General features: G+C 63.7%; 53 protein-coding genes and 2 tRNA genes (1 of these 55 running past the window's edge). 40 read left to right on the forward strand and 15 right to left on the reverse strand.

Going from position 1 to position 54,581, the window contains the following annotated elements:
* Window positions 1-245: 245 nt before the first annotated feature.
* Window positions 246-1,529, reverse strand: coding sequence for an NAD(P)/FAD-dependent oxidoreductase (locus PSEWESI4_RS21020; RefSeq protein ID WP_187673182.1), 1,284 nt, complete (start codon window positions 1,527-1,529; stop codon window positions 246-248).
* Between the two features lie 182 nt (window positions 1,530-1,711).
* Here PSEWESI4_RS21020 and PSEWESI4_RS21025 point away from each other — a divergent pair.
* The 10 genes from PSEWESI4_RS21025 to PSEWESI4_RS21070 all read left to right on the forward strand — a co-directional run bounded on the left by PSEWESI4_RS21025 (window position 1,712) and on the right by PSEWESI4_RS21070 (window position 9,464).
* A tRNA-Val gene (locus PSEWESI4_RS21025) sits at window positions 1,712-1,788 on the forward strand.
* 229 nt (window positions 1,789-2,017) lie between these two features.
* Window positions 2,018-3,940 carry a threonine--tRNA ligase gene (gene thrS, locus PSEWESI4_RS21030; protein WP_187673183.1) on the forward strand — a complete coding sequence of 641 codons (1,923 nt, stop codon included), beginning with the start codon at window positions 2,018-2,020 and terminating at the stop codon, window positions 3,938-3,940.
* Window positions 3,940-4,491 carry a translation initiation factor IF-3 gene (infC, locus tag PSEWESI4_RS21035; RefSeq protein WP_187673462.1) on the forward strand — a complete coding sequence of 184 codons (552 nt, stop codon included), beginning with the start codon at window positions 3,940-3,942 and terminating at the stop codon, window positions 4,489-4,491. Before thrS ends, infC begins: the two co-directional genes overlap by 1 nt.
* A 60-nt stretch (window positions 4,492-4,551) precedes the next feature.
* Complete coding sequence (gene rpmI, locus PSEWESI4_RS21040) at window positions 4,552-4,746, forward strand: 50S ribosomal protein L35 (RefSeq protein ID WP_187673184.1); 195 nt, start codon at window positions 4,552-4,554, stop codon at window positions 4,744-4,746.
* Window positions 4,747-4,769: 23 nt separating this feature from the next.
* Complete coding sequence (gene rplT / locus PSEWESI4_RS21045; RefSeq protein WP_187673185.1) at window positions 4,770-5,126, forward strand: 50S ribosomal protein L20; 357 nt, start codon at window positions 4,770-4,772, stop codon at window positions 5,124-5,126.
* A gap of 95 nt (window positions 5,127-5,221) precedes the next feature.
* Window positions 5,222-6,238 carry a phenylalanine--tRNA ligase subunit alpha gene (pheS, locus tag PSEWESI4_RS21050; RefSeq protein ID WP_187673186.1) on the forward strand — a complete coding sequence of 339 codons (1,017 nt, stop codon included), beginning with the start codon at window positions 5,222-5,224 and terminating at the stop codon, window positions 6,236-6,238.
* Window positions 6,239-6,276: 38 nt separating this feature from the next.
* Window positions 6,277-8,655, forward strand: coding sequence for a phenylalanine--tRNA ligase subunit beta (gene pheT, locus PSEWESI4_RS21055; protein ID WP_187673187.1), 2,379 nt, complete (start codon window positions 6,277-6,279; stop codon window positions 8,653-8,655).
* Between the two features lie 3 nt (window positions 8,656-8,658).
* Window positions 8,659-8,961, forward strand: a complete 303-nt coding sequence (gene ihfA, locus PSEWESI4_RS21060; protein WP_003243414.1) for an integration host factor subunit alpha — start codon at window positions 8,659-8,661, stop codon at window positions 8,959-8,961.
* Window positions 8,942-9,298, forward strand: coding sequence for a MerR family transcriptional regulator (locus PSEWESI4_RS21065; protein ID WP_187673188.1), 357 nt, complete (start codon window positions 8,942-8,944; stop codon window positions 9,296-9,298). The genes ihfA and PSEWESI4_RS21065 overlap by 20 nt, the downstream gene beginning before the upstream one ends.
* An 89-nt stretch (window positions 9,299-9,387) precedes the next feature.
* Window positions 9,388-9,464 (forward strand) — tRNA-Pro (locus PSEWESI4_RS21070).
* A gap of 71 nt (window positions 9,465-9,535) precedes the next feature.
* Here PSEWESI4_RS21070 and PSEWESI4_RS21075 read toward each other — a convergent pair.
* Both PSEWESI4_RS21075 and PSEWESI4_RS25230 read right to left on the reverse strand, forming a co-directional pair.
* Window positions 9,536-10,720 carry a tyrosine-type recombinase/integrase gene (locus PSEWESI4_RS21075; protein WP_235978990.1) on the reverse strand — a complete coding sequence of 395 codons (1,185 nt, stop codon included), beginning with the start codon at window positions 10,718-10,720 and terminating at the stop codon, window positions 9,536-9,538.
* Entirely contained in the window at window positions 10,606-11,016 is a 411-nt protein-coding gene (locus PSEWESI4_RS25230) for a hypothetical protein (protein ID WP_235978978.1), read from the reverse strand. The genes PSEWESI4_RS21075 and PSEWESI4_RS25230 overlap by 115 nt, the downstream gene beginning before the upstream one ends.
* 153 nt (window positions 11,017-11,169) lie before the next feature.
* Between PSEWESI4_RS25230 and PSEWESI4_RS21080 the strand changes: the two genes are divergently transcribed.
* The 5 genes from PSEWESI4_RS21080 (at window position 11,170) to PSEWESI4_RS21100 (ending at window position 16,541) form a co-directional block, all read left to right on the forward strand.
* The gene (locus tag PSEWESI4_RS21080; RefSeq protein WP_235978979.1) at window positions 11,170-12,465 is read left to right on the forward strand and encodes a hypothetical protein; all 1,296 of its coding nucleotides are present in this window, start codon (window positions 11,170-11,172) and stop codon (window positions 12,463-12,465) included.
* Between the two features lie 135 nt (window positions 12,466-12,600).
* On the forward strand, window positions 12,601-13,422 hold the full coding sequence (locus tag PSEWESI4_RS21085; protein WP_187673190.1) for a type IV toxin-antitoxin system AbiEi family antitoxin domain-containing protein: 822 nt from the start codon (window positions 12,601-12,603) through the stop codon (window positions 13,420-13,422).
* Window positions 13,406-14,335 (forward strand): nucleotidyl transferase AbiEii/AbiGii toxin family protein, encoded by a 930-nt coding sequence (locus PSEWESI4_RS21090; RefSeq protein ID WP_187673191.1) that lies wholly within the window; start codon window positions 13,406-13,408, stop codon window positions 14,333-14,335. The genes PSEWESI4_RS21085 and PSEWESI4_RS21090 overlap by 17 nt, the downstream gene beginning before the upstream one ends.
* Window positions 14,336-14,696: 361 nt before the next feature.
* The gene (locus PSEWESI4_RS21095) at window positions 14,697-15,362 is read left to right on the forward strand and encodes a hypothetical protein (protein WP_187673192.1); all 666 of its coding nucleotides are present in this window, start codon (window positions 14,697-14,699) and stop codon (window positions 15,360-15,362) included.
* Window positions 15,363-15,464: 102 nt separating this feature from the next.
* Window positions 15,465-16,541: a hypothetical protein gene (locus PSEWESI4_RS21100; RefSeq protein WP_187673193.1), complete on the forward strand. Its 1,077-nt coding sequence runs from the start codon at window positions 15,465-15,467 to the stop codon at window positions 16,539-16,541.
* A 409-nt stretch (window positions 16,542-16,950) separates the two neighbouring features.
* Here the strand turns inward: PSEWESI4_RS21100 and PSEWESI4_RS21105 are convergent, their stop codons facing one another.
* Window positions 16,951-17,772 carry a hypothetical protein gene (locus tag PSEWESI4_RS21105; RefSeq protein ID WP_187673194.1) on the reverse strand — a complete coding sequence of 274 codons (822 nt, stop codon included), beginning with the start codon at window positions 17,770-17,772 and terminating at the stop codon, window positions 16,951-16,953.
* A gap of 367 nt (window positions 17,773-18,139) precedes the next feature.
* On the opposite strand from PSEWESI4_RS21105, the gene PSEWESI4_RS21110 reads away from it, so the two are divergent.
* The 4 genes from PSEWESI4_RS21110 (at window position 18,140) to PSEWESI4_RS21125 (ending at window position 22,843) form a co-directional block, all read left to right on the forward strand.
* Window positions 18,140-18,454, forward strand: coding sequence for a hypothetical protein (locus tag PSEWESI4_RS21110; protein ID WP_187673195.1), 315 nt, complete (start codon window positions 18,140-18,142; stop codon window positions 18,452-18,454).
* Between the two features lie 475 nt (window positions 18,455-18,929).
* Complete coding sequence (gene radC / locus PSEWESI4_RS21115; protein WP_187673196.1) at window positions 18,930-19,436, forward strand: RadC family protein; 507 nt, start codon at window positions 18,930-18,932, stop codon at window positions 19,434-19,436.
* A gap of 532 nt (window positions 19,437-19,968) precedes the next feature.
* Window positions 19,969-20,796 (forward strand): DUF932 domain-containing protein, encoded by an 828-nt coding sequence (locus tag PSEWESI4_RS21120; protein WP_187673197.1) that lies wholly within the window; start codon window positions 19,969-19,971, stop codon window positions 20,794-20,796.
* A 40-nt stretch (window positions 20,797-20,836) separates the two neighbouring features.
* Complete coding sequence (locus tag PSEWESI4_RS21125) at window positions 20,837-22,843, forward strand: ParB/RepB/Spo0J family partition protein (protein ID WP_187673198.1); 2,007 nt, start codon at window positions 20,837-20,839, stop codon at window positions 22,841-22,843.
* A gap of 835 nt (window positions 22,844-23,678) precedes the next feature.
* On the opposite strand, the gene PSEWESI4_RS21130 is transcribed toward PSEWESI4_RS21125, so the two are convergent.
* A complete protein-coding gene (locus tag PSEWESI4_RS21130; protein WP_187673199.1) occupies window positions 23,679-24,029 on the reverse strand; it encodes a hypothetical protein in 351 nt (116 codons plus the stop codon).
* A 748-nt stretch (window positions 24,030-24,777) separates the two neighbouring features.
* On the opposite strand from PSEWESI4_RS21130, the gene PSEWESI4_RS21135 reads away from it, so the two are divergent.
* Window positions 24,778-25,089, forward strand: a complete 312-nt coding sequence (locus PSEWESI4_RS21135; protein ID WP_187673200.1) for a DUF736 domain-containing protein — start codon at window positions 24,778-24,780, stop codon at window positions 25,087-25,089.
* Between the two features lie 47 nt (window positions 25,090-25,136).
* Here the strand turns inward: PSEWESI4_RS21135 and PSEWESI4_RS21140 are convergent, their stop codons facing one another.
* Window positions 25,137-25,427, reverse strand: coding sequence for a helix-turn-helix domain-containing protein (locus PSEWESI4_RS21140; RefSeq protein WP_187673201.1), 291 nt, complete (start codon window positions 25,425-25,427; stop codon window positions 25,137-25,139).
* A 295-nt stretch (window positions 25,428-25,722) separates the two neighbouring features.
* On the opposite strand from PSEWESI4_RS21140, the gene PSEWESI4_RS21145 reads away from it, so the two are divergent.
* The 9 genes from PSEWESI4_RS21145 (at window position 25,723) to PSEWESI4_RS21185 (ending at window position 33,017) form a co-directional block, all read left to right on the forward strand.
* Window positions 25,723-26,073 (forward strand): DUF2958 domain-containing protein, encoded by a 351-nt coding sequence (locus tag PSEWESI4_RS21145; protein WP_210768870.1) that lies wholly within the window; start codon window positions 25,723-25,725, stop codon window positions 26,071-26,073.
* 337 nt (window positions 26,074-26,410) lie between these two features.
* Window positions 26,411-27,208, forward strand: a complete 798-nt coding sequence (locus PSEWESI4_RS21150) for a DUF2285 domain-containing protein (protein ID WP_187673203.1) — start codon at window positions 26,411-26,413, stop codon at window positions 27,206-27,208.
* An 84-nt stretch (window positions 27,209-27,292) separates the two neighbouring features.
* The gene (locus tag PSEWESI4_RS21155; RefSeq protein WP_187673204.1) at window positions 27,293-27,589 is read left to right on the forward strand and encodes a helix-turn-helix transcriptional regulator; all 297 of its coding nucleotides are present in this window, start codon (window positions 27,293-27,295) and stop codon (window positions 27,587-27,589) included.
* 26 nt (window positions 27,590-27,615) lie between these two features.
* Complete coding sequence (locus PSEWESI4_RS21160) at window positions 27,616-28,449, forward strand: replication initiator protein A (RefSeq protein WP_187673205.1); 834 nt, start codon at window positions 27,616-27,618, stop codon at window positions 28,447-28,449.
* Window positions 28,450-28,690: 241 nt separating this feature from the next.
* The gene (parA, locus tag PSEWESI4_RS21165; RefSeq protein WP_187673206.1) at window positions 28,691-29,329 is read left to right on the forward strand and encodes a ParA family partition ATPase; all 639 of its coding nucleotides are present in this window, start codon (window positions 28,691-28,693) and stop codon (window positions 29,327-29,329) included.
* Entirely contained in the window at window positions 29,326-29,577 is a 252-nt protein-coding gene (locus tag PSEWESI4_RS21170) for a chromosome partitioning protein ParB (RefSeq protein ID WP_187673207.1), read from the forward strand. Before parA ends, PSEWESI4_RS21170 begins: the two co-directional genes overlap by 4 nt.
* A gap of 14 nt (window positions 29,578-29,591) precedes the next feature.
* A complete protein-coding gene (locus PSEWESI4_RS21175) occupies window positions 29,592-30,098 on the forward strand; it encodes a DUF2840 domain-containing protein (protein WP_235978991.1) in 507 nt (168 codons plus the stop codon).
* Entirely contained in the window at window positions 30,095-30,667 is a 573-nt protein-coding gene (locus PSEWESI4_RS21180; protein ID WP_187673209.1) for a S26 family signal peptidase, read from the forward strand. The genes PSEWESI4_RS21175 and PSEWESI4_RS21180 overlap by 4 nt, the downstream gene beginning before the upstream one ends.
* 400 nt (window positions 30,668-31,067) lie before the next feature.
* Window positions 31,068-33,017 carry a relaxase/mobilization nuclease and DUF3363 domain-containing protein gene (locus PSEWESI4_RS21185; protein ID WP_187673210.1) on the forward strand — a complete coding sequence of 650 codons (1,950 nt, stop codon included), beginning with the start codon at window positions 31,068-31,070 and terminating at the stop codon, window positions 33,015-33,017.
* Between the two features lie 108 nt (window positions 33,018-33,125).
* Here the strand turns inward: PSEWESI4_RS21185 and PSEWESI4_RS21190 are convergent, their stop codons facing one another.
* From PSEWESI4_RS21190 to PSEWESI4_RS21220, 7 genes are all read right to left on the reverse strand, one after another.
* Window positions 33,126-34,487 (reverse strand): DUF1329 domain-containing protein, encoded by a 1,362-nt coding sequence (locus PSEWESI4_RS21190; RefSeq protein ID WP_187673211.1) that lies wholly within the window; start codon window positions 34,485-34,487, stop codon window positions 33,126-33,128.
* 13 nt (window positions 34,488-34,500) lie between these two features.
* Window positions 34,501-36,363, reverse strand: coding sequence for a DUF1302 domain-containing protein (locus tag PSEWESI4_RS21195; RefSeq protein WP_187673212.1), 1,863 nt, complete (start codon window positions 36,361-36,363; stop codon window positions 34,501-34,503).
* A 127-nt stretch (window positions 36,364-36,490) separates the two neighbouring features.
* Window positions 36,491-37,507, reverse strand: coding sequence for an MBL fold metallo-hydrolase (locus PSEWESI4_RS21200; protein ID WP_187673213.1), 1,017 nt, complete (start codon window positions 37,505-37,507; stop codon window positions 36,491-36,493).
* Between the two features lie 43 nt (window positions 37,508-37,550).
* Complete coding sequence (locus tag PSEWESI4_RS21205) at window positions 37,551-39,452, reverse strand: acyl-CoA synthetase (protein WP_187673214.1); 1,902 nt, start codon at window positions 39,450-39,452, stop codon at window positions 37,551-37,553.
* Window positions 39,452-40,405, reverse strand: coding sequence for a fumarylacetoacetate hydrolase family protein (locus PSEWESI4_RS21210; protein WP_187673215.1), 954 nt, complete (start codon window positions 40,403-40,405; stop codon window positions 39,452-39,454). The genes PSEWESI4_RS21205 and PSEWESI4_RS21210 overlap by 1 nt, the downstream gene beginning before the upstream one ends.
* Before the next feature lie 139 nt (window positions 40,406-40,544).
* The gene (locus PSEWESI4_RS21215; protein ID WP_187673216.1) at window positions 40,545-41,636 is read right to left on the reverse strand and encodes a VOC family protein; all 1,092 of its coding nucleotides are present in this window, start codon (window positions 41,634-41,636) and stop codon (window positions 40,545-40,547) included.
* An 83-nt stretch (window positions 41,637-41,719) separates the two neighbouring features.
* The gene (locus PSEWESI4_RS21220; protein ID WP_187673217.1) at window positions 41,720-42,334 is read right to left on the reverse strand and encodes a TetR/AcrR family transcriptional regulator; all 615 of its coding nucleotides are present in this window, start codon (window positions 42,332-42,334) and stop codon (window positions 41,720-41,722) included.
* A 249-nt stretch (window positions 42,335-42,583) separates the two neighbouring features.
* Between PSEWESI4_RS21220 and PSEWESI4_RS21225 the strand changes: the two genes are divergently transcribed.
* From PSEWESI4_RS21225 to PSEWESI4_RS21235, 3 genes are read left to right on the forward strand one after another with little or no spacing between them, the layout of a single operon-like run.
* On the forward strand, window positions 42,584-43,657 hold the full coding sequence (locus tag PSEWESI4_RS21225) for an amidohydrolase family protein (protein ID WP_187673218.1): 1,074 nt from the start codon (window positions 42,584-42,586) through the stop codon (window positions 43,655-43,657).
* An 8-nt stretch (window positions 43,658-43,665) separates the two neighbouring features.
* Complete coding sequence (locus tag PSEWESI4_RS21230) at window positions 43,666-44,853, forward strand: amidohydrolase family protein (RefSeq protein WP_235978980.1); 1,188 nt, start codon at window positions 43,666-43,668, stop codon at window positions 44,851-44,853.
* A 4-nt stretch (window positions 44,854-44,857) separates the two neighbouring features.
* A complete protein-coding gene (locus tag PSEWESI4_RS21235; RefSeq protein ID WP_187673219.1) occupies window positions 44,858-46,090 on the forward strand; it encodes an NADH:flavin oxidoreductase/NADH oxidase family protein in 1,233 nt (410 codons plus the stop codon).
* A 6-nt stretch (window positions 46,091-46,096) separates the two neighbouring features.
* On the opposite strand, the gene PSEWESI4_RS21240 is transcribed toward PSEWESI4_RS21235, so the two are convergent.
* Window positions 46,097-46,729 carry a TetR/AcrR family transcriptional regulator gene (locus PSEWESI4_RS21240; protein ID WP_235978981.1) on the reverse strand — a complete coding sequence of 211 codons (633 nt, stop codon included), beginning with the start codon at window positions 46,727-46,729 and terminating at the stop codon, window positions 46,097-46,099.
* Between the two features lie 63 nt (window positions 46,730-46,792).
* Complete coding sequence (gene mhpA, locus PSEWESI4_RS21245; protein WP_187673221.1) at window positions 46,793-48,382, reverse strand: bifunctional 3-(3-hydroxy-phenyl)propionate/3-hydroxycinnamic acid hydroxylase MhpA; 1,590 nt, start codon at window positions 48,380-48,382, stop codon at window positions 46,793-46,795.
* 120 nt (window positions 48,383-48,502) lie between these two features.
* On the opposite strand from mhpA, the gene PSEWESI4_RS21250 reads away from it, so the two are divergent.
* From PSEWESI4_RS21250 to trbE, 8 genes are all read left to right on the forward strand, one after another.
* Window positions 48,503-49,399 carry a LysR family transcriptional regulator gene (locus PSEWESI4_RS21250; protein WP_187673222.1) on the forward strand — a complete coding sequence of 299 codons (897 nt, stop codon included), beginning with the start codon at window positions 48,503-48,505 and terminating at the stop codon, window positions 49,397-49,399.
* A gap of 44 nt (window positions 49,400-49,443) precedes the next feature.
* Window positions 49,444-49,707: an EexN family lipoprotein gene (locus PSEWESI4_RS21255; RefSeq protein WP_187673223.1), complete on the forward strand. Its 264-nt coding sequence runs from the start codon at window positions 49,444-49,446 to the stop codon at window positions 49,705-49,707.
* 217 nt (window positions 49,708-49,924) lie between these two features.
* Window positions 49,925-51,922: a conjugal transfer protein TraG gene (locus PSEWESI4_RS21260; protein WP_187673224.1), complete on the forward strand. Its 1,998-nt coding sequence runs from the start codon at window positions 49,925-49,927 to the stop codon at window positions 51,920-51,922.
* Window positions 51,919-52,380, forward strand: a complete 462-nt coding sequence (locus PSEWESI4_RS21265) for a ribbon-helix-helix protein, CopG family (RefSeq protein ID WP_187673225.1) — start codon at window positions 51,919-51,921, stop codon at window positions 52,378-52,380. The genes PSEWESI4_RS21260 and PSEWESI4_RS21265 overlap by 4 nt, the downstream gene beginning before the upstream one ends.
* The gene (trbB, locus tag PSEWESI4_RS21270) at window positions 52,377-53,405 is read left to right on the forward strand and encodes a P-type conjugative transfer ATPase TrbB (protein ID WP_187673226.1); all 1,029 of its coding nucleotides are present in this window, start codon (window positions 52,377-52,379) and stop codon (window positions 53,403-53,405) included. The genes PSEWESI4_RS21265 and trbB overlap by 4 nt, the downstream gene beginning before the upstream one ends.
* A complete protein-coding gene (locus tag PSEWESI4_RS21275; protein ID WP_121410897.1) occupies window positions 53,402-53,785 on the forward strand; it encodes a TrbC/VirB2 family protein in 384 nt (127 codons plus the stop codon). The genes trbB and PSEWESI4_RS21275 overlap by 4 nt, the downstream gene beginning before the upstream one ends.
* Window positions 53,782-54,051, forward strand: a complete 270-nt coding sequence (locus tag PSEWESI4_RS21280; protein ID WP_121410896.1) for a VirB3 family type IV secretion system protein — start codon at window positions 53,782-53,784, stop codon at window positions 54,049-54,051. The genes PSEWESI4_RS21275 and PSEWESI4_RS21280 overlap by 4 nt, the downstream gene beginning before the upstream one ends.
* Before the next feature lie 15 nt (window positions 54,052-54,066).
* Window positions 54,067-54,581 carry the beginning of a conjugal transfer protein TrbE gene (trbE, locus tag PSEWESI4_RS21285; RefSeq protein ID WP_187673227.1) on the forward strand. Its footprint extends 1,936 nt past the window's final position, so 515 of the gene's 2,451 nt are visible here — the first part of the coding sequence; its start codon is at window positions 54,067-54,069; its stop codon lies off the right edge, out of view.

Consider the following 54,581-nt stretch of genomic DNA (forward strand, 5'->3'; position numbering starts at 1 on the left):
GGGGGGTATGGCGGGCGGGGGGGAACGGCGGGGGTCCCCCCCTAAATCCCCGCGAACGCGGGGACCCAATAGACACGTAGGGTGGATGTTTTACATCCACCGATGATGGTGGAAAACGCTTCGCGGTTTTCCACCCTACGAGATGGGGACAGAGCTGGCGGAGCGCGCGGGGTTTCCCTTGTCATCCCCGCGAATGCGGGGGCCCAGAAAAACAGCAAAACGGGTGGCTAAATTTGCGCAGGCCGTCAGACGCCAAGCCTGTCGCGCAGGCTGTAGTACCAGGCGCCCATGGCGGTGAAAGGCACGCGGAACAGGCGCCCGCCGGGGAAGGGGTAGTGCGGCAGGTCCGCGAAGGCGTCGAAGCGTTCCGCCTGGCCACGCAGCGCTTCGGCGAGAGCCTTGCCGGCGACGTGGGTGAAGGTCACGCCATGCCCGCTGCAACCTTGCGAGTAATAGATGTTGTCGCCCAGGCGACCAACCTGCGGTAGCCGCGACAGGGTCAGCAGGAAGTTGCCGGTCCAGGCGAACTCGATCTTCGCGTCCTTCAACTGAGGGAAAGTCTTCAGCATCTTCGGCCGGATGATCGCCTCGATGTTGGCTGGGTCGCGCGCGCCGTATACCACGCCACCGCCGTAGATCAGGCGCTTGTCGCCGGACAGCCGGTAATAGTCGAGCAGGTAGTTGCAGTCCTCGACGCAGTAGTCCTGCGGGAGCAGGCTGCGCGCCAGTTCCTCGCCAAGTGGCTCGGTGGTGACCACCTGGGTGCCGCAGGGCATCGACTTGGCTGCCAGCTCCGGGAGCAGGTTGCCGAGATAGGCATTGCCGGCGACCACCACGAACCTGGCCTTCACCTGGCCACGCGCCGTGTGCACGACCGGCGTGGCGCCGCGATCGATGCGGATGACCGGGGACTGTTCGTGGATGATGCCGCCCAGGGATTCGATGGCCGCGGCCTCGCCGAGGGCCAGGTTGAGCGGGTGGATATGCCCGCCGCTCATGTCCAGCATGCCGCCGATGTAGTTGTCGGTGGCCGCCACTTCGCGAATGCGCTTGGCGTCCATCAGCTCCAGTTCGCTGTGGCCGTAGCGCTCCCACAGCTTCTTCTGGGCTTCCAGGTGTTTCATCTGCTTCTTGGTGAAGGCGGCGAATACTCCGCCGTTCTTCAGGTCGCACTGGATGTCGTACTTGCTGATGCGTTCGCGAATGATGCGGCCACCTTCGAAGGCCATGTCGCCGAGCAGTTTCGCGTTCTTCGGGCTGGCGCTATGTTCGATGGTGTCGATGTCGCGGCTGTAGCTGTTGACGATCTGCCCGCCATTGCGGCCGGAGGCGCCGAAGCCGACTTTCGCCGCCTCGAGGAGGGTCACCTTGAAACCGTTCTCGAGCAGGAACAGCGCGGTGGAAAGGCCGGTATAGCCGGCGCCGACGATGCAGACGTCGGTGTGCGCTTCGCCCACCAGTTCCGGTCGGGCGGGGGCGGGATTGGCGGAGGCAGCGTAGTAGGAATGTGGGTATGGAGTGTGCGTCATTTTGCACCTTTGTTCTTTATTTTTTACGGGTGAGCCGATGCTACCTGAGATGAAATGACCAGGCTAGCCCGCGTGCAAAATATTCAACGCCAGGATGAACAGCAAAAAATCTTTTTTTTCAGTTAGTTGGAAGAAAAGTTGTTGACAGCCTCAGGCATATCCGTAGAATGCGCGTCCAACGAAGGCACATAGCTCAGTTGGTTAGAGCACCACCTTGACATGGTGGGGGTCGTTGGTTCGAGTCCAATTGTGCCTACCAAATTAAAGAAGGGTCGCATTAGCGGCCCTTTTTTATTGATGCTTGCTTGTCAGGCCCGCGGCTTTCTGGAAGCATCACGCTCTTTGCTTACCTCCAGTGACTCTGGTCCGTGACCGGTTGGCCCGCAAGGGTCCTGCCATCGTCAGGCAGGCATACCGCCGGATCGCTTCCTGGCTCATCCCAACCCATGTGACCTTTGGTAGGGGTCACCACTAGGAGAGGAGGCGCCATGCCCATCATTACTCTTCCCGACGGCAGCCAGCGTTCGTTCGATCGCCCGGTCTCCGTGCTCGAGGTCGCGCAATCCATCGGTGCCGGCCTGGCCAAGGCCACTCTGGCCGGCAAGGTCAACGGCAGGCAGGTCGACGCCTGCGACCTGATTGAAAGCGACGCGACCCTGCAGATCATTACGCCGAAGGATGAAGAGGGGCTGGAGATCATCCGCCACTCCTGCGCCCACCTGGTCGGCCATGCCGTCAAGCAGCTCTATCCGAGCGCCAAGATGGTGATCGGTCCGGTGATCGACGAGGGCTTCTACTACGACATCGCCATCGATCGCCCCTTCACGCCGGAAGACATGGCGGCGATCGAGCAGCGCATGCGCGAACTGATCGACAAGGATTACGACGTCATCAAGAGGATGACGCCGCGGGATGAAGTCATCGAAGTGTTCAAGTCGCGTGGCGAAGAATACAAGTTGCGCCTGATCGACGACATGCCGGGCGAGAAGGCCATGGGCCTGTACTACCACGAGGAATACGTGGACATGTGCCGTGGTCCGCACGTGCCGAACACGCGCTTCCTCAAGGCCTTCAAGCTGACCCGTATCTCCGGTGCCTACTGGCGCGGCGACTCGAAGAACGAGCAACTGCAGCGCATCTATGGCACCGCCTGGGCGGACAAGAAGCAACTGGCCGCCTACATCCAGCGTATCGAAGAGGCCGAGAAGCGCGATCACCGCAAGATCGGCAAGCGACTCGACCTGTTCCACACCCAGGAAGAAGCGCCGGGCATGGTGTTCTGGCACCCGAACGGCTGGACCCTCTACCAGGTGCTCGAGCAGTACATGCGCCAGGTGCAGCGCGAGAACGGCTACCTGGAGGTGAAGACCCCGCAGGTGGTGGACCGCAGCCTGTGGGAGAAATCCGGGCACTGGGCCAACTACGCCGAGAACATGTTTACCACTGAGTCGGAAAGCCGCGACTACGCGATCAAGCCGATGAACTGCCCGTGCCACGTGCAGATCTTCAACCAGGGGCTGAAGAGCTATCGCGAGCTGCCCCTGCGCCTGGCCGAATTCGGCGCCTGCCACCGCAACGAGCCGTCCGGCGCGCTGCATGGCATCATGCGCGTACGTGGCTTCACCCAGGACGATGCGCACATCTTCTGTACCGAAGATCAGATGCAGGCCGAGTCCGCCGCGTTCATCAAGCTGACCCAGGATGTCTACAGCGACTTCGGCTTCACCGATATCCAGCTCAAGCTGTCGACTCGGCCCGACAAGCGCGTCGGTTCCGACGACCTGTGGGATCGCGCCGAGTCGGCGTTGGCGGCCGCGCTGGAAAGCGCCGGTCTGCCCTATGATCTGCAACCGGGCGAGGGCGCTTTCTACGGGCCGAAGATCGAATTCTCCCTGAAGGACTGCCTGGGGCGGGTCTGGCAGTGCGGTACACTGCAGTTGGACTTCAACCTGCCGGTCCGTCTCGGTGCGGAATATGTCGGCGAGGACAACAGTCGCAAGCACCCGGTGATGCTGCACCGTGCGATCCTCGGTTCCTTCGAGCGTTTCATCGGCATGCTGATCGAGCACTACGAGGGGGCTTTCCCGGCCTGGCTGGCGCCGACCCAGGCGGTGGTGATGAATATCACCGACAAACAGGCCGAATTCGCCCTCGAGGTCGAGAAAACCCTTAACGGAAGCGGGTTCCGTGCCAAGTCCGACTTGAGAAACGAAAAGATCGGCTTTAAAATCCGCGAGCATACTTTGCTCAAGGTTCCCTATCTCTTGGTTATTGGAGATCGGGAGGTTGAGACACGATCCGTTGCTGTGCGTACCCGCGAAGGCGTCGATCTGGGCTCCATGCCCTTGGACCAGTTCGCTGAACAGCTCAAGCAAGCGGTTTCCCGGCGTGGTCGCCAAGATTCGGAGTAATCATTATTAAGCGTGAAATGAGACAAGATAAGCGAGCTGCACCCAAGGCCCCGATTAACGAGAATATCTCGGCTCGAGAGGTGCGACTGATTGGTGCAGACGGCCAGCAGGTTGGCATCGTCTCGATCGATGAAGCGCTACGCGCTGCTGAAGAGGCCAAGCTCGACTTGGTAGAAATCTCCGCCGATGCGGTCCCGCCGGTTTGCCGGATCATGGACTACGGCAAGCACCTCTTCGAGAAGAAGAAGCAGGCTGCCGCGGCGAAGAAGAATCAGAAGCAGGTGCAGATCAAAGAAATCAAGTTTCGTCCAGGGACGGAAGAAGGGGATTACCAGGTAAAACTACGCAACCTGGTACGTTTCCTTAATGAAGGGGACAAGGCCAAGGTATCCTTGCGATTCCGCGGTCGTGAGATGGCTCACCAGGAGCTGGGCATGGAGCTGTTGAAGCGGGTCGAAGCCGACCTCGCCGAATACGGCACTGTCGAACAGCATCCCAAGCTGGAAGGACGCCAGCTGATGATGGTCATCGCTCCCAAGAAGCGTAAATAGCCTCCCGGGCACTGGCAGGCCTGATGGTTATCAGTTGTTAATGAATGCGGAGTACTAAACATGCCAAAGATGAAAACCAAGAGTGGCGCTGCGAAGCGCTTCAAGAAGACTGCTGGTGGCCTCAAGCACAAGCACGCCTTCAAGAGCCACATCCTCACCAAGATGACCACCAAGCGTAAACGTCAGCTGCGCGGCACTTCGCTGCTGAGCCCGTCTGATGTTCGTCGTGTAGAACGCTCGCTGCGTCTGCGTTGATTTCTGGTTAAGAGGATTAAGTCATGGCTCGTGTTAAGCGTGGCGTCATCGCCCGTGCTCGTCACAAGAAAATTCTGAAGCTCGCCAAAGGCTACTACGGTGCGCGTTCGCGCGTGTTCCGTGTTGCCAAGCAAGCGGTGATCAAGGCTGGCCAGTATGCCTACCGTGACCGTCGTCAGCGCAAGCGTCAGTTCCGTGCTCTGTGGATCGCCCGTATCAACGCTGGTGCTCGTCAGAACGGCCTGTCCTACAGCCGTCTGATCGCCGGCCTGAAAAAGGCATCCGTCGAGATCGATCGCAAGGTTCTGGCCGATCTGGCAGTGAACGAAAAAGCGGCGTTTGCTGCGATTGTCGAGAAAGCGAAAGCCGTCCTGGCTTAAGTCCCCGACAATCACCGGGCTTGCCCGGTGCTGAACGTCACCAATAGGGGAAGAGCCTTCGTGCTCTTCCCCTATTTCGTATCTGGAGTCCGTACATGGAAAACCTGGATGCGCTGGTCTCGCAAGCGCTTGAGGCCGTGCAACATACCGAAGACGTCAATGCCCTGGAGCAGATCCGGGTCCACTATCTCGGCAAGAAGGGCGAGTTGACCCAGGTGATGAAGACCCTGGGCGATCTGCCGGCCGAAGAGCGGCCGAAGGTTGGCGCGCTGATCAACGTGGCCAAGGAGCGTGTGCAGGATGCCCTGAATACCCGCAAGGCGGTTCTGGAACAGGCAGCGCTGAGCGCCAAGCTGGTGGCCGAGCGCATCGACGTCACCCTGCCGGGGCGCGGCCAGGTTTCCGGCGGCCTGCATCCGGTGACCCGCACCCTGGAGCGGGTCGAGCAGTTCTTCACGCATATCGGCTACAGCGTCGCCGAAGGACCGGAAGTCGAGGACGACTACCACAACTTCGAGGCCCTCAACATCCCCGGCCACCACCCGGCGCGGGCGATGCACGACACTTTCTACTTCAACGCGAACATGTTGCTGCGCACCCATACCTCGCCGGTCCAGGTGCGCACCATGGAATCGCAGCAGCCGCCGATCCGTATCGTTTGCCCGGGTCGCGTGTATCGCTGCGACTCCGATATCACCCACTCGCCGATGTTCCATCAGGTCGAGGGTCTGCTGGTCGACGAGGGCATCAGTTTCGCCGACCTCAAGGGCACCATCGAGGAGTTCCTGCGGGTGTTCTTCGAGAAGCCGCTGGGCGTGCGTTTCCGTCCGTCCTTCTTCCCGTTCACCGAGCCGTCGGCCGAGGTCGACATGCAGTGCGTGATGTGCAGTGGCAAGGGTTGCCGGGTCTGCAAGCAGACCGGTTGGCTCGAAGTGATGGGCTGCGGCATGGTGCACCCGAACGTGCTGCGCATGTCCGGCATCGATCCGGAGAAGTATTCGGGCTTCGCTTTCGGCATGGGTGTCGAGCGCCTGGCGATGTTGCGCTATGGCGTCAACGACTTGCGCCTGTTCTTCGATAACGACCTGCGATTCCTGGCGCAATTCCGCTAGAGCCGCACGACCGTAACCGAATCGATTAGGAGAGCAGGATGAAATTCAGTGAACAATGGCTGCGGAGCTGGGTGAATCCGCAGGTTTCCCGCGACGAGCTGGTTGCTCGTCTGTCCATGGTCGGCCTGGAGGTCGACAGCGTTACCCCGGCGGCTGGCGTGTTTTCCGGCGTGGTGGTGGGCGAGGTGTTGAGCACCGAGCAGCACCCCGATGCGGACAAGCTGCGTGTTTGCCAGGTTTCCAACGGCCGCGAGAGTTTCCAGGTGGTCTGTGGTGCGCCCAACGTGCGCCCCGGTCTGAAGATCCCCTTCGCGATGATCGGTGCCGAACTGCCGGGCGACTTCAAGATCAAGAAGGCCAAGCTGCGTGGCGTCGAGTCCAACGGTATGCTGTGCTCGGCCTCCGAGCTACAGATCAGCGACGATAATAGCGGCCTGATGGAACTGGCCGGCGATGCACCGGTGGGTGAGGACATCCGCATTTACCTGGGGCTGGACGATGCCAGCATCGAACTGGGCCTGACCCCCAACCGTGGCGACTGCCTGTCCCTGGCCGGTCTTGCCCGCGAAGTCGGTGCCATCTATGCCGTGCCGGTCTCGCCGGTTGTCACCGCGCCTGTCGCTGCGAGTCATGACGAAGTGCGTCCGGTCGAAGTGCTGGCGCCCAAGGCGTGCCCGCGCTACCTCGGCCGGGTGATCCGTAATGTCGACCTGTCCAGGCCGACGCCGTTGTGGATGGTCGAGCGCCTGCGTCGTTCGGATATTCGCAGCATCGATGCCGCGGTGGACATCACCAACTACGTGATGCTCGAACTGGGCCAGCCCATGCACGCCTTCGATCTCGCCGAGATCAGCGGCGGCATCCGTGTTCGCATGGCGGAGGAGGGTGAGAAGCTGGTCCTGCTGGACGGCCAGGAAGTCAGCCTGCGCTCCGATACCCTGGTCATCGCCGACCACCAGCGCGCCCTGGCCATCGCTGGTGTGATGGGCGGCGAGCACAGCGGTGTGAGCGACAAGACTCGCGACCTGTTCCTGGAAAGCGCCTTCTTCGACACCATCGCGATCGCCGGCAAGGCCCGTTCCTATGGCCTGCACACCGACTCTTCACACCGTTTCGAGCGTGGCGTGGACTCGCAGTTGGCGCGTACTGCCATGGAGCGCGCCACTGCGCTGCTGCTGGAAATCGTTGGCGGCGAAGCCGGCCCGATTGTCGAAGCGGTCAGCGAGTCCGACCTGCCTAAGGTGGCGCCGATCACCCTGCGCGCCGAGCGCATCAGCCAGATGCTGGGCATGGACATGGAGGCGGCGGAAGTCGAGCGCCTGCTGTCCGCACTGGGCCTGGGCGTCAACGCTCAGGGAGCTGGACTCTGGCAGGTCAGCGTGCCTAGCCACCGCTTCGACATCAGCCTGGAAGTCGACCTGATCGAAGAGCTGGGCCGCCTGTACGGCTACAACCGTCTGCCGGTGCGCTATCCCCAGGCTCGCCTGGCGCCGAAGACCAGGGCAGAAGCCCGTGCCGAGTTGCCTGCGCTGCGCCGTCTGCTGGTGGCCAGAGGCTATCAGGAAGCGATCACCTACAGCTTCATCGATCCGAAACTGTTTGCACTGTTCACGCCGGGCGTCGAGCCGTTGCAACTGGCCAACCCGATCTCCGCCGACATGGCGGCAATGCGCTCCTCGTTGTGGCCGGGCCTGGTCAAGGCGCTGCAGCACAATCTGAATCGCCAGCAATCGCGTGTGCGTCTGTTCGAGAGCGGCCTGCGCTTCGTCGGCCAACTGCCGGGGCTGAAGCAGGAAGCCATGCTGGCCGGTGTGATCAGCGGTGGTCGCTTGCCGGAAGGCTGGGCGCACGGCCGCGAAAACGTCGACTTCTACGACCTGAAAGCCGACGTCGAAGCCCTGCTGGGCTATGCCGGTGCACCGGAATCCTTCAGCTTCGTGCCGGGCGAGCATCCAGCCCTGCATCCGGGCCAGACCGCGCGGGTCGAGCGGGAAGGGCGGTTGGTAGGCTTCATCGGCGCCATTCATCCCGAACTGGCAAAGACGCTCGATCTGGAACAGCCCGTGTTTCTCTTCGAACTGGTGCTTGCGGAAATCGCCGAAGGGCGCATGCCAGCGTTCAGTGAATTGTCACGCTTCCCGGAAGTACGTCGGGACCTAGCCATTCTGGTCGATCGCGATGTGGCGGCCGAAGCGGTACTGGAAACGATCCGCAGCAGCGCCGGCGAGTGGCTGACAGAGCTCAGGCTGTTTGATGTGTATCACGGTAAAGGCATTGATCCGCATAGAAAAAGCCTTGCCGTCGGCTTGACCTGGCAACATCCATCGCGCACTCTTAATGACGATGAGGTGAGCAGTACAACTCAAAACATCCTTGCCTCGCTGGAAGAAAGGTTCAATGCCACGTTAAGGAAATAGCGTATGGGGGCTCTGACGAAAGCGGAAATGGCTGAACGTCTGTACGAAGAGCTGGGCCTGAACAAACGGGAGGCCAAGGAGTTGGTCGAACTGTTTTTCGAGGAAATCCGTCAGGCGCTTGAGCTCAACGAACAGGTCAAGTTGTCTGGTTTCGGCAATTTCGATTTGCGCGACAAACGTCAGCGCCCCGGTCGCAACCCCAAAACGGGGGAGGAGATCCCGATCACGGCACGCCGTGTGGTGACCTTTCGTCCAGGGCAGAAACTGAAGGCGAGAGTCGAAGCTTATGCTGGAACCAAGTCATAACGACGAACTGCCGCCGATCCCTGGCAAACGCTATTTCACCATTGGTGAAGTCAGCGACCTGTGCGCGGTCAAGCCCCACGTCCTGCGTTACTGGGAGCAGGAATTCACCCAGCTCAATCCGGTCAAGCGTCGCGGCAACCGACGCTACTACCAGCGCCAGGACGTGCTGATGATCCGCCAGATCAGGTCCCTGCTCTATGACCAGGGCTTCACCATCGGCGGCGCCCGCCAGCGCCTGTCCAGCGATGAGGCCAAGGACGACACCACCCAGTACAAGCAGCTCATCCGCCAGATGATCGTCGAGCTGGAAGATGTCCTGCATGTCTTGCGCAAATAGTGTGCCTCAGAAAAAACTTCCATATTTCATAAGCTTAATATATAGTGCGATCCGCTTTCAGGGCTTCCCCCGAAAGCGGATAGAGTTGTCGGGGCGTAGCGCAGCCTGGTAGCGCACTTGCATGGGGTGCAAGGGGTCGAGTGTTCGAATCACTCCGTCCCGACCATATACCTCAACGACTTAGGCCAGTTCGGTAACGACTGGCCTTTTTCGTTTCAGGGACTTTTGCGGGACTTTTCATCCTGCCTTCCTCCTCAGTATCGTCAGTGCCGGCCCTCGCGAGTCCGTCGCCGATATCTTGTTGGCCTCATCGATCAGTTTTCCCAGCTCCGCCGCCGAGTAGTGACTGGTGATGCTGCCGCTCTTGTGGCCCAGCAGGGCCCGCCGGTCTTCTTCGGTAACACCGGCCGCCCGGAGCCTTCTTCCGAAGGTGTGCTTCAGGTCGTGCACGCGGATCGAGGCGAATCCCTTCGGCGCCGGTCTCAGGAAGCGTTCCTGGTACTTCTTCGCCGCCCTGACCCGCGCCTTCTTCCAGGCGGAATCGTTCATCCGATGAACCGGTGTCGCCTTGCCGTTCCTGTCGGGCATCCCATACGGGAATACCCAGACCGGATCCAGGCCACGCTGCCCCTCGATGACCGACTTGGCCACCGTATTCAGCACGACCAGTCGTTCCTCTCCGTTCTTCACGCCCGATCCCTTGTCCCTGCCTCCAAAGTCCGAAGGAATCAGGAACACGCTGGTGTCCAGCTCCGGTACCGGGATCTCCCAGTCCCACCTCAGCTTGACCACTTCCTGCTCCCGAGAGCCGCAGTTGACCTTGTAGAGCGCCATTCGGCGCAGGTGGTCCGGCAGTTCCGAGAACAGCAGCGACTGTTCTTCCCACGAAAGCGGGTAGGGCGTCCGCCTCGATCGCTTCTCGTCCAGCTTGCTGATCATCGGCACCGTGTCCAACCAGGGTCGTTTCTCTTCATCGCGCCATTTCCGGGCGCACAGGTTGAGAACGCGGATGACCTTCTCCAGGGCGATGTTCACCGTCCTTGGGGCTACACCGGGTTTCACCTTGCCCGTCGAAGTCCTGCCGGGCTTCTGCTTGTCCCTGATGTAGGGAGCAAGCGATTCGTCATCGACATGCGTGAGTGGCAGGTCGCCGATGTAGGGATCCAACTGCTCGAGGTAGATGGCGGCCAGGCCGATCGACGGCATGTCCTTGTACTCCACCAGGTAGCGGGTCGCGGCTTCACGCCAGCTCCTGATCCGGCGAATACCGTAGACCTTCTCCTCTCGCAGCTTCTCCAGCCGGTGTATCAGGTACTGCTCTGCTTCCTCCCGGTTGCCTGTTCCAGTGCTTTCTTGAAGTCGCTGACCTCTGACGACCTTGTCGACATGCCAGATTCCATTTCTCTGGTAGAGGCCTGTGATGGTTTTTCGCGCCATGGTTTTTCTCCTTGGCGCTCGCTGCGGGATCGATCTTGTCCCCCGGCACCGTTCTTTTCAATAACCGTTCGTTCGATATAGTCGTCCGCCCAGGCGTCCAGTTCTTCGCGATCAAAGCCGATGCCTTGCCGGCCTATGCGGAATTCGCGGACATGGGGGCGCACGGTCCTGTTGAATTCGTCCCGGCACATCCCGAGATACGCGGGGGCTGCCCCGGCACGGATAACGCGCGGCGGGCAGGAGAGGCGCTTGGACTGGGGTTGCTGGCTGGCGTCTGGCATGGCATCTGCGCTCCTGGCATGACGCTGTCATGCTCGACGGAGGCCTGGCGCAGGGGCAACCCGCTGTGGCGGGTTGCTGCGTGTCCGGGCGTAGGTTCATCGGGAAGGCAGGTGCCGATGCCATATGGGAATTGAGCGACAGGAGGATGGTTGGTGAAGTCAGTTCCGCCGGAGGCTACGGATCGCGGTGATCCTCCCGGCCAGGTGTCCCGGGAGGCGCTCTACGACGAGGTATGGCGTAACCCGATGCTCAGGGTGGCCGAGCGCTACAGGGTTTCGTCGAGCTTCATGGCGAGGGTCTGCGACAGCATGAACGTCCCGCGCCCGCCGCGGGGTCACTGGGCCAAGCTCGAGCATGGCAAGCCAAGCCCTCAGGCGCCCTTGCCCGATGCGCGTCCGGGAGATCGTCTGATATGGCGGCGGGGCGATGCCCCAGGACCCGTGAGATACCCGCTTCCCAAGCCGCCGGAACGCCAGGTTGGCCATCCGCGACCACGCATTTCGCGCTCGGCGCGCCATCCCCTGGTCAGCGGTGTACGCGATCTCTTTACCAAGGGAAAGGTGATCGACAGTGGCTACCTGAAGCCCTCGCAGCGACGCCTGGTGGACGTGGTGGTATCGGAGTCAATGCTCGACGACGCGCTGGATACGGCCAATGCTCTTTTCCTCCGGTTGGAGGCCGCCGGATACCGGGTCATGCTGGCGCCGAGCGATCGTACCTATTCGCGTGCCTCTGTCGATGAAAGGGAGACGCCCGGGAAGACGGCCAACAAGCGCTATCCGAGCCTCTGGCATCCGTCCAGGGCGACGGTCGTCTTCGTGGGCTCCGTCTCCATCGGCCTGACCCTTTTCGAGATGACCGAGCAGCTGGAGGCGCGGTACGTCGACGGGGAATACATCCCTCTTGCCAGGTTGCCGGCTGCCGAGCGACGCCGTCCGCTCCCCAGCTGGAGTTGGACCACGCAGATGCCGTTCGCCAGTGGTCGACTCTGCCTGCAGGCGTTCAGCCCCTATCCGGTGGCCGATTGGGTGTACCGCTGGCCGGAGGCCAAGGCGCGAGCGCTCCGTGGGCAGGTGGGTGAGATAGTCGAGTACCTGACAAATGCGGCCACCACGATCGCCAGCCTGGTCGAGGAGGGGGAGCGTCAGGCCGAGATCCGGAGGCTGGAATGGCAGGAAGAGCGACGCCGACTGGAGGAGCGTTGGGAGCGGGAGCGGCAAGAGAAGGCCAGGGCCGCCGCCAGGCAAGACCTGCTCGAGGCCATCCGTGCCTGGTATGACATCCGGCGGATACAGGCGTTCTTCCGCGAGGCGGAGGACGAAGCCTTGTCGCGCACGAGAGAGGAGAAAGGCGCGCTGCTGGGGCGACTGGCCATGGCAAGGGAGCTTGTCGGAGAGGTGGACGCGCTCGACATGTTGATGAAATGGCGGGGACCGGAAGAGCGGTGAACCAGGCGAGTCCCGGGCGCCATGTGGGAACGTTTCTCGTGGCTCTGGTTTTAGTCACTCAAGGTGACTGATTTTTGTATTCCATAAACTGAATAGTGTTTGCATGCGGTTTATCTTATCTATAGTTTAGTCACTATGAGTGATCAGAACCCTGGAAAGATAAACCGGCTTCTGGCGAGCCTTGGCGATTCGACGCTGGTTACCAGCCGTTGGCTGCGTGAGCATGGCTATGCCAGCAACCTGGTCGCCCGCTATGTAGCCAGCGGCTGGCTGGAGTCGCCAGCCCGTGGCGTCTACCTCCGTAAAGGGGGGCGCCTGTCATGGCAGGGCGTGTTGCGGGCCTTGCAGGTTGGCGAAGGGCTGCCATTGCATGTGGGGGGCCGTTTTGCGCTGGCGTGGCGTGGTCATGAACACTATCTGCGCCTGGGGACTTCGGCGACCGTGACGCTCTATGGCCCGGAGCGCCCCCCCGGATGGGTGGGCAGTCTGCCGCTCAAGGAGCGCGTCGTCGGGTGCGGCAAGGGGCCTTTCGATTTCCCAGTGCTGTGTTTCTCCACAGAGGCGACGGACGACGCACTGCGCGAGAGGGGGCTTGAGCGCCTTTCCCACGACAGCGAGGCGGATGGATTGGTGTTCGCCACACCGGAGCGGGCGATGCTGGAGCTGTGTGATGCTCCAGCGGATGCCGCCCTGGTCTACGAGGCGGACGCCCTCATGCAGGGTATGGCCAACCTGCGTCCCAGGCGGGTAGAAACGCTGCTGCGGCATTGCTTCAGCATCAAGGCCAAGCGCCTGTTCCTGGCGCTGGCGGAGCGCCATGGCCACGCTTGGCTGCCCCATGTTTCCCTGGAGGGTGTCGACCTCGGGCGGGGCAAACGCTCCCTGGTGCCCGGCGGCCGCCTGCATCCGACTTACCACATCACCTTGCCGGCGGATCTGGATGAACAACTGGGATAGACGCTACACGGACCGGGTAAAGTTGCTGGTGGAAATCCTGCCACTACTGGCCCGGGAGCCTGGTTTCGCGCTCAAGGGCGGAACGGCCATTAACCTCTTCGAGCATGACCTGCCACGATTGTCTGTCGACATCGACCTGACCTGGCTGCCGGTGCAGGACTATGCCCACGACGTACAGCAGATCGAGGCGGCCCTTGGACGGCTTGCCGAGTCCCTGAGGGGAGCGCCACTCCGCCTGCAGGTACAGACCTCGGCGGCGGAGGGCGCCCGGGCGGTAACCCGGTTGATTGCCAGTCGTGGACGGGCCCGCGTGCAGATCGAGACAACCCCGGTCATGCGTGGCACCGTGCATCCGGTTCGGCGGATGCAGGTGAGTTCCCGGGTGGAGGAGGTATTCGGTTTCGCCTCTGCACAGGTGCTGGATTTCGCAGATCTCTATGCCGGCAAGATGGCGGCGGCGCTCTCCCGGCAGCATCCGCGGGACCTGTTCGACCTGGGGGCGATGCTGGCGGACGAGAGGGCCGACGAGCGCCTGTGGCGGACCTTCTTGGTCTACCTGACCTGCAGTCCCAAGCCAGCCTGGGAGATGTTGGAACCGGGTGAGCCTCAAGGCTTCGAGGAAACCTTCAGCGCCCATTTCGATGGGATGACTGCGGAGCCGACGAGCGTTGGCGAGTTGTTGGAGAACCGTGCGCGATTGCTGTCTCGTATTGCTGGCTGGCTTGATGCGCCTTCCCGGGCCTTTCTTGAATCGGTTGAGCGTGAGTCTCCCGACTTCCGACTGATTGGTTTACCCCATGCAGCAAAACTGCCGGGTGTCAGGCGCAAGCTGCAGAACCTGGCCTCTCGCTCCAAGCGCAAGCGGGAGGAGGATCTTCGCCAGTTGCTCGAGACCTTGGCGCGGATACGATAGGTTGGTTCCGCGTTTGCCTTTATGGCGAGGGTGGTCTCCTACAGTTATACCTGATCGGCAGCAACCGGTCTTCAGTAACTGATGGGAGCCGGCAGAAACCGGCTAAGAATGGACGATTGGGGAGGGGGCAACTTCATGGAATGCACGTCCGCAGCAGATCGTGGATGGCATCGGTAGCAGTACCTTCTGTACTGGTCCGCGCGGGAGGGTAGTATTGCATGGCACCGACTGGTACGAAGAGCTATCGCCGGTCATTGGGAGAAGGCTGGCATCTTGGTCAAATGTTGAGACTACTCGCAGACGGCAGAGTCATAATTGTTCCGTATTTTTGGCATTACGTTTGAGTAACCAGGAGGAGCCTATGTTGATTCAAAAGCCCAAGCGCCCGTACCTAACAGAAGAATTCATCGGAACTGGTGATGGGTGTGGGATATTTATCCCAGCAAACAAGGCGCTCTATGCCTTTGTGAAGGACAATCCCAGTCACTCTGATCGGGCACAGGTGGCCTCAAAGGCACTGATCATTGGGCGATCTCTAGCCGTCTCTGTTGAGCGAAGAGGCGTGGAGAGCCACGAGTACAAAAATTCTACAGCGGATTTTTATGAGCGACTGGCCAGTTCAATTTGCGAGTCCGATGTAGAGATTGAAGCAGGGCTACTGCCTGTAGGGGAGCGACTTACTCCATACTCGAGTGGTGCTGTCGTCAAGGTACATTCTTGGCTTTGCGACTCTATTAGCATCGTCACGGGGGGGGATTCGAGCAGTTTCGCATCAAAATATCTGCATTTCCATTACCCAACGCTATTTCCAATAATGGATTCGAGAGCTAGAACAGCCTTAAGCTGGGTTGCAGATGAAGAGTCGTTGGTGTTCGCGCCGACAGTTGTCGGGACATCTAAGGACTACAGGCTATACGTCAGCTTTTATCTTGAGGTGAGAGGTATATTCGAAGAGGAACTGGGTAGAGAACTTAGCCTTCGACAGGTGGACAATATTTTGCTCAATAGGTACGAACACGGAGTGTGATAGCTTTTATCTATAAGGCCCGTATCTCACTTGCATTCGCGGGGTATGAGTGTTGATGTGTGGTTTGTCCTGACTTGAGTAAAGTAGAAGGTGAGTTCTAGTATGAAGACCACAGTTCCATTTTGGTCTGTTGATGAGTTTTTGTACTGGTTTATGCCGGGGCGTGAGAGTTTTGTTTGCTCTTCGGAAGGAGTGTCACGTGTTTCTGGTTTTCTAGATGCCTATATTTTATACGATCAGGTGGTTTTGCCCGAGCGCTATAAGGGCGAGGGAGTGATTAGGGCGCTGGATCCAAGTGAGGATGTATTCGAGTTTGTTACCTCGGATTCCTTGGTTAACTCGGATAGCCTCGCGCAGGGTTTGACTGTCGATTTTTCATTAGATTATTCCAATTTTTCGGATTTGCAGAAGGATGAATTCAAGTGGTTTTCCCAGCATTTGGGTTACGCGAGTAAGGCAGACTATGAATCTATAAGGGAGGGAGCTATCTCATTTACCCTTTTAAGGCTTTGGCAGATATCTCTTGTTAGTGAAATTGCAGAGTTGACAGATAGCACAGTCATCCTCCCATTGTCTCTTCAAGGGATTGATACTTCTGTAACGAAGGTGGTTCCTTTCCATGTGAAAAAGCTTGATGAACTGAATTCGCACTTTCAGGGTACTATTAGGTCGATCTCTATGGTTGAGGGAAATATTTTCTCTGATTATATCAAGAATGTACCGCCATTTTTGGCCTTGCTTATTGACCAGGCACCTTCTAGAGAGTATGCAATTGAGACTTTGGTTCAGTTTCGAAGAGACTACGGTGCACTTAGGCAACAGAGTGTTAGTTTTTGTCGCGAATTTCAGAGTGCATCTACGCTTAGGAATAAAAAATTGGTTGTCGATGAGTGGAATACTTTGTGGGATACTCTTCTAAAAGGCGACTTTCAGAAGCCTGTTCTCTTGAGAAGAAAAGTCTCGTCGGCAGATATGGTTAAAGCTATAGTTGATCCAAGTATTTCTTTAGGGGTGTCAGCCTTCATTAAGGCTTTCCTTGAATATAGAATTGAGACCAAAGCGTATAGTAAATTTAGAGTTTATAGTGATCTCTATAATGAGTTAGACGTCATTTCAGGTACGCGGGATAAGCTTAGGGATAAGTTTTTGGTGGACTTTGCGAATGTGCTTGATGGCTAGGTCTTGCTGTGGGTGTTTTGCCCGGATTTATTTATTTGAACGTAGAAAACCACGTCCTTAGGACGTGGTCATGAGTAACCGGTTCGGCCTGTTACGACTAGCGATGTCATAGGCTGGCGATGAAGGTGGGCAGTGGGAGGCTTGAAACGTGCTGGTGCCTGAAAGGTGAGTGAGGAGCCTTTGTGAATGGGCACGGCGTTGCAGGATTCGGTAGCCCGGATGAAATCCGGGGATTGGCTAGGGGCTCGGTCTGCGTCTGGGGAACGGTTAGCCAGCCTTCTCCGAGGGCCGGCAATTTCCCCCCTTCTAGGGGGGCCAAGGGCAAGTCCACGTTCTAAGAACGTGGATCTTTACTTGAGTAGCCTTGTATTTTCTAGGCGCTTTCCAGTCAGCTGTCGTGTTTGGGAATTTAGGGCCAAGAATTCATCCTTTCTTTAAGTTGTAGTCGGTCTTCGTTTCTTCTAAGGGTTGGAAATAGGTCTTCGGTAATCTCGATCTCGAATTCAACTGATACGTCTTCGGCGAGGTCTTTGATCATTTTTTTAGGCTTGCTTGACTCCATGCACTCAAGAAATCCTTTCAGACCCTTGTCCCTAGTTACAAGCTTAACTCTTAAGCCGCTATTGGCGAGTGAGGTCGCCCTAAGCATCAAAACTCTCTTAACTATCTCAAAATCATAGATTGAATTATATGCTGCACAGCTTTTTTCTTCGTCTGAAGATATTAGGTTGTTAGGTTTTAGTATTTTCCTGCTGTGAGGGTTTCCATAAATGGCAGAAATTACGCCAATTCCGGGGACTCCCCTTATTGGGATTTTTCTTGATCTTGCAAGGCCTAATATTTCTTGCTCCAGAATCAATGCCCTGCTTTTTGATGGAGTGTTGTGTAAGTCAAATTTTTGTTGCGCCATCTCGATTATAGGGGAGAACAAGGCGACTCTGTTCCGGATGTCTTGATATAGAGAGCTATATGCTTCTAATGTATTTTTCAGCATGAACTCACTGTCGACGCTAGCCTTTCTATAGAACAAGCTTATCAGTTTGGCTTCTTGCTCGGTCGTCTCGTGAAAGTCTAAAAGACTTTGCACATTACCCTGTCCCCCTTCTAAAACAGAGGATAAGGTGCTTATTATGTTATATGGCTTATCCTGATCCCTGGCCAAGGCAAGGTTGGGTGAAGTACCTGTGTCAAAAAACATACGTATATCGGAAACGACATTTCTATCGAGCAAGCAAATAGTCTTCACGTCGCTAAACCCTTTAATTGAAGTTTAAGGGGTGATTGTTGGGTGAGTTTTTATGGGTTTTCAGCCAATATCCAGGTTTTGATATCCCTTTCGCTCAGCAAAGCCATCGCAGTGCAGGCCAGTCCCGGCCTGAACCGTAAACAGCTTGGGATTAAGTTCACTGTCTAAAGAGGCTCGTTGTCAACATCTGCTTCTGGCCCAGACTGTGTGAACACCGCTGCTGCGTTCTGCCGCTGGTCCGAAGCAAAGAAGGGCCGTGTTCGCGGTAGTACCCCCCACAGAGCAAAGCGCCTGATGGAGTATTGTGTGCCGGATAAACGATGGCGTACATGGACTCAGGTGGAGGTTGCCAATGAAGATCACTGCTATGGAACAGACTGAATCGGTCAGCGATGTTCTGTGCGACGTTTGTGGCGACAGCACGCGCGTTGAAGGGGATGGATTGCAATTCGGCACTCTTAGCGCCAGTTGGGGTCATGGCTCGGCCCACGATGGTGAGCGCTATGAGGTCCATCTGTGCGAGCCCTGCTTTTTCAGGGCCATTTCCGGCCTCAGACGAGAGCGCATGGTGAACTTCATGTTCAGCGATGAGGACCAGGAGCTCAGCGATTTCGGACGCGTTGCCCGGGATGATTTTTTCAATGACGGGGGGCGTTCGACCTCCTGAGTTCCTGCTGGCGCAGCATCTCAGGCCTTTCCGGCATTTCCCTTGGAATGGTGGGATCAACGTCAGTGGGGGTAGCTTAAGCACTCATCTTTCACCGATCAGCTTTTGCCCATTCGCTCTGCTTGGCTTAAAGCTGCGAGCTCGCATGTTGCAACTACTAGAGCGCCCCGGCGTACCGCCGTCGGGCTCGCGGGCTGCGCCCCGCGCTTCGTGCCGAATCGCGGCCATCCGGCTTTGATCCCTGGCGCCTCCGGCCCTTGAGGGCCTGCGCGCTCCGCTTGCCTATCCGTGTTTGGGGTGGGGGGAGTGGGGCGGTCTTGCTGTTCCCTTCACCGTATCACGGCGTTCTCGCCGTCAAGGGCTGCGCGCGCCTTGCACGCTGGCGGCCGTGGCCGTCTTCGACCCTGTGACGGCTTGCGCTGCGCCGTGCTGGGCCGGTTCCGGGCAATTCCGCCCGAGCAACCGGAGCACGGTCATGTCGCAACTCTCTCTCGCTATCGATTCCTCGCTGCTGGTGCGTGACGACCAGGGGCGCTACATGCTGGCCACCGCCGACCAGATCCTGGAAGCGGCCCGCCAGGTCATCGACCGGAAGATCCCGCGTGGTGCGCTGTTCACGTCGCCGGAGCGGGTCAAGGACTACCTGCGCACCAAGCTGGCCGGCTTCGAGCACGAAGTCTTCGCGGCGCTGTTCCTCGATACGCAGCATCGCCTGATCGAATACGTTGAGATGTTTCGCGGCACCATCGACAGTGCCTCGGTGTATCCGCGCGAGGTGGTCAAGGAGGCGCTGCGGCTCAACGCGGCGGCGGTGATCTTTTCGCACAACCACCCGAGCGGGAATCCCGAGCCGAGCCAGGCCGACAAGCTGCTGACCCAGCGGCTCAAGGAGGCGCTGGCGCTGGTGGACGTGCGCGTACTGGATCACATCGTCGTCGGCGGCCAGGGCACGGTGTCCTTCGCCGAACGGGGCCTGCTGTGAGCGCGGGGGCCTCGGCCCCCTTTTTGCCGCGCCCTGTGTCGAACTCTCCGGCCCTGCGGGCCTGCGCGCTGCGCTTGCGCTCCAGGGGAACGGCTTGCAGCCGATCCCCGCCGCGCGTTGCTTGGCGCCCCTGACAGCCGCCGAACAGGTTGCACCTGATCGGCCTTCGCGCCTGCGGCGCTGCGCGCTTCGCTTGCGTGGGGGCGGCGCCATCCGCGGCCGTTGCCAACCACCGTCGTCTTCCCTCGCTCATCACCTTGTCCGCGACTGTAGCCCGCGGCCGTGTGCCGTCAAGGCGCGCCGGGCCGTGTCCTCGCTGCGCTGCGGGCCGCACCCACCCGGCGCTCGTGTCCTTGACCGCCCCCGTCCACGGACTCCCTTTCGTCGCGGGCGATGAACTCAGGAAAGACGGTGGCAACGAGGCCGGCCCAGGTCTCCGCGCCGACCCCACCGGAAAGCCGAAAGGCGGGCTCCGAATCTAGGAATCCGGTGTGCGGTTTCAACAGCAAACCTTTTTGTCAGGAGAACGACCATGCAACTTGCTTCCCGCTTCGCTTCCCGTTCGCCGGTGCTGCGCTCGGACCAACCCCTGTCGGATGAGCAAATCCGCGCCGTGGTGCCGTCGATCTTCGCGGAGGCTCCGCACGAAAGCCGCTCGCAGCGCTACAGCTACATACCCACCGCCATCGTGCTGCAGGAACTGCGCGGCGAGGGGTTCCAGCCCTTCATGGTGTGCCAGACCCGCGTGCGGGCCGACGACCGGCGCGACTACACCAAGCACATGGTTCGGCTGCGCCACGCCAGCCAGATCAATGGTCGCGAGGCCAACGAAATCATTCTGCTGAACTCGCACGACGGCACCAGCAGCTACCAGATGCTGGCGGGCATGTTCCGCTTCGTCTGTGAGAACGGCCTAGTCTGTGGCGACACCGTGGCGGACGTGCGCGTGCCGCACAAGGGCGACGTGGCGGCGCAGGTGATCGAAGGCGCCTACGAGGTGCTGCACGGCTTCGACCGGGCGCAGGAGTCCCGTGATGCCATGCGGGCCATCACGCTGGACAGCGGCGAGGCGGAAGTCTTCGCCCGCGCCGCGCTGGCCCTCAAGTACGACGACCCCGACAAGCCCGCGCCCATCACGGAAAGCCAGATCCTGATGCCGCGCCATATCGACGATTGCCACGCCGACCTGTGGAGTGTGTTCAACCGCACCCAGGAAAACCTCATCAAGGGCGGCCTACGCGCCCGCGCCGCCAACGGACGCCGCCAGAGCACCCGCCCGGTGCAGGGCATCGACAACGGCATCCGCCTGAATCGCGCCCTGTGGCTGCTGGCGGACGGCATGCGCCAGTTGAAAGCCTGACCCCAAGCCCCCCTCATTGCATTCGATAGGAGTGACCAGCATGAACGCCACTATCCATACCGACAGCCAAGACACCACCGCCGCCGCGCTGGAAGTCGCCGACCCGACCAGGCACCTGATGCTGATTCCGCTTTCACAGATGCTGCCGCGCCGTTCCAAGCGCAACGCGCGCAAGACGCCGCGCTTGTCCATCCCGGAGCTTGCGGCCAGTATCGAGCGCCTCGGCCTGCTGCAAAACCTGATCGTGATTCCTGCCCCCGATGGCAAGCATTACGAGGTGGTGGCCGGCGACCGCCGCTTGACCGCCTTGAAGCTGCTGGCGAAGAAGCGCCGCATCCCCGCCGACTACGAGGTGCCGTGCCTGCTGGTGGCCGATGGCAGCGCCCGCACCGTCAGCCTCGCGGAGAACCTGATGCGCGAGCAGATGCACCCCGCCGACCAGTTCGAGGCGTTCGCCGCGCTGGTCAAGGAAGGACGCCCGGTGGAGGACATTGCCGCCGATTTCGGCGTCTCGCCCCTGGTGGTGCAACGCCGCCTGAGACTCGGCAACCTCTCGCCGCGCCTGCTGGCCGACTACCGGGCCGGGAGCGTGACGCTGGAGCAACTGATGGCGCTGGCGATCACCGATGACCATGCCGCGCAAGAGGCCGCGTTCTACGACGCGCCGCATTGGCAGCGCGGCGCATCCGCGCTACGGGAGTGCCTGACCGAGCGCGAAATCGATGCGACGCACCCGCTGGCGCGTTTCGTCGGGCTGGACGCCTATACGGCGGCGGGCGGCGGCATCCGCCGCGATCTGTTCGCGGAGGATGACGCGGGTGTGTACCTGATCGACGCCGCGCTGTTGGAGAGGCTGGTGCGCGAGAAGCTGGACGCGCTGGCCGAGGGCGTGCGCACCGAGGGTTGGGCCTGGGTCGAGAGCGCGCCGCAGGTGAGCTATGCCGACTTGCAGGTGTTCCACAACGCCCCGCGCCAGCGGCGGGAGCCGGCCGGCAAGGAGGCGCGCCGCATCGCCTCGCTGCGCGAGCGCTTGGAGAAGACCGACGCCGCGCTCCAAGACGCCTACGGGGCCGAGGAGGGGGAAAAGGCGGAAGCGCTGCAAGCACTCCGCGAGCAACTGGCGGGCGCACTGTACGCCGCGCAGATGGGCCTGCTGGACTATGCCCCGGACGTGCGCGCGGTGGCCGGTGCCATCGTCACCGTGGACCGGCAGGGGGATGCCGTCATCCATCGCGGCTTGCTGCGCGAGGCCGAGGCCAAGGCCTTGCGCACGCTGGAACGCCTGCGCCGGAGCTTTGCCGGTGGGGAAGGAGTGGAGGACGACCCCGAAAGCGAGGACGTGGAGCCGCCGAAGGCGGCGAACCTGTCCGACCGGCTGGCCCAGCGCTTGAGCGCGCATCGCACGGCGGCGCTGCGGATCGAGGTGGCGCGGCACCCGCAGGTCGCGCTGGCTGCGCTGGTGCATGGCATGGTGCAGGCCGTTCTACAGGAACACCACTACGGTCACGCCCAGCCCCTGGGCGTGCGCCTGACCGTGAAAGACCGGCTGGGAGACCTGGCCCCGGACTGGCCGGAGTCGCCCGCCGTCATTGCCCAGCATGAGTTGCAGCGGGCATGGCGCGAGCGCCTGCCGCAGGACGGTGGCGAACTGTTCTCTGCGCTGCTGGCGATGCCCCAGGAGGAGCTGGTGCAACTGCTGGCGGTGTGTGTGGCCGCCAGCGTGGATGTGGTGACGCCGCGCGCAGTCCGGTATCAGCCCGGCGCGGAACTGGCGCGGGCGGTTGGGTTGGACATGGCGGCATGGTGGCGGCCGACCGCCGAAGGCTACTTCAACCACATCTCCAAGGCGGTGATCCTCGAGGCCGTGCGGCAGTTCGCCCCGGAGCACGTCACCCGGCTGTCGACGCTCAAGAAGGCCGACATTGCCAGCGAGGCCGAGCGTCTGGCGGACGGCACCGGCTGGATGCCCGCCGTGTTCGTGGCCGAAGGCGACGCGCTGCCTGAGGTTGCGGAGGACGCCGAGACGGCGGAGACGCTGGTGGCATGAGGCTGCCACAAATCCCCGGCGCAACGCGCCGGGGCTTTGTGCTGTCCGCCAAACGCACGGGCATGGCGATGGTCCTGCCCGGTGTCGCCGCGCCAAGCAGAATCCGCACGCCGCCGCCCTTCCTGCGTCGGGCGGCGGCGTGGCGGGCGGCGCACACGTGAACGTGTGCGAACAACAGGCGGGTTCGTGCGGGCACGAACCGCTATTCAGCTGCCGGCCATAGGGCCAGGTCGTCGGCGTACAGGATGATCGGCGGGCTGCCCGGCCGGATAGCTTTGCCGCGGACAATGTCGCCGACGTTGAACTCGATGTAGTTGACCTGGTGGTCGTGTCCTCGGGTGCCCATGGAGCCTAGAGCTCTTAGAGCCTGCGCGTGTCGGCGCAATGCGCCGCCGGGCTTTCGGGCTGCGCCCCGTGTCGCCTGCGGCGTCACGGCCTTCGGCTTCAATCCCTCACGCCTGCGCGCTCCGCTTGCCAGGGCCAGGCACCCCGCCACGAGGGGACAGGGCGCACGGGGCACGCTCGACTTGGCTGCGGCAGGTTGTGCCTCACCAGTTTCATCCAAGCGCAGGAACAGCCCCAAGACCATCTGTCGCCTGATGGTTTGGGCGCTAATCCAGATTTAGATTCTGAGCGATGTACTCGACAAGCTTGGGGCTCGTGTCTGTTCATGACGGTAAACATCAGGTCGCGTTTGCTACGAGAGGGACGTTGGGAACAACGCTTAGCGGCGGTTTTCACTGCTGCATCTGTGCCATGGATTTTGGAGCGCTATCGCCGTGTCAGTGAGGTTCACAGTCGTCTGATGCGTAGGGACGAGGGCGGCATCTACATTCTACGATTTAGAGATTTCTTTTTTGAGTTCTGCAACGCACTTCGGCAGCTCAGTAACGATGATGGTCGAGCTTGGGCCTTTGTCTAGAGCAGCCAACCTAGATGCTGCGCTTACTGCTTCAGGCAGCTTTCTCTCCGCATCAGCCAAGAAGGCTTTTGCCTGCTGCGGTCGCTGAGGTGTCGTTTTTGCCCGAAGCAGCATGCATTGTTTATACAAATCTATTGCTTCAGCTCCAGACATCACAGTGACTGATGCTTCTTTCAGATACTTAACGTAAAGCCCGTATCCGGTTGTAGGGATACCAATAAGTGCCAACAGCAACATCACCAATCTGGCCTTGTTTAATTCCATGGGCTCGCCTAGATGGATTCAAAATCAGGTCTTGATATCTGTATATAAACACAGTGCATGACATCTGCAATTTCTACTTCAAACGGAGGGCCCGCTCCTGTGTTGTCGCCGGGGGTGATAATGATGTGAATCGACCCTGGTCTTATAGACGAATCTGACCGCCGGCCATTGGAGTGGTGGGCTTTTGATAGCACCCCGCCGCAACGGGCGGGACGCTGGGCTACGCCCCAGCTTGCTGCGGCAGGTTGTGCATACGCGTACCGTCCCCGCCGCTGACGGTTGCTAGCTCCAGGTCACGAAGGATGGGCCACAGACAGTCCGCACGGCCTCGCCATGGCGCTTCCAGTCCACGCCTCAAGCCGCTTGCCGCAGGCTGCGGCAAGGGCGTTCTCACCCGTCGTCGGGGGTGTTGGCCTTGCCCGTGCCAGGGGGCAGGCCGCTGAAGCCGTCATGCGGGGATTCCGGGTTGGTCCTGTCTCCTTCCGGGGGCGCTCGGCCCGCTGCGTCCTTGGCTTGTCGTGAATCCTGGCGGGGGCGCGGCTGCGCCTCGGGCCTCATGGCCGCAACCGTCCGGCGCAAACAATTTCCCCTCCGCTGCGCGGATTCCTCGCCCACAAATTCTGTGCGCCTCCCGGTCCTCCACGCTGTTGCGGCCGCTGCGCGGTGCGGCCAGCCCGTCCCCCGCCGGACGGATCACAACAAGGACGCGATGGGCGCGACCTTGGTTACCCCGAAAGGAGAAATCATCATGGCCAACATCGGCACCTTCACCGCCCAGAACGACGGCTTCACCGGCACGGTCCGCACCCTGACGCTCAACGTCAAGGTCAAGTTCGTCCCCAACGACAGGAACAGCGAGAACGCCCCCGACTACCGCATCCAGGCGGCCGGCGGCTACGACATCGGCGCGGCCTGGAAGAAAGTCAGCCAGGCCGAGCGGCCCTACCTGTCCGTGACCCTCGACGATCCTTCGTTCCCGGCGACCATCTACGCCCGGCTGATCGAGGAGGAGGACGGTACGCACAACCTGATCTGGTCGCGCAGCAAATCGGTGGCCTGACGGCCACCTCTTCGCCCCGCCCATTGCGGCGGGGCGCTGTCGCGGGGCTACGCCCTGGAGCTGGCGAGCTGGCTTTCCGTCGCAGCCAGCAGCGCCGCGGTGCTGCAGTCGAGCGCGCCGGCGATCTTGAAGATGATCGCCAGCGTGGGCATGTGCTCGCCGCGCTCGACCTTGCCCATGTGCGAGCGCTCGATGCCGGCGAGGTTCGCCAGCGACTCCTGCGCGATGCCGCGCTCCATGCGCAGCGCGCGCACCGCCGCGCCGAAGGCTTGAGCCAGCTCGGCATCGAAGGTGGTGGAGCCGGCCGGTCGGCCGGGCTGGACGGGTCGCTTCTGCATGGACAGAAGCGTCCGACCGAGAGAGAATCAAAACCACGTTATCTTTAACTCATTGGTGGGATTTCCAGCGCTTTCGTGCTTTTACGGAAACCCGTACCGGCGGATTTCATCAGAACCGCAGAGGCGCCTCCGTGTCTTTCCTGACTTGCGCAATGCCGATTCCACGCCTTGGCGACTTCACGGTTTTGCTGGAATGCACCTCTGTGCATTTGAGCGAATGCACAAATCCGCATCGGCGGATCGGCGCTTCCGTGCGCAAGCGCATCCGTGCATCGGCGCCTTCCGGCTCACGGCCATGACCCTGTCGCTCATCTCCGAGGTGGAGCGCGAGCAGTTGCTGGCGAACGGTCGCTCCCGGGCGGCGGGCCAGGTCGTCGACCCCTTGCCGGTGGTGCGCCTGTTCACCCCCGACGCGCATGCCACTTGGCTTCTGGCCGATCTCGATCCATCAGACGAGGACACGGCCTATGGCCTGTGCGACCTGGGCATCGGCATGCCCGCGCTGGGCACGGTGAAACTGTCCGAGCTGGCCTCCATCGTCGGGCCGCTCGGGCGCCCGGTCATGCGCGACCTGTACTTCCGGGCAACGCGCACGCTGTCGGAGTACACGCGTCTGGCGCGCATCAACGGCTCGATTCTGGATTGACCAATCCACCTGGCTGGCCCTGGCGCACTGTGATCGATCCAGTCTGAGTCCAGACCGAGGCCGTCTCAATCGGCATTGTTGCAGTCAGGCGATGTCACCCTGACCCAATCGGTCATGATGGCCAACGCTCAAGGCTGCAGGCTGCAGGCTGTGCCTGGTGCCGTACCAATGATGGACGGCGGCGCTGTCGCATTCGGACGATCCGCGTAACGCTTCGGAGTCAATCGGTCTTGATGCTGTACGTTTGACGTGTTTCCACCTGATGCTGTGTCGAGGAGGCGCTGACCTCGCGTTGCGAGCCCGTGGCGACGGACCCTGTGCAAAGGGAGGTTGCCTCATGGCCGATCACGACGCTAAGCATTGGTATCCCACCGCGGCCTATCTCTACGTCCTGCACCTGGATGACCTTGCCCTGGCCTGGGAGTACCTGCGCCGGAACCCGGAGTACCGCCGCGACTGGCGGGAGCGCCAGCGCCGGCCCGAGGCGGCTCCACGCTGGGGGCTGCGCCTGCTGGAGGATCCGCGCCTGGACGCGCGTGACGCGCATCCGGCCTGGTTTCCCGACCACCCGGAGCTGATCCAGCTCTATCCCGATGTCGATCCCATGCCCGACGCCACGGTCTTCGACCTCTGGCGCATCCCGGGCAGCAAATGCCTGGTCCACGACGGCCGGCGACTGCTGCTGACGACGCGCTGGCCGGGCTGCCGCCTGCGTCTGGCCCTGGCGCCAGGTCTGGAAGGGGGCATGGCCTACGTCCATGCCGTGCGGGCCTGCGCCAGGCCCTGCGCACGCTACTGCGCCCTCGCGGCCGAGCTGGACAAGCTGGCTGTCGCGGCCGATGCCGCGCCATTCGCGGTGGTTCGGTGCCGGCCGAGTCCGGCCGCGCTGCTGGAGCTGCATACCCTGCAGGCGCTCGACGCCACCCTGGCGGGGGCGTCCTTGCGCGAGGTGGCGCAGGGGCTGTTCGGCCCGACGGCGGTGACCGGTGGCTGGCATGCCGACGGCGGGCTGCGCTCGAAGGTGCGCCGCCTGGTGCGGCGCGGCCGGACGCTGATGCACGGCGGCTATCGCCACCTGGCACAGCTCGATGGGCATGGGGAGGGTCGTTCGACGCGGTCCGCAAAACGACCCTGAGCAGACCTCCAAGCCTTTCTGAGACTGCCTCCATCCGGCTGCGCTGGTGTGGCCGGGCTGTCCTGAACGATGGAGGCTCACCCCATGCGACCCGCTCCCGTACGACCCGCCGCTACCCACGCCAAGCCCCTGCAACCCGCCGCCGCTGTCCAGCCGCAGCGCTACCTGACCAACGACGAGGCGGCCGCCTACCTGCGCCTGTCGCCGCGCACGCTGGAGAAACAGCGCGTGATCGGTGGCGGTCCGCGCTTTCGCAAGTTCGGCCGGCGCGTCATGTACGCCGTCGCCGACCTCGATGCCTGGGCCGACCAGCACAGCTTCGAGGCCACCTCCGATCCCGAATACGCCGAGCGGCACTCGGCCGACAGCCGTGCGCACTGATCGGTGGCTCGCCGGTGGCCATCGCCATGACCGGCTCTGCGTCGGAGCGGGAACAGCTCGACCTGTTCCGCGCGTTGCCGGGCGACATGGCGCCGCGCGACAGCCAGGATCTGATGGCCTATCCGTTCTTCTCGCTGGCCAAGTCGCGGCGCACCACACCGATCGACTTCCAGTCCAGCGGTGTCACGGTGCGTGTGGAGGGCACCCGGGAGCACGGCATCGCCACGATCTGGGATGCCGACGTGCTGATCTGGGCGGCCAGCCAGATTGTCACGGCGCGCGACGCGGGCCTGTCCCCGTCACGGCTGATGCGCGCCACGCCTTACGAGATCCTGCGCTTCATCGGGCGCGGGGTGTCGCTGCGCGACTACCAGCGCCTGAAGGCCGCCCTGGATCGCCTGCAGTCGACCACGGTGGCCACCTCCATCCGCGAGACCAGCGGGCGGCGCCTGCATCGTTTCTCCTGGATCAACGAGTGGAAGGAACTGGCCGACGCTCGCGGCGCGCCGCTGGGCATCGAGCTGATCCTGCCGGACTGGTTCTACGCGGGTGTGCTGGACGCCGCCCTGGTGCTGACCATCGACCCGGCGTATTTCCGCCTCACCGGCGGCATCGAGCGCTGGCTGTACCGTCTGGTGCGCAAGCATGGCGGCAGGCAGCCGGACGGCTGGCAGTTCGACTTCCGCCACTTGCACCGCAAGTCGGGCAGCACGGCCAGGCTCTGCGACTTCGCCTGCGACCTGCGCGCCCTGGTGGCGCGACAGTCGCTGCCCGGCTATGTGCTCGGCATCGAGCGCATCCCGGAGGCCCGCGCGGAGCTGCTGACGTTCCGGCCCGTGTCGCCCACGGCACGGGGATAAGCGCGGTAAAACCTGTGAATGGGCTCGTGCTATCAGGCGTACGGGGTATCGTGCTATCGGGCGTGTCCCTATCGTGCCATCAGGCGTACGAAATCCTCTGCAGGCCAGATCCTGCGCGGGCTCCAGCCTCCCTTAACTTCTCTAACTTAAAAGCTCTAACTTGTTGTAGAGGCGCGTCGTTGCGGTGGACAACCGCGAAACGGCACGGCTAGGTCGGCTTTCCAGTGGGGAGGGCCGCGCCATGATCGTCGCCTTGCTCAACCAGAAAGGCGGCGTCGGCAAGACCACGCTCGCCACCCACATCGCCGGCGAACTCGCGCTGCGCGGTCAGCAGGTGATCCTGCTCGATGCCGACCCGCAGGGTTCGTCACTGGACTGGACGCAGCGCAGAAGCCAACAGGGCCTGCCACGGCTGTTCAGCGCCGTGGGCTTGGCCCGCGAAACGCTGCACCAGGAAGCGCCGGAACTGGCCCGGCGCTGCGATCACATCGTCATCGACGGTCCACCACGCATTGCCGCACTCGCGCGCTCCGCGCTGCTGGCGGCCGATTGCGTGCTGATCCCGGTGCAGCCCAGCCCCTACGACCTGTGGGCCAGCGCCGAGATGGTGGCGCTGATCCGCGAGGCGCAGGTATTCCGGCCGGCGCTACGCGCGGGCTTCGTCATCAACCGGCGCATCAGCACCACGATCATCGGCCGCGAAGCGCGCAACGCGCTCGCCGAACAGCCCCTGCCGGCCCTGCGTTCCGAAGTGCGCCAGCGCATCGTCTTCGCCGACAGCGTGGCCACCGGCCGGCTCGCGTGCGAGACAGCCCCCGACAGCATGGCCGCGCGCGAAATCACCGCGCTGGTGGACGAGCTATTGCGGTGGCCGTCATGAGCAGGGAACGCGGCAAACGCATCGCCATCGGCGCGCGTCCGCCGGCGAATCCGCAGGCCGAAGCGTGGATTCGCCAGGGCGACAGCGCCGACCTCCAGAAAGGCGACCTCTACACCGCGCGCCTGACCCTCGACGTGACGCCCGCCATGCGCGCCCGCATCAAGGTTTTGGCCTTCACCCAGGGCGTGACCGTGGCCGAGCTGCTGCGCGCGCTGCTGGAGCGCGAGTTCCCGGAGCACACACCATGAACACCACCACACAAATGGCAACGCCGCCGTCACCGCAACCGCTCGCCGCACTCGCCAGCAGCACGCCGCTCACGCGCGTTTCGCTCGCGTATGTCGAGCAGCGCATCAACCTCTACCTGCGCTTCGGCCACCCGGCGCGCACCGTCCAGCTCGACCGCTGGCGGCGCTGTGCGGTGTTCCTGCCCACGGTGATCTTCTGCCGCATCCGCTGGCAATCGAACGACTACGGCACCGTGCGCTGGCAGCTCATGGTGCTGCAAGCCTGCACGCCGCTGGACGCCATGCAGAGCATCCCTGGCATTCACCCCGGCGCGCGCATCCTGCTGCACGCCGAAGGCGAACAGAAAACGCGAGCCGTGCTCGCACGGATCGACGCCATCGAGGCGCTGGGCATCGAGCCTGCCGAGGTGTCGCCGGCCTACTGGCGCACGCTGGGCAACCGCTTGGCCGCGCACCTGCCGCTGCCGGACTACAGCGCCGAGCGCCATGCGGCCTGGCTGGCCGGGAGGGCGCTGCAATGACCGCACCCACCACAACGACCGTCGCCGTGCCTCGCTTACGCCGTCGCGTTCGCCTTGCACTGGCCGCACTCGCTGTCTGCGGCCTCGCGGCGCTGGCCTGGGCCGCCTTCGTACAGCCGGCGGTGCGCATCGTCTACAACCCGTCCGACAGCGTGCCGGTCGGCTGGTATCGCATCGCACCGGCGCACGCGCTGCCCGGTGCCTTGCCGGTGGACAGCATCGTGCTCACCACCTTGCCGGCAGACGCCGCCGCGCTCGCTGCGCAGCGCGGCTACCTGCCGTCGCACATCCCGCTGCTCAAACGTGTCGGCGCGGTGGCGCCGCAACACGTCTGCATCGTCAATGGCGTGGTGCGCATCGACGGCGTGCCGGTGGCCGCTGTGCTGCGCGCCGACCGCCGGGGCCGGCCGCTGCCATCCTGGCCGCAGTGCAGGCCACTTGCCCAGGGCGAACTGTTCCTGCTCAACGTCACCAACCCGGCGTCATTCGACAGCCGCTACTTTGGCCCGGCCAGCGCCGCCGCCGTGCTCGGCGTGGCGCAGCCGCTGCGCCTGGAGCCGCAGCCATGACGGCGCATATCCTTGCGCCTTTCGGCGTGCCGCCTTCGCGTTCATGCCGGTGCCACGCGTGTGCCTTCGCACCGCGCTTGGCCCGGCATTCCCCCGTGCAGACAGCTTGCCCCGAGCGCGCCATGCCGCAGGCAGGGCTGGCGCTCGCCGGCGGCTGGGCTGCGCCAGGCGCAGCGCCGCCGGGGCATCGCACCCCCGTGCCGTCAGGCGCGGGGCAGATGCAGGGCAAGATAAAAGGTCGCGGCACTGCGTTGCGCGAAAAGCCAGTCTGCACATGGGGGGAGCGCGGCACGCGCCGGGGAGCGGCACCGTGCCGCGAACAGCGCCAAGGTCGCATAGGCTCTGGCAAAACCGCGTGCATCGCGCCCTCTGGCGCGCTGGACTGCGCTGGGGCCACCCCATGAGCCGGCGCAGCGGCGACGACGCCGACCGCTTCCGAATCCGCCCTGGCGCGCCCAAGGATCGCCCTCAGTCGTTCGTCAACCGCGTGCTCAAGCAGGCCAGCAAGGCCGGTGCCAAGGTCGGCAAGGCAGGCCACCGTCCCGGTGCCCGGCTGGGGCGTGGGCACGTCGCCGCACGCTTCGCCGGGCGGTCGCTGGGCGCCAATGCGCGCCGCGTCACCATCAAGACCCGGCTGGTGAATCTCGCCAAGGCCGGGCCGCGCTCGACCACCACCCACCTGCGCTACATCGAGCGCGAAGGCGTGGACCGCCAGGGCGGGCGGGGCCGTGCCTACGGGCCGATGACCGACGACGCCGACCTGGCCGCCTTCGAGGAACGCGGCCGCGAAGACCGGCACCAGTTCCGCTTCATCGTCTCGCCGGAAGATGCCGAACAGCTCGACGACCTGCGCACCTACACCCGCCACCTGATGCAGCGCATGGAGGCCGACCTGGGCACGCAACTCGATTGGGTCGCCGTCGATCACTGGAACACCGACAACCCGCACACCCATATCGTGCTGCGCGGCAAGGACGACACCGGCAAAGACCTCATCATCGCCCGCGACTACATCGCCGAAGGAATGCGCCGCCGCGCCGCCGAACTGGCCACCGAATGGCTCGGTCCGCGCACCGAACTGGAGATCCAGCAAAGCATGGCCCGCGAGGTGGAGCAGGAGCGCTGGACGGGGCTGGATCGCACCATACAGCGCGAAGCGGTGAACGGCCGGATCAGCCTCGTGCGGCTGGAAGTGCTGCCCCGTCTGCGACCCCAGCGCCTGCTGCTGATCGGCCGCCTGCAACACTTGCAGCGCATGGGGCTGGTGCGCGAACCCGAGCCCGGCGTATGGGCCATTCACCCCAGCTCCGAAGACACCCTGCGGGCGATGGGCGAGCGCGGCGACATCATCCGCACCATGCAGCGCGCGATGGGCGACGCGCAGCGCGAGCTGGCGGTGTTCGAGCCGGGTGACAAGGCGCGCCCGGTCATCGGCCGCGTCGCCGCCAAGGGCCTGGCCGACGAGCTGTACGACAAGGGCTACCTGATCGTCGATGGCACCGACGGCAAGGCGCACTACGTCGCACTGCCACCCCGCACGGAACTGGAGCAGTACCCCAGGGGCGCGGTGGTGGAGGTGAAAGGCGCGGCCGGCGTGCGCGCGGCGGACAAGACCATCGCCGCGCTGGCCGTCGATGGCCTGTACCGCACCGACCAGCACCTGGCCGTGGCCAAGGCGCAGGCCGTGCCCGGCCGCGCCCCCGCCGAGGTGGTCGCCGCCCACGTCCGCCGGCTGGAGGCCCTGCGCCGCGCCGGCATCGTGGAGCGCCTGGGCGGAGGCGTCTGGCAAATCCCGGCCGACCTGCCCGAGCAGGGCCGGCGGCACGACACCCAGCGGCTGGGCGGCGGTGTAGCCGTGGAGCTGAAATCGCACCTATCCATCGAGCGGCAGGCCCGCGTGATCGGCGCCACCTGGCTCGACCAGCAGTTGATCGGTGGCGGCGAGGGCCTGGGCGAGCTGGGCTTTGGCAGCGAGGTGTGGCAGGCGCTCCAGCAGCGCGCCGACTTCCTCGCCGAACAGGGCCTGGCCGAGCGGCGCGGCCAGCGCGTGATCCTCGCGCGTAACCTGCTGCGGACACTGCGCAACCGGGAGCTGACGACGGCCGCGCAGACCATTGCCGCCGACACCGGGCTGGAGCACCGCCCGGTGGGCGACGGCCAACGCGTCAGCGGCGTCTACCGGCGCAGCGTCATGCTCGCCAGCGGGCGCTACGCGATGCTCGATGACGGCAAAGGCTTCAGCCTGGTGCCCTGGAAGCCGGTGGTAGAGCGCTACTTGGGGAGATCGGTTTCCGCCACGATCAGCGGCCAGGGGGCCGCCTGGGATGTGAGCAGAACCATGGGACGATAGATAGATTTGAAAGTCTGGTCATGACTTCCCGAACATTCTAGTTGACATAAAAAGGCCGCCAGGAGCGGCGGCCAAAGTCTCTGGCGGGTAGCCATCGACGGAGTAGCTCTAGCGCACCCCTGCGTTGCGCAGTGCGGCAGGGGTGTAGTCAGCAGCCTGCGCGGGGAAGCCGAATTCGACTGGCGTTTTTTCCTCGTTACGCATGCCGGAAACGATGTAGCGTCCGCTGATCAGGTCATACAGCGCCTCGACCCCGGCCCACGGAATCTGCTTGTCGTAAAGCGGAACCATGAAGCCCTCCGCCGTGCGCCAAAGCGTACCGCGGGCATCGAAGTGATCGGCAAGCGCGATCTGCCAGGTGTCTTCGTCCAGATAGAACGTGCGCTTGGCGTAGATATGGCGACTGCCAGGTTTGAGTGAGCCCTCGATAACCCACACGCGATGCAGCTCGTAGCGAGGGAGGTCGGGGTTGATGTGGCCTGGTTTTACGATGTCGGAGTATTTGAGGTCGGTCGATTCCAGTTGGAAGCTGTTGTAGGGGATGTAGATTTCTCTTTTGCCCAGCAGCTTCCATTCGTAGCGCTCGGGGGAGCCGTTGTACATATCCAGATTGTCGGCGACGCGCTGGCCTTCGGAAGCGGGATAGGGGCCGTCATAGGCGACTTGCGGCGCACGGCGTACACGGCGCTGGCCGGCGTTATAGATCCACGCCATGCGTGGCTCCTTGACCTGATCGAGCGTTTCGTGGACGAGCACCACATCACCCGCCAGACGAGCAGGAGCGGTAACCTGACCCCGGTAATAGAACAGCACGTTGCCAGGCTTGTTCGGGTTGAAATCCCTCAGCTGATCGCGGTAGGTGAACTGCTGCCTGAAGTGAACCAGGTTGTAGGTGCCGTTGGCGAGAGGTGTAGCTTGCACATGGGTACGGCGAAGGCTTCCCCCACGGTAGCGGGTCATATGGTTCCACAGCACTTCGACACCGTTCTGTGGAATCGGGAAGGGGATGGCTGTCTCGAAATTCTGCAGACCGCTCCCTTCCCCGACTAGGGAGGTGTTGATGGCGTTTCTTGCCGCAGCCTGGTACACGAAGTCCGGAAAGTTGGCACTACGATGTGTCGGATAGACGCGCATGCGATAGCTGTCCGGGTAGCGTTTGAACATCGCTTGCTGGCCCGGGGTCAGCTTGTCTGCGTACTGGGTGTAGTTCTGAGCGTTGATGATAAAAATCGGTTGTTCGTTGCGAAATGGATCGCTTGGATAGCCTGTCGCCGGGTTTACGGTTCCGGAGGCTTTCGGCAGGCCGCCAGTCCACTCCGGAATGCTGCCTTCGGCATTACCCGATTTTTCCGCACCGACCGGCGTGAGAGTGGTTCCAAGCTTGGCGGCTTCGCTGGCAGGAACGGCAGCCTGTAGCAGACTGCTGATGGACAGTGAGAGGGTCGCAAGGAGGACAGTAGTCGTTTTCATTGGGGAATCTCGCTTAAAAGGCGACGCTGAAGCTCAGGGCCACGAAGTCTCGGTCGACGTTGACGTTGTAGTTGCCGCCGAAGTAGTCGGTGTACGACAGGCTGGCGCTGTAGGTGTTGAGGTAGGTGGCGTCGATGCCGAGGCTGATGGCTTTTGAGCCTTCGTTGAAGCCGGGCTCCGGGCCATAGCCCTTGACGTCGTGAGACCAGGCGAGGCTGGGGTTGATCTGCACTCCGGGGATCAGGTTGCTGTACTCCCAGATGGCGCGGACACGGTAGCCCCAGGAGCTGCTGGTAACGTAGCCATCATCGGTACAGTGCTGCGGTGCCTGGGCATTGGTGAGAGTGGTGCAGACGCTGTTGTCCGGGTATAGCCGGCCCTGGCCGTAGAGGGTACTGCGGCCGTAGCGTAGGCCTCCCTTGCCTTCCAGTCCGCCGACATAGGTCACACCGGCCTCGCCGATCAGGGTCAGGCGATCGGCCCCCATCACCTGGTCGAAGAAGTGTGTGGCGGTGACCTGTGCCTGAGTGACCTCCTTGCGCCGGTAGCCGTAGAGGTCGAGGTTGTTGGCGGCGGCCATTGCGCCCGAGGATACCACCGGCGTGATGGCTGGGATGCCGACGACGGAGGAAACCAGGTCGACCGGGTTGATCTGCACCGGCATGTTCGGCCGGTAGCTGATCTCGCCGGACAAGGTGGTGCCGGTGGGCAGACCGGTGCTGAAGCTCAGGCCGTAGAGGCGGATGTCCTCGGGGTAAGCGGCGAAGTAGTTCGCGCTGCCAAGGCGGTAGGCCTGCACCAGCCCCTGGCCATCGGCACTGCCGAGAAAGCCGGCGCAGCCCGGAGCGGGAATGCCCAGATTGGCGCAGAGCTGCGGAGCGAAGCCGAGATCCGTGGCATTTGGCCCGGTGGTGGTGCTGAAGTACGGTTGCCGGCTGTGGTAGTTGATGACGTAGCCGGCGAACTCGCTGTTCAGCTCCGGGGCGAACCAACGCAATGCCATACCCCACTGGCCGCTGTCGCGGGCGTCGCGGTCGCCGCTGCGGGGAACCTTGATGCCTTCGTTGGTGAGCTGGATGCCGAACGGGCTGAGCGCGGCCTGGGCGGCGGGGTTCTGGTCGAGCGCCGGCCCCGCGCGCAGGCCGTCGCAACCGTCGGCGATGACGTCGGTCTGGGAGAAGAAGGTGCCGCAGTTGTCGACGACCGTCTGATCCCATTCGAGCTGGTAGAAGCCTTCGACGGAGAGGTTATCGGTGAAGTTTTGCGAGAGGTAGAACATGTTCACCGGGATCAGCCCTTCCTTGATCTCCGAGCCCGGCCGGCGGAATGCAGCGACGTCCACTGGGTTGATGGCGTTGATGCCGCCGGGGATGAAGGTGCTCTCGCCCCAATTGACCACCTGCTTGCCGAGACGCACGGTGCCCGGCAGCTCGCCGATCAGGTAGTTGTGGTAGATGAAGGCATCGAGCAGTTGCCGGCCCGCGGACTTGGCTCCCTCCTTGCGGTTATGGTCGTCAATGTCCTTGAACTCGCGGTGTTCGTCCCTCAGTTCGAAGTCGTACCAGTACTTGCCGCGCAGGAAAATGCCGGTATCACCGTACTTGAGTTCGAGGTCGTGGATACCCTTGAAGATCTTCGAGAAGGTCTTGCCCTGTTCGAAGTTGCGCCGGCCGTCGTCGCCGCTGCGGCCATTGAGCAGCTCCTGCTTGGGGTTGCGCAGCGCCCAACTGGCTCCGACCGAAAGGGTCGAGTCGAACTGACCTTCGATATCGCCGACCTTGAAGGTCACTGCCGATGCCGTCTGGATAGAGAGGGTCGTGAGGCTGATGGCAAGGGCAAGACGGGCTTGCCGCCATGGTGGTTGTCTACGGGTCATTGCGTTACTACCTCTTGTTGTTGTGGTGTGGTGCGTTACGCGAGTCAGCGATTTCCAGGCATGACCGTGCCCATGGCCGGCGCCGGAGCGGCGGCCAGAAATAAGGCAGGGATGGAGCCGGAGAGGGTTAGAGTCGGATGTCCATGGCGTCCTCCCCTAGCGTGATGACGCCCGAGAACCGCTCGGCCATGCCGCTTACGAACAGTCGACGGCTGACGAAGTCGGTTGGGCTGGGGATCAGGTGCGTGAGCACCAGATGGCGGACGTTGGCTTTCTCGGCGAGTTGCGCCAGGGCGAGGGTGTCGGCGTGGTAGGAGAGCACCCGAGTGGCCTGTTCGGCGCGAGCGTGCTGGTCGGTGCGCTTGAAGGCCGCCGCCGCCATATTGATCAGGTGACTGTTGATGGCTTCGTGGACGACCAGATCGGCGTCCTGCATGGCAGGCAGATAGCGTTCAGTGACACGGGTGTCGCCGCTGATGAAGAGCTTCTTGCCCTGGTAGCGCAGGACGTAGCCATAGGCCGGATCAACCGGGTGATGGTCGACGCGGTAGGCGTCGATGGTCACACCGTTCTGCTCGAACACCCGGGTGAATTCCTGGTCGGGAGCGATCCGAACTTCGTGGGGCTCGGCGAAGGCCAGCTCGGGCGAAGTTGCAGGCTGCTTGTGGGCACTGCGGAAACCCACATCGTTCTCGTAGGCCATTGCCAGGCCCTGAACGACCCGTTCGACGCCTGGTGGGCCGTAGACCTCGAATGGCTGTTGGCGACCGCTGTTCCAGGTATGGTTGATCAGCCCGCCCAGTCCGTTGAAGTGGTCGGAGTGCCAGTGGGTGATGAATACGCGGGTCAGCGCCGTCAGCGGCACGTGGTTGTTTTCCACGTTGCGTAATGCATTTTCGCCGGCATCGAACAGGAACAGGAGACCGCCGGCAGCTACCAGGGTACAGGCTTGCCCGCGTGGCGAGCCGGCTTGTGGCGAACCGGTACCACAGAGGATCACGCGGATGGTCGATAGATCCTGAACGAGCGAGTAGTCCGTCTGATCCTTTACCTTGGTGTCTATGAAGGCTTCCTGCAGGCGCTCGCAGCCGCCGAGAGAAAGGGCGAGCAGCGTGAGTGCTGCCAGTTTGGTCAGGGTTCGCATAGGTATTCCTTCTTTTCTTGTTGTTGTCGCTTGATATTGGCGTTCAATTCATCCAGTCGATCTGGAAGCTGTAGCGTCCAAGTGCCCGTCTCAGGGGCTCTTGCTGCAGGCCGGCGGCGATGCGTGCGACCAGTCCGCGGCGGGCGTCCTGGATCACTTCGACGGAGACGTCGGCGAGGCCGATTTCCGCGGCCTCCTGGCGCACCACTCGGGCTATCTCGCGCTGTTGCAGGGCCGGTTTGAAGATCTTGCCCACTGGCGTCACCGGCAGCGCGTCGAGGATCTCGATGCGCTTGGGTAGCGCTGCTCGTTCGCTGATGTGCTGGCTGGCGAAGCCGAGCAGCTCGGTTTCGTCCGTGCACTGTCCAGCGGTCAATTGCACGTAGGCCACCGGTACTTCGCCGGCGTGCGCATCAGGGCAGCCAACCGCTGCGACCAGCGCCACCGCCGGGTGCGCTTGCAGGGCTTCCTCGATCTGCTTCGGATCGATGTTGTGGCCGCCGCGGATGATCAGCTCCTTCTTGCGTCCGGTCAGCCAGAAGTAGCCTTGGGCGTCCTGGCGGCCGAGGTCGCCTGTGTTCAGCCAACGGCGGCCGTCTATGTCGATCCACACCCCGCGGTTGTGGCTGGCGTCCAGGTAGCCGGCGAACACGTTGGGGCCGTGGATGGCGATCACCCCAACCTCGTCGGGCTCGGCGTCGCGCAGGTACGCACCGTGGTCGTCGAGCATCACCGCGCGCATGTCCTGATAGGCCAGGCGCAGGCCGATCGAGCCGATCGGCCGCTCGCCGTCCGGTGGATTGATGGAGGATACGCAGGCACCCTCGGTTAGCCCGTAGCCCTCGAGAATGCGCACGCCGATGCGTTGTTCGAACTCGCGGAACAGTTCGACCGGCATCGGAGCCGCGCCACACAGCGCGTATTGCAGGCTGGACAGGTCGTGGCCGCCGACCGACTGCTGCAACAGCGCCGAATAGACGGTCGGCACGCCGGAGAAGAAGTTGACGCCGAAGTGCTCGACGATTGCCCAGAAGCTCGCGATCAGGCCGTCGCCGCGATAGCCCTGGGGCGTGCCGATGATCACCCGGTCGCCGTGAGTCCAGGGCATCAGTCCGGTGACCAGCTGGCCGTTGACGTGGAACAGCGGCAGGCCGCAGAAGATCACCTGGCCCGGCTCGCGTGGCTGCAGGTTGGCGGCCATCGCCCAGGCATTGAATACTTCCGAGCCGTGGCTGCGGATGGCGATCTTCGGCAGGCCGGTGGTGCCACCGGTGCAGAAGTACGAGGAGTGTTCCTCGGCGCGGATCTGCCGGCCGCTTTTCAGGTGCCCGCCAGGCTGGCGACGCATCAGCGCGCGCAGGTCGTGGATGCGTCGGCTGCGCCGGCGCGCCTTCTCGCGCCAGGCCATCCAGCGCAGAGCCTGACCGGCCAGGGTGCCGACGTAAGGTGCCATGTTGACCCAGACGATGTCGCGCACGCTGGGCAACTGCTCGAGCTGGCTGACCAGCTTCGGCCACAGGTCGACACCCGGCGTCGGTGCCAGGGTGACCACCAGTCTGGCGTTGGCGGCGCGCAGCAGCTCGCCGATCTGCGCCGCCTCGAGCAGCGGGTTGATGGCCATGACGATACCGGCCGCCTCGCCGCCCCAGATGGTGAAGTGGGTCTCCGGCAGGTTCGGCAGCAGGAACGCGACCACGTCCTTCGGCCCTACGCCGAGGTCGTGGAAGGCATTTGCCGCGCGGGTAATGTCGGCCAGCAGCTCGGCGTAGCTCCAGTCGTGGGTGCGCTGGAAGTTCTTGGCGTCGAGGAAGAAGCTCAGCGCGGTGTCGTGCGCATGCTCCGCCGCACAGCGTTGCAAGGCGGCGTAGGTGCTCGCCGGCAGTTCGCGCTGCGACAGCGAGATGCTTTCGATGGCCTGGATGTCGGCCAGGGACTTCACGGCCATCAGACGTACTCCACTACGCGATTGCGTTGTACGCCGAGGTCGATCACACCATCGCTGCTGCGGATGCTGGCCTCGACCAGGTCGCCGGCCTTGAGATACTGGCTGCGCCCGGCCTGAACCTTCATGAAAGCCTGCCACTTGACCCTCTCTGGCAGCAGGGCCGCAATGCGTTGTTTGGTGGGGGAAGGGATCGACAATGCGCAGCCGGCCGGGGTGCCGGTGGCGATCAGGTCGCCGGCGGCGAAGTCCTGCACGCCGGACAGCTCGCTGAGGGTCTCGGCCGGGCCGAATACCAGGTTGGCGGTGCTGTCGTTCTGGCGTACCTCGCCGTTCACCGTCAGGCGCAATTGCAATTGCTTCAGGTAACCCATGTCCTGCGGGCCGAGCAGGCAGAGGAACGGCCCTACCGGGCCGAAGGTGCGGAAGCTCTTGCCCTTGTAGAACTGCATCTGTGGGATCTGGATGTCGCGCGCCGAGTAGTCGTTGACGATTACCACGCCGGCGACGAACTCGTGCAGGGTGGCGTCGGTCACCGTGACCTTGCCGGCGATCTCACGGCGCAGTACCAGGCCGAGTTCGATCTCGTAGTCGAGGAAGCGCACTTGGCGCGGTTTGATCAGCTCGCTGTCAGCGGCGACGATGCAGCTCTGTGCCTTGGTAAAGATCATGTTGAAGTGCTTGGCGTCCGGATCCATGCCGGACTCGATCATGTGCTGGCGGTAGTTGGCACCCTGGCAGACGAACTGCTGGTTGCGTGTCACCGGCGACAACAGCTTGATCTCGGCCAGTGCCAGCTCACCGTCTGGCAGGGCGGCGAGCTCGTCCAGACGGGTGCCGGCGATCAGCTCACCGGTGCTGGCGAACGTGCCGGGGATGGGTGTGATGCGCTCACCACGGATGACGCCCCACTGGCGCTCGTTCTGGTGTTCGAAGTGGACTACGTGGACGGGCATGGAAGCGACTCCTGGTACGACAGTGGCGTTTCTGGGTTGTTGTTCTGTGGCGTTCAGGGGCGGCAGCAACGCAGCGCCGGCCAGCACGGCACCACTCTTCAGCAGGCTGCGGCGGCTCCAGCGGCGCATGGCTGCGGATCTAGCCGAACATCCGCGCCAGCGTGACTAGCTTGCGCAGAGTCAGATCCGGGCTGCGGCGCAGGTTGTGCAACAAGGCGCGCATGGCGGCCAGGTTCATCACCGGCTTGGTGAAGCTCTTGGGCATGCGCTGCCCCCACTGGGCCATGGCCTCCGGGCTTACCGCGTGCAGTCCGGTTGGGTGCTCGGCGGTGAACAGATCGCCATCGCAGTAGTGCTCGTGCTTGTCGCCCCAGGGGTCCTGCCAGTAATCGAAGATCTGGCTGCCAAGGATGTGCCGGCCGATGCCCCAGGCGTGCTTCCAGCCACGCTCGTGCAGCACCCGCTGGCCCATGCCGACGGCGTCGGCGTCGACCACCTCGTAGGCACTATGGCTGTAGGTGGCCATGAAGCCCTGGGCGATCGCTAGGGTGTGGTGGTCGGCCGGGGTATCGCCGAGATCCAAGCGCATGAAAGTCACCGCCGGCGAGCCGTCCGGCAGCACCTGCACGTCACTGGGGATGAAGCCGAAATGCTCGGTGTACCAGGCGCAGGTGGCCTGGTAATCGGCCACTTCGAGCACTACGTGACCGAGCTTGATGATCTCCGGTGGGGCGATCGGCGGGCGCTGGGTAGCGTTGATGCGCGGCACCTCGTCGACCACGTTGAGTGGCAGCGGTGCGCGGTGCGGTATGGCCGGCGAAGGTTGCTGGCCGTGGATCGCCTCGATCAGGAAACCGGACGGATCGGTGAGCCGCACGCACTCGCCACCGCCGGGCGTGACCAGCGACTCGATGGCCGAGGCACCGGGCAGACGGGCGATGTGCTCGAGGTCGGCGCGCGAGGCCAGGGCCAGACCGAAGCCGACGAAGCGCGCCTTGTTCGCCTGGCGGATCCGGTAGCAGTAGGGGGCCGGCCCGGTGCCGCGCAGGTACAGGCAGTCGTCGTCGCGACGAGCCAGGCGCAGACCGAAGTCGGTGAGGAAATGTGCGGCCTTGTCGAGATCCGGGCGCTCGAAGATCAGGTGGGCCAGCGCCTGGGCCTTGACCGTGGGCTGTGGATGCCGCGCTGGCTGGGCGGTATCGAGCGTGGGCTGTGAGTAGTGTTGCGTCATTGTTGTTGTTCTCCGTGGCTTTTTTCGGGCAAAGCCGAACCCTCGACCCCGTCAGGTGGGGTCGTTGGGTGTCTTGTCGGCGGTCAGTTCAACGCGGGGAGCGGCGGCAGTTCACTGGTCGCTAACCGACGCGCGTCCTCTTCCGTCAGGCCGAGCGAGCGCAGTACCAGTTCGGCGGTGTCGCTACCCGCTTCGCGCCAGGTCTTCAGCCCTTCGATGACCAGGAACATGGCACCGAGCGTGGCGCTGGCAACCAGCGAGATCACCGTCACCAGTTGCTCCTGGCGGAAGTTGTAGCGACCGACCTTCAGGCCGTTCAGCAGATCAGTGGTCGCCTGGCTGTAGAACATCTCGCGCAGCGCGGCATCGCTCATGGCGAAGCGGCTGAGGAAGATGCCCCACTGAAGCTCCTCGTGCGTACGGCGGATAAAGAAGCGAATGCCATTGGCCAGGCGCGCGGCCGGGTCTTCCAGGTCGGCGAAGCTCTTGCTGACGCGCAGGTGCATTTCCTTGCTCAACTGGCTGGCGACTTGCCGGAACAACTGCTCCATGCTCTCGACGTTGTTGTAGATGGTGCCGCGTGCCACGCCGGCCTCCTGGGCCAGGTCGCTGATGTTGACCTGGTTGACGCCCTTCTCGGCGAACAGGCGTAGCGCGGCCTGGTGGATGCGGCGTTGCACGGGGTTGAGGGCTTCCATGGGGACTGTCTCCAGAATCGAACCTGAATCAATTGAACACTCATGTTCAGTTGTGGTCAATAGAATTTTTCCGGAGATAGCGGGTGTGGCTCTTTGATCTTGGCGTGACCAGCTGTTTTCATAGGTTTTGGCGTATCGTCGGAATATCCTTTGCTGGATTGAAGGTGTGTTTTGATTGACTGTTTTGAACATTGATGTTCATTATTGCTTCGCGCTGCCCTGTTATTTGACGCACGAGGCATAACAACAATGAGCATCCAGCAAGGCCGCATAGACGTTCACCACCACATCATCCCGCCGGTGTACGCCGAGGCCATCCACCACCACGGTTTGCAGCAGCATGCCGGTGCAGCGCTGCCGAGCTGGACGCCGGAGAAGTCCCTGCAGGTCATGGATGTCAATGGCATACAGCGGGCGATCACCTCACTGACCACCCCAGGTGCCCACCTTGGCGGCGGTGTCGGCCAGGCCAGCAGCCTGGCGCGCGCCTGCAACGAGTACGCCGCCGATCTCTGCCAGCAACATCCCGAGCGTTTCGGTAGCTTCGCCCTGCTGCCGCTGCCGTTCACTGAGGCGTCCTGCGCCGAGGCGATCCACGCGCTGGATGTGCTTGAGGCGGACGGCGTGGTGGTGTTCGGCAGTAACGACGGCGTGTTTCTCGGCGATCCACGTCTCGACGAGTTGATGGCCGAACTGGATCGTCGCGCCGCGCTGGTCTTCGTCCACCCCAATCTGCACCAGAGCAGCGAGCAACTGGGTATGCAGACACCGGGCTTTCTTATTGAATTCCTCTGCGACACCACCCGCGCAGCGGTCAACCTGATCCTCAGCGGTACCTTGGAACGCTATCCGCGCATTCGCTGGATTCTCGCCCATGGTGGTGGTTTCCTGCCCTACGTGGCCTGGCGCGTGTCGCTGGCCGACGCCTTGCCGGCGTTCCAGGAGCGAGCGCCGCAGGGGGCGATGAGCTACCTCAAGCGCTTCTACTTCGACACCGCGCTGTCGCCGTCGCGCTACTCAATGGCGGCGCTCAAGCAGTTGGTCGAGCCATCGCACATCCTCTTCGGCAGCGACTTCCCCTTCGCCCCGGCGCCGCTGACCACCCTGCAGTGCCAGACCCTCGAAGACAACCCGCTGTGGTCGGCCGAGCAGCTCTACGGCATCCATCGCGGCCATGCGCTGGAGCTGCTCCCACAGTACCGCCAGGCCGACGAACAGCCAGTCCCGGCACCGATCTATGCCGGTGAATCCTTTACCAACCGCATGAAGCGCGGCCTGGCCCATCCGGTCGGTGCCTTCGTTGAGCGCGTGCGCAGTCGCTGAGGTTTGTGATGAAACGTCGAGAATTCGTGGTCGGTGCCGGCATGCTCGCTGGTGCTTCGCTGCTGGTCGATGGTTTGCCGGCGCTGGGCGCTCCGGCGGAATTGCCCAAGAGTACGCCGCCGCAGGAAGCGCGGGCGGCGGCGGGGCGCATCGATGTCCACCACCACCTACTGCCGCCGTTCTACGCCGAGGCGCTGCGCCGCCAGGGGCTCGATCGGATTGCCGGCGTGGCGTTGCCGGACTGGTCGCCAGAGCAGTCGCTGGCGCTGCTCGACACCCAGGGTATGCAGACGGCGATCCTCTCGCTGTCCTCACCCGGTGTCTGGTTCGGAGAGGCGCGGGCCGCTGCTGAACTGGCGCGGCGCTGTAACGAATACGCCGCTGAACTGACGCAGCGCCATCCGGGCCGCTTCGGCAGCTTCGGCGCGTTGCCGCTGCCAGCCACCGAGGCGGCCTGTGCCGAGGCGATCCATGCGCTGGACGTGCTCGAGGCCGACGGCGTGGTGCTGCTCGCCAGCAACGCCGGGGTGTTCCTCGGCGATCCGCGCTTCGAAGAGCTGATGGCCGAACTGGATCGCCGCGAGGCGACGGTGTTCGTCCACCCCAACCTACATCCGAGCAGCCAGGCGCTGGGGCTGGAAACACCGGGCTTCCTGCTCGAGCTCGTTTGCGACACCACCCGCGCGGCGGTCAACCTGATCCTCACCGGTACCCTGGAACGCTATCCGCGCATCCGCTGGATTCTCGCCCACGCCGGTGGCTTCCTGCCCTACGCGGCTTGGCGGGTATCGCTGGCCAACGCCATGCCGGAGTTTCAGGACAAGGCACCGCAAGGGGTAATGACCTACCTGCGGCGTTTCTACTTCGATACCGCGCTGGCACCAGCGGCACCATCGATGGCGGTGTTGTACGAGCTGGTCGAGCCGCGTCAGGTGCTGTTCGGCAGCGACTTCCCGTTTGCCCCGGCGAATCTGGTCGAACGGCAGGTCACCGAGCTCGGCAGCGCCTCGCCATGGTCATCGGAGCAGCTCGCCGGCATCGCCCGCGGTCACACGCTGAGCCTGTTCCCGCGCTTTGCAGTGCGCGGCGAGGCGGTGCTCGCGGCACCCCGTTACGCATCCGAATCCACCCTCCACCGGCTGGGGCGGAGCGCCACCCAACCGCTCGCCGCCCTGGCGCAGCGCCTGAAGGACTGAACCCATGAGCACGTTGTTCCAACCATTGCGCCTGCCTAACGGCCAGGTGATCCCCAACCGAATCGCCAAGGCCGCCATGGAGGAGAACCTGGCTGATGCCGAACATGCCCCGGGCGAGGCGCTGATCCGCCTCTACCGCACCTGGGCGGAAGGCGGTGCCGGCCTGATCATCACCGGCAACGTGATGGTCGACCGCCATGCGCTGACCGGCCCAGCCGGCGTGGTGCTGGAAAGTGATCGTCATCTGGCGCGCTTCGCCGACTGGGCCGAGGTCTGCCGTAGCCGGGGTGCACAGGCCTGGATGCAGATCAACCACCCCGGCCGCCAGATGATGGCCAACCTCGGCCAGCCGGCGCTCGGGCCGTCTGCCGTGGCGGTGAACATTCCCGGTCTGGACAAGCTGTTCGCCCAGCCGCGCGCGCTGACAGAAGCGGAGATCGAGCGGCTGATCCAGCGCTACGTGGCCACCGCTGTGCTCGCCGAGCGTGCCGGCTTCAGCGGGGTGCAGATTCATGCCGCGCATGGTTATCTGTTCAGCCAGTTCCTCTCGCCGCTGAGCAACCGCCGCAGCGATCAGTGGGGTGGTAGCCTGGAGAACCGCGCGCGGATTCTGTTGCGCACGGTGGCGGCGGTGCGCGCCGAGGTGTCGTCGCAGTTCTGTGTGGCGGTCAAGCTCAATTCGGCGGACTTCCAGCGCGGTGGTTTCGATGCCGAAGACGCGGTGGCAGTGATGTGGATGCTCAACAAACAGGCGGTGGACCTGGTCGAGCTGTCCGGCGGCAGCTATGAAAGTCCGGCGATGCAGGGCCAGACTCGCGATGGCAGTAGCCTGGCGCGCGAAGCCTACTTCCTCGAGTTCGCCGAACGCATCGCCGCGGAGGCGCGCATGCCGGTGATGGTCACCGGCGGTATTCGCCGTCGCGCGGTGGCCGAGCGTGTGCTGCAGGGGAAGGTGGCGATGCTCGGCATGGCCACCGCGCTGGCGCTCGATCCCGAACTGCCGCGACGCTGGCAGTCCGGCGAGGAAGCCGGCGTTGAGCCGATCGTGGTGAGTTGGAAGAACAAGGCGCTCGCCTCGGCGGCGACCCAGGCGATCGTCAAGCAGCAACTGGCGCGGCTTGGTCGCGGCAAGCGTACCCGGACGCGCACCTCGCCGCTGCTGGCGCTGCTCGGCAGCCAGTTGAAGAGCCGCCGCCAAGCGCGTGATTACCGGCGCTGGGTGAACCGGCTCGGCTGAGCGGGTTCAGCCCGGCAGCGTCTGCCAGGCCAGTTTGCGTGCACGGGCTGGAGTGGCACCAAGTGCTTTGAGGATCATCTCGGCGACCTTGCGGTCGTGATCCTCGACGCCACGGCCTTCCACCACCGCGCGCATGCCGCCGACACCGCAGGACACCACCAAGTCGAGGGCGAGGTTTTCGTCAGGGTAGGTGAACACACCTTCCTTGGCACCGGCGCGCAGGTCGGTGAGCACGGCGGTGGCTATTTTCGAGCGGATCGCCTGGTCGAAGTGCACTACGCGGATCACTGCGCTGGCCCAGTCCGGATCGGCAACGGCGCGGCGGATAAACATCCGCACGCCGATCGCCAGGCGCCGGGCACCGCTGTCGATGCCGGCGCTGAGGGTCGAGATGGTCTCGGAAAACTCGTCGGCCAGGGCGATGCCTACCGCCTCGACCACCTCGTCGCGGGTACGGAAGTAGTTGTAGATGGTGCCACTGGCGACCTCCGCCTCACTGGCGACTTCCAGCAGCGCGACCTCGCCGACCTCCTTTCGCGCAAACAGGCGCAGCGCCGCGTTTATCAGTGTTTGGCGCGTGCGCTCGCGCTTCTTGTGGCCACGGGTCAGGGGGGCGTCGGGCTTGGCTGGAGTGCTCATCGGGCCGCTCATGGAGGAGTTGGCCCCGATGATAATGGAAGCGCCGGCATCGGGGCAGATCGCTCAATGACCGAGCAGAGCCAGGCTTTCGCGTACTAGGTCGGCGGCGCGTGTTTTCGGGCCTTCGTGCATGACTATGCGATCCGGGCGCACCACTGCCAGTGAGTCGGCCGGCGCGTTGCCAAGCAGGCTGTGGCTGAGATCCTCGACGAAGGGCGTAGTGGCAAGGCTCTTCTGGCCATGCAGACCAATCTGCAGGTAACCGCCGCCACAATGTTCCCATTTACGCTGTGCCTCGGCGTCGAGTTGTGCCCGGGGGTCGATGCCGAAGCCGATCAAGGTCAGGCGGTCGCCGACGGTGTCGTCGCTGAGGCCGATGGTACCGTCCGCTGCACGCACCAGCCCCTGCGGGAACAGTCCGCCGCGCCGCAACTGGCGACCACGAACATGGGATACGAACAGGCCGCGCTTGAAGTTGTTCTTCGGCTTGATCTCCAGTTCCTCGAAGTACCGGCGCAACGGCGGCAGCAGACTCAGCATGCGCATCAGGCCGTGGCCAAGCAGTGCCATCGGAGCATTGCGTGGCATCACCAGGCGGCCCATCAACTTGGCCAGGGCAATCATCTCGCGGGCGTGCGGACGACGCTCTTGGTCGTAGCTGTCGAGAATCTTCGGATTGGCTCGGCCATCCAATACCCAGGCCAGTTTCCAGGCCAGGTTGGCTGCGTCGCGCAGACCGGCGACCAGTCCCTGGCCGACGAAGGGGGGAGTGATGTGCGCGGCATCGCCGATCAGGAACACTCTGCCGTTCTGGAAGCGTTCGCAGCAGCGTGCATGGAAGCGGTAGACCGCCTTGCGCTCGATTTTCAACTGATCGCGTTCGATCCAGGGCTGCAGCAACGTGGCGATGTTCTCGTCGCTTTCCATCTGCTCACGGCTCTCGCGGGGGTGGAGCATGAACTCCCAACGCTCGCGGCCACCGGGAGCCGGCATGTGCGGGGTCGGACGGCGATGGTCGCAGAGGAACTCGACGTGATCGATGGCGCGTTGCCCGCGTTCAGCCACGTCGATGATCAGCCAGTCCTCGCTGTAGCTCTGGCCCTTGAAGTCTTGACCAATCAGGCTGCGTACCTTCGAGCTGGCACCGTCGGCACCCACCAGGTAGCGCGCGCGCACCTGCTGCCGGTCTCCGTCCTCGTCGAGCAGGGTGGCGGTGACGCCGTCGCTGTCCTGGCACAAATCCTCCAGCTCGAAGCCGCCGAGGCTCTCGACGCTGTCGAAGCGACGGTACTGCGCGCGCATTGAGCGCTCCAGATCCGGTTGGTAGAAGGTCACCAGCTTCGGATGACCGTCGAGGCTACCGCGGGTGTTGGCACGACCAAACTGGCCGACCAGCGGGCAGCGCATACGCACCTCGGGAATCACGATCTTCTCGAAGGCATCTTCCGTGAGTCCGGCCAATTGCAGGATACGCAGCGCCTCGTTGTCCAGGGCGATTGCGCGTGGCATCAGCAGGATGTCGTGAACCTTGTCAACCACCAGGGTCTGGACACCGTAGCGACCGAGCAGAGCGGCCAGCGTGGCGCCGACCGGGCCATTGCCGATGATCAGTACGTCCACCATCGGCGGCAGTGATTTCTTGTTGTTGTGCATGTCGATCCCTTGTCGTTGTTGGATGTCTGGGTGGTATATTTATGGCAGATTATTCAAAAATGAACATTTTCTCAATATTGGATGTCTGTTGATCCAGAACCCTGAGGAGAAGGTGGAACAATGGAGCTTCGGCATCTGCGCTGCTTCCTTGCTGTTGCCGAAGAACTGCACTTCGCGCGGGCGGCTGAGCGGCTGCACATCGAGCAGTCTCCCTTGTCGCGTGCGATCAAGGAGCTCGAAGAAGAACTGGGCACGCCACTTTTTGTGCGCACTACGCGAAGTACGAAACTTACGCATGCGGGGCGGTTGTTTCTGGAGCATGTGCCGCGCGTATTCACCGTGCTGCAGCAGGCGCGTGACGGCGTGAGGGCCGCTGCCAATGGATTCCGCAGTCAACTGCGGGTAGCACTCTCGGACGGAATTTCTCCCTCGCGCTTTTCTTCGTTCCTGGCGCTATGCCGGCAAGAGGAGCCGGAGATTGGAATTCGCCTGTTCGAAGTGTCGCTGTCGCAGCAGATCAAGGGACTGCACGACGATTTGTATGACGTGGGGTTCGCCCAGTCGGATGAGGTTGGGGATGACATCGTCGCTGTTCCGGCCTGGAGCGATCCCTTGATGGTGGCTGTGCCGGCGCGTCATCCGATCCTGTTCCACAAGCGCATTCCGGTGGAAGAGTTGCTGCGCTATCCGCTGGTATTGTGCGATCCACAGGCTTGTGAGGGCCATGCACGCCAGGTCGAGCGTTTCCTGCGCCAGGCTGAAGCAGAGCCGCTGGTCGCGGAACAGGTGGCCTCCTGCGACCTGATGATGGCGCTTGTTGCCGCCGGTTTTGCCTTGGGGTTGACCGGAGAGTCGTGTATCGCGGCCAGCCGAGAAACTGGCGTTGTTGGTCGCCCATTGGCGGGGTGTCCTCCGGTGCTTACCACCTATCTGCTGCGCTCGACGCGCGAGCCATCGGTGACGTTGGCTCGCTTCATTGAGCGAGTGCAAGGGATTGATCCTTTGGGGGACACCTAGGCCACATCATCCAGCCAGACCGATACCTTGGAGGAAATTGAGCCATGAAGAAGGTCATGCCGTTTCTATGTGTCCTGGCCCTCACGGCCTGTGGCCAGTCCGAAACACCGGCGCCGTCGGCGCTACCCACGGTTGATGAGCTCGCGACCGATCCCGCTCGGCTGAAGGAGCTGCGCCAGCAGTGCAAGCTGGAACGTGAAAAGCTGGGCGACGAGCTGTGCAATCGCGTTGCCGAGGCCACACGCAAACGCTTCTATGGCGATGGAACGGTGCCCTACACACCGCCGAAGGAGCCGCCCAAGTTCTGATCGTGGGCAATCTGCTAAATCGTCTACTTGCTTGTTCAACACGCCGCAATACGCATGCGCTTGCGGTGGTTTCTCCCCATTGGCTCCCGCATGAATTGATGCGCTCCAGTCCAGTTCTATCCCGATAAAGGTCTTTGACCGGCACTGACCCGGCACCGAATCTCGACCGTGCAGCCGCATTTTTGCTGCTTTCACGGGAGAACTTGGGAGCCGTGCCATGCAAGGGACGAACGTGCTGTTCGGGCAGATCGCCGCCGTATTCGGCATCGTGATCGCCGGGGTGTGGATCGCCACGCAATGGACAGCCGCCGCCCTGGGCCATCAGGTACGCCTGGGCCCGCCCTGGTTCGACTGCTTTGGTACGCCGGTCTACCATCCCTGGCGGCTGTTCGACTGGTGGTTCTTCTTCGGCGCCTATGCTCCACAGGTCTTCGACATCGGCGGCGCCATTGCAGCCGCCAGCGGCCTGGTCGCCGTGGGCGTCGCCATCGCCATGTCGATCAGGCGTTCACGCCAGTCGCGCCTGGTCACGACCTATGGATCGGCGCGCTGGGCCGAGGTCGCCGACATCCGCAAGGCGGGCCTGGATCGGCCGGCGGGTGTCTTCCTCGGGCTACATGGCGACCGGTACCTGCGCCACGAGGGGCCGGAGCATGTCCTGGCCTTCGCGCCGACTCGCTCGGGCAAGGGCGTCGGCCTGGTGGTTCCCACGCTGCTGAGCTGGCCGGCCTCGGCGGTCATCCACGACATCAAGGGCGAGAACTGGAACCTCACCGCTGGTTGGCGCTCACGGTTCTCCCACTGCCTGCTGTTCAATCCCACCGACCCGCTGTCGGCTGCCTACAACCCGTTGCTGGAGGTTCGGCGCGGCTCGCATGAAGTGCGCGATGTGCAGAACATCGCCGACATCCTGGTCGACCCGGAAGGCGCGCTGGAGCGCCGCAACCACTGGGAGAAGACCTCGCACGCCCTGTTGGTCGGCGCCATCCTGCACGTGCTCTACGCCGGCGAGGACAAGACGCTGCGCGGCGTCGCCAACTTCCTGAGCGATCCTGAGTGCCCGTTCGAGGTGACGCTGCACCGGATGATGACGACGCGCCACCTGGGCGAGGGGACGCATCCGGTGGTGGCGTCCGCCGCCCGCGAAGTGCTCAACAAGAGCGAGAACGAGCGCTCGGGCGTGTTGAGCACCGCCATGTCGTTCCTCGGCCTGTACCGCGACCCCACGGTGGCCGAGGTGACCTCGCGCTGCGACTGGCGCATCGCCGACCTGATCGCCGCCGGGCATCCGCTGTCGCTGTACCTGGTGGTGCCACCCTCGGACATCAGCCGCACCAAGCCGTTGATCCGCCTGATCCTCAACCAGATCGGCCGGCGCCTGACCGAATCCCTCGACGGCGGCGATGGCGTGGAGCGCCGCCACACGCTGCTGCTGATGCTCGACGAGTTCCCGGCGCTGGGCCGACTGGACTTCTTCGAGTCGGCCCTGGCGTTCATGGCGGGCTACGGCCTGCGCGCCTTCCTGATCTCGCAGTCGCTCAACCAGATCGACAAGGCCTACGGGCAGAACCATTCCATCCTCGACAACTGCCATGTGCGTGTGACCTTCGCCACCAACGACGAGCGCACGGCCAAGCGGATCTCCGAGACGCTGGGCACGGCGACCGAGCTGCGTGCGCAGCGCAACTACGCGGGCCACCGGCTGGCGCCGTGGCTGGGGCACCTGATGGTGTCGCGGCAGGAAACGGCGCGGCCGCTGCTGACCCCGGGCGAGGTGATGCAGCTGCCGCCGGACGAGGCCGTGGTGATGGTGTCCAGCGTCGCGCCGATCAGGGCCAGGAAGCTGCGCTACTACAGCGACGCCAACTTCAAGCGGCGCGTGCTGCCGCCACCCGTCCTCGTGGCCGGGCGCTACGCCGACGCGCCGCCGGTGCGTGGGGACGACTGGAGCGGCCTGGCCATGCCGGTGACGCCCGCGAGCTCGGGACTCGGCGATGGCCTTGCCGCCGACACCGCCGACGATGGCGGTCCGCGCCGTCAGCCCGAACTGTCCGAGACCGTCGACTACAACCCGGAGCAGGCGCCCGCCTGCAGCGACCTGTCACTGCTCGATGACGACGACCCGCAGCCCGTTCTTCCTCGCCAGCTTGATCCGGCCATGCAGCGCGTGGCGCGGCTGGCATCCCTCGACCCCAACGACGGAATCGAACTATGAGCCAGTACCGCCTCAACCTGTTCATCCAGCCCGAGCATGCCCGCCGCCTGGACGAGCTGGCCGCCAAGAAGGGCGTGTCCAAGTCCTCCATCGTCGCGGCGGCCCTGGCGTCCTGGCTGTCGCCGGACGCGGGCGACCAGCGCGAGGCGGCGATCGCCAAGCGGCTGGATCGCCTGTCGCGCCAGTTCGAGCGCCTGGAGCGCGACCAGGCCATCGAGATCGAGACGCTGGCGCTGTTCGTACGCTACTTCCTGACCGTCAGCACGCCGCTGCCCGAGGCGCACCAGGAGGCGGCCAAGGCCCAGGGCAAGGCGCGTTTCGAGCAGTTCGTCGAGCAGCTCGGCCGCCACCTGTCGCGCGGGCGCAGCCTGGTACGCGACGTGGTCGAGGAGCTGTACCCGGACGGCCAGCATCTGGACGAAGCTGCGCAGGGCGAAGCGCGGGAGCGTGTGTCATGAGCACCGCGCCGCCGGCCTGCATTGCCGACTCGTTGGACCGGCGTATCCGCATGCTGCGCACGGCGATGGGGCCGGTGATCGCCGCCGCGCTCGAGGATCCGGACGTGGTGGAGATCATGCTCAACCCCGACCGCACGCTCTGGGTCGATCGCCTGTCGTCGGGGCGCGCGCCGCTGGGCGCGGAGCTGTCCGAGGCCGACGGCGAGCGCATCATCCGCCTGGTGGCCGCGCATGTCGGCGCGGAAGTGCATCGTGGCCAGCCACTGCTGAGTGCCGAGCTGCCGGAAACCGGTGAACGCTTCGAGGGCATCCTGCCGCCGGCGGCGCCGGGGCCGGCCTTCGCGCTGCGCAAGCGCGCCCTGGGCGTCATTCCGCTGGCGCGCTACGTGACGGACGGGATGATGAGCGCCGCCCAGGCCGAGTATCTGCGCGCCGAGGTGCGCGAGCGGCGGAACATCCTGATCGCCGGCGGCACCAGCACCGGCAAGACCACGCTGGCCAATGCCTTGCTCGCCGAGATCGCCGCCACCGGCGACCGCGTGCTGGTGCTCGAGGACACCATCGAACTGCAATGCGCCGCGCGCGACCACGTGCCGCTGCGCACCCGCGCCGGCGTGGTGTCCATGCGCGAGCTGGTGCGCGCCACGATGCGCCTGCGCCCCGACCGGGTGGTGGTCGGCGAGGTGCGCGGCGGCGAGGCGCTGGACCTCGTCAAGGTGTGGGGCACCGGCCACCCGGGCGGCATCGCCACCATTCATGCCGGCTCCGCCCAGGGCGCGCTGCTGCGCCTGGAGCAGCTGGTGCTCGAAGTGGCCGTGAATCCGCCGCGTGCGCTGATCGCCGAGGCGGTCGACGTGGTGATCTTCATCGCCGGTCGCGGCCGCAAGCGCCGGATCGAGAGCATCGCCCGGGTAACCGGCTTCGACGAGGCGGGCTACCACCTGGCGGATGCGCCGGGGGAGCCGCTCGGCGACCAGCTCACGCCCTTTTTCCTGTCCCCGACCACGCCTGGAGAACTGCCATGACGCCGACACGCGCCCCCGCTTTCCGCTTTTCCGTAAATACGGCCTTGTGCCTGGCACGCCTGCGTCGCCTGGCCGGCCCCGCGCAGCGTGGCTTGCTGCTGGCCGCCGTCCTGCTGATGACGGCCGGCACGGCGAGGGCCGCCGGTTCCTCGATGCCCTGGGAAGGTCCGCTCGAATCCATCCTCGCATCGATCCAGGGGCCGGTCGCGCGCATCGTGGCGGTGATCATCATCATCGCCACCGGCCTGGCGCTGGCGTTCGGCGACACCTCGGGGGGCTTTCGCAAGCTGATCCAGATCGTCTTCGGCTTGAGCATCGCCTTTGCCGCCTCCTCGTTCTTCCTGTCCTTCTTCAGCTTCTCCGGCGGGGCGGTCGTATGAGCGCGGGAAGCGACCTGCCGGGCTTCGAGGTGCCGCTGCACCGTTCGCTGACCGAGCCGATCCTGCTCGGCGGTGCGCCGCGCACGGTGGCCATCGCCAACGGCACGCTGGCCGCCGCCGTCGGGCTGGGGCTGCAGCTCTGGCTGCCGGGACTGGTGCTGTGGCTGGTCGGCCACGCGCTCGCGGTATGGGGCGCGCGCGTCGATCCGCAGTTCATGCAGGTGTTCGCCCGGCACCTCAAGCACAAGCCGCTGCTGGACGTGTGAGGGGAGGGCGCCGCGATGCTGAACCTCGCCGAATACCGCCAGCGCCCGGCCCTGCTCGCCGACTGGCTGCCGTGGGCCGGCCTGGTCGCGCCCGGCGTGGTGCTGAACAAGGACGGCTCGTTCCAGCGCACGGCGCGCTTCCGTGGTCCCGACCTCGACAGCGCGACGCAAGGCGAGCTGGTGGCCACCACCGCGCGGCTAAACAACGCGCTGCGCCGGCTCGGTGCCGGTTGGGCCCTGTTCGTCGAGGCCGAGCGCCGGGCCGCGGCGGACTATCCGCATTCGGATTTTCCCGAACCGTTGTCCTGGCTGGTGGACGAGGAGCGGCGCGCGGCCTTCGAGGAGTCCGGCAACCACTTCGAGAGTGGCTACCACCTGACGCTGCAGTACCTGCCGCCGGAGGAGTCGCATGCCCGCGCCGCCAGGCTGATCTATGAGAACACCTCGACGGCCGGCGTGGACTGGCGCGAGCGCCTCACGGCCTTTATCGCGGAGACCGAGCGCATCTTCGACCTGCTCGCCGGCGTGAT

Origin of the sequence: Zestomonas carbonaria (assembly GCF_904061905.1) — a bacterium.
Classification (GTDB): domain Bacteria; phylum Pseudomonadota; class Gammaproteobacteria; order Pseudomonadales; family Pseudomonadaceae; genus Aquipseudomonas; species Aquipseudomonas carbonaria.

What these genes read in the sequence shown, in the direction of transcription:
- PSEWESI4_RS21185 (WP_187673210.1), top strand. Translation starts at nt 31,068, where the DNA reads ATGAGCCGGCGCAGCGGCGACGACGCCGACCGCTTCCGAATCCGCCCT.
- PSEWESI4_RS21195 (WP_187673212.1), bottom strand. Translation starts at nt 36,363, where the DNA reads ATGACCCGTAGACAACCACCATGGCGGCAAGCCCGTCTTGCCCTTGCC.
- PSEWESI4_RS21160 (WP_187673205.1), top strand. Translation starts at nt 27,616, where the DNA reads ATGACCGGCTCTGCGTCGGAGCGGGAACAGCTCGACCTGTTCCGCGCG.
- PSEWESI4_RS21225 (WP_187673218.1), top strand. Translation starts at nt 42,584, where the DNA reads ATGAGCATCCAGCAAGGCCGCATAGACGTTCACCACCACATCATCCCG.
- PSEWESI4_RS21150 (WP_187673203.1), top strand. Translation starts at nt 26,411, where the DNA reads ATGGCCGATCACGACGCTAAGCATTGGTATCCCACCGCGGCCTATCTC.
- thrS (WP_187673183.1), top strand. Translation starts at nt 2,018, where the DNA reads ATGCCCATCATTACTCTTCCCGACGGCAGCCAGCGTTCGTTCGATCGC.
- PSEWESI4_RS21280 (WP_121410896.1), top strand. Translation starts at nt 53,782, where the DNA reads ATGAGCGCGGGAAGCGACCTGCCGGGCTTCGAGGTGCCGCTGCACCGT.
- PSEWESI4_RS21265 (WP_187673225.1), top strand. Translation starts at nt 51,919, where the DNA reads ATGAGCCAGTACCGCCTCAACCTGTTCATCCAGCCCGAGCATGCCCGC.
- PSEWESI4_RS21260 (WP_187673224.1), top strand. Translation starts at nt 49,925, where the DNA reads ATGCAAGGGACGAACGTGCTGTTCGGGCAGATCGCCGCCGTATTCGGC.
- PSEWESI4_RS21100 (WP_187673193.1), top strand. Translation starts at nt 15,465, where the DNA reads ATGAAGACCACAGTTCCATTTTGGTCTGTTGATGAGTTTTTGTACTGG.
- PSEWESI4_RS21155 (WP_187673204.1), top strand. Translation starts at nt 27,293, where the DNA reads ATGCGACCCGCTCCCGTACGACCCGCCGCTACCCACGCCAAGCCCCTG.
- PSEWESI4_RS21235 (WP_187673219.1), top strand. Translation starts at nt 44,858, where the DNA reads ATGAGCACGTTGTTCCAACCATTGCGCCTGCCTAACGGCCAGGTGATC.
- PSEWESI4_RS21240 (WP_235978981.1), bottom strand. Translation starts at nt 46,729, where the DNA reads ATGAGCACTCCAGCCAAGCCCGACGCCCCCCTGACCCGTGGCCACAAG.
- trbB (WP_187673226.1), top strand. Translation starts at nt 52,377, where the DNA reads ATGAGCACCGCGCCGCCGGCCTGCATTGCCGACTCGTTGGACCGGCGT.
- PSEWESI4_RS21210 (WP_187673215.1), bottom strand. Translation starts at nt 40,405, where the DNA reads ATGCCCGTCCACGTAGTCCACTTCGAACACCAGAACGAGCGCCAGTGG.
- radC (WP_187673196.1), top strand. Translation starts at nt 18,930, where the DNA reads ATGTCGCAACTCTCTCTCGCTATCGATTCCTCGCTGCTGGTGCGTGAC.
- pheS (WP_187673186.1), top strand. Translation starts at nt 5,222, where the DNA reads ATGGAAAACCTGGATGCGCTGGTCTCGCAAGCGCTTGAGGCCGTGCAA.
- PSEWESI4_RS21250 (WP_187673222.1), top strand. Translation starts at nt 48,503, where the DNA reads ATGGAGCTTCGGCATCTGCGCTGCTTCCTTGCTGTTGCCGAAGAACTG.
- rpmI (WP_187673184.1), top strand. Translation starts at nt 4,552, where the DNA reads ATGCCAAAGATGAAAACCAAGAGTGGCGCTGCGAAGCGCTTCAAGAAG.
- PSEWESI4_RS21090 (WP_187673191.1), top strand. Translation starts at nt 13,406, where the DNA reads ATGAACAACTGGGATAGACGCTACACGGACCGGGTAAAGTTGCTGGTG.
- PSEWESI4_RS21095 (WP_187673192.1), top strand. Translation starts at nt 14,697, where the DNA reads ATGTTGATTCAAAAGCCCAAGCGCCCGTACCTAACAGAAGAATTCATC.
- PSEWESI4_RS21230 (WP_235978980.1), top strand. Translation starts at nt 43,666, where the DNA reads ATGAAACGTCGAGAATTCGTGGTCGGTGCCGGCATGCTCGCTGGTGCT.
- PSEWESI4_RS21110 (WP_187673195.1), top strand. Translation starts at nt 18,140, where the DNA reads ATGAAGATCACTGCTATGGAACAGACTGAATCGGTCAGCGATGTTCTG.
- PSEWESI4_RS21255 (WP_187673223.1), top strand. Translation starts at nt 49,444, where the DNA reads ATGAAGAAGGTCATGCCGTTTCTATGTGTCCTGGCCCTCACGGCCTGT.
- PSEWESI4_RS21190 (WP_187673211.1), bottom strand. Translation starts at nt 34,487, where the DNA reads ATGAAAACGACTACTGTCCTCCTTGCGACCCTCTCACTGTCCATCAGC.
- PSEWESI4_RS25230 (WP_235978978.1), bottom strand. Translation starts at nt 11,016, where the DNA reads ATGCCAGACGCCAGCCAGCAACCCCAGTCCAAGCGCCTCTCCTGCCCG.
- PSEWESI4_RS21175 (WP_235978991.1), top strand. Translation starts at nt 29,592, where the DNA reads ATGGCAACGCCGCCGTCACCGCAACCGCTCGCCGCACTCGCCAGCAGC.
- PSEWESI4_RS21120 (WP_187673197.1), top strand. Translation starts at nt 19,969, where the DNA reads ATGCAACTTGCTTCCCGCTTCGCTTCCCGTTCGCCGGTGCTGCGCTCG.
- PSEWESI4_RS21130 (WP_187673199.1), bottom strand. Translation starts at nt 24,029, where the DNA reads ATGGAATTAAACAAGGCCAGATTGGTGATGTTGCTGTTGGCACTTATT.
- PSEWESI4_RS21275 (WP_121410897.1), top strand. Translation starts at nt 53,402, where the DNA reads ATGACGCCGACACGCGCCCCCGCTTTCCGCTTTTCCGTAAATACGGCC.
- PSEWESI4_RS21145 (WP_210768870.1), top strand. Translation starts at nt 25,723, where the DNA reads ATGACCCTGTCGCTCATCTCCGAGGTGGAGCGCGAGCAGTTGCTGGCG.
- pheT (WP_187673187.1), top strand. Translation starts at nt 6,277, where the DNA reads ATGAAATTCAGTGAACAATGGCTGCGGAGCTGGGTGAATCCGCAGGTT.
- PSEWESI4_RS21220 (WP_187673217.1), bottom strand. Translation starts at nt 42,334, where the DNA reads ATGGAAGCCCTCAACCCCGTGCAACGCCGCATCCACCAGGCCGCGCTA.
- PSEWESI4_RS21200 (WP_187673213.1), bottom strand. Translation starts at nt 37,507, where the DNA reads ATGCGAACCCTGACCAAACTGGCAGCACTCACGCTGCTCGCCCTTTCT.
- ihfA (WP_003243414.1), top strand. Translation starts at nt 8,659, where the DNA reads ATGGGGGCTCTGACGAAAGCGGAAATGGCTGAACGTCTGTACGAAGAG.
- PSEWESI4_RS21020 (WP_187673182.1), bottom strand. Translation starts at nt 1,529, where the DNA reads ATGACGCACACTCCATACCCACATTCCTACTACGCTGCCTCCGCCAAT.
- PSEWESI4_RS21065 (WP_187673188.1), top strand. Translation starts at nt 8,942, where the DNA reads ATGCTGGAACCAAGTCATAACGACGAACTGCCGCCGATCCCTGGCAAA.
- PSEWESI4_RS21170 (WP_187673207.1), top strand. Translation starts at nt 29,326, where the DNA reads ATGAGCAGGGAACGCGGCAAACGCATCGCCATCGGCGCGCGTCCGCCG.
- mhpA (WP_187673221.1), bottom strand. Translation starts at nt 48,382, where the DNA reads ATGCACAACAACAAGAAATCACTGCCGCCGATGGTGGACGTACTGATC.
- PSEWESI4_RS21125 (WP_187673198.1), top strand. Translation starts at nt 20,837, where the DNA reads ATGAACGCCACTATCCATACCGACAGCCAAGACACCACCGCCGCCGCG.
- PSEWESI4_RS21140 (WP_187673201.1), bottom strand. Translation starts at nt 25,427, where the DNA reads ATGCAGAAGCGACCCGTCCAGCCCGGCCGACCGGCCGGCTCCACCACC.
- PSEWESI4_RS21215 (WP_187673216.1), bottom strand. Translation starts at nt 41,636, where the DNA reads ATGACGCAACACTACTCACAGCCCACGCTCGATACCGCCCAGCCAGCG.
- PSEWESI4_RS21085 (WP_187673190.1), top strand. Translation starts at nt 12,601, where the DNA reads ATGAGTGATCAGAACCCTGGAAAGATAAACCGGCTTCTGGCGAGCCTT.
- rplT (WP_187673185.1), top strand. Translation starts at nt 4,770, where the DNA reads ATGGCTCGTGTTAAGCGTGGCGTCATCGCCCGTGCTCGTCACAAGAAA.
- PSEWESI4_RS21205 (WP_187673214.1), bottom strand. Translation starts at nt 39,452, where the DNA reads ATGGCCGTGAAGTCCCTGGCCGACATCCAGGCCATCGAAAGCATCTCG.
- PSEWESI4_RS21180 (WP_187673209.1), top strand. Translation starts at nt 30,095, where the DNA reads ATGACCGCACCCACCACAACGACCGTCGCCGTGCCTCGCTTACGCCGT.
- parA (WP_187673206.1), top strand. Translation starts at nt 28,691, where the DNA reads ATGATCGTCGCCTTGCTCAACCAGAAAGGCGGCGTCGGCAAGACCACG.
- PSEWESI4_RS21135 (WP_187673200.1), top strand. Translation starts at nt 24,778, where the DNA reads ATGGCCAACATCGGCACCTTCACCGCCCAGAACGACGGCTTCACCGGC.